At 41.0% G+C, this 57671-nt stretch carries 42 protein-coding genes and 5 tRNA genes (1 of these 47 cut by a window edge); 29 read left to right on the top strand and 18 right to left on the bottom strand.

Translation table 11 applies throughout. The annotated features are described in order from the left end of the window. Positions 1–103 precede the first annotated feature (103 nt). From M1P97_RS11240 to M1P97_RS11250, 3 genes are all read right to left on the bottom strand, one after another. A complete protein-coding gene (locus M1P97_RS11240; RefSeq protein ID WP_195371601.1) occupies positions 104–538 on the bottom strand; it encodes a DUF6078 family protein in 435 nt (144 codons plus the stop codon). Between the two features lie 91 nt (positions 539–629). Then, positions 630–1190, bottom strand: a complete 561-nt coding sequence (locus tag M1P97_RS11245; RefSeq protein ID WP_195371599.1) for a YdeI/OmpD-associated family protein — start codon at positions 1188–1190, stop codon at positions 630–632. A 25-nt stretch (positions 1191–1215) separates the two neighbouring features. After that, on the bottom strand, positions 1216–2067 hold the full coding sequence (locus M1P97_RS11250; RefSeq protein ID WP_195371597.1) for a helix-turn-helix domain-containing protein: 852 nt from the start codon (positions 2065–2067) through the stop codon (positions 1216–1218). Positions 2068–2262: 195 nt separating this feature from the next. Here M1P97_RS11250 and M1P97_RS11255 point away from each other — a divergent pair, with 195 nt between their 5' ends. The 10 genes from M1P97_RS11255 to M1P97_RS11300 all read left to right on the top strand — a co-directional run bounded on the left by M1P97_RS11255 (position 2263) and on the right by M1P97_RS11300 (position 13270). Continuing rightward, positions 2263–3375: an efflux RND transporter periplasmic adaptor subunit gene (locus tag M1P97_RS11255; protein ID WP_394803900.1), complete on the top strand. Its 1113-nt coding sequence runs from the start codon at positions 2263–2265 to the stop codon at positions 3373–3375. Positions 3376–3386: 11 nt separating this feature from the next. After that, positions 3387–6563, top strand: coding sequence for an efflux RND transporter permease subunit (locus M1P97_RS11260; RefSeq protein ID WP_249389126.1), 3177 nt, complete (start codon positions 3387–3389; stop codon positions 6561–6563). A 2-nt stretch (positions 6564–6565) separates the two neighbouring features. Then, the gene (locus M1P97_RS11265) at positions 6566–7927 is read left to right on the top strand and encodes an efflux transporter outer membrane subunit (protein ID WP_394803901.1); all 1362 of its coding nucleotides are present in this window, start codon (positions 6566–6568) and stop codon (positions 7925–7927) included. Between the two features lie 127 nt (positions 7928–8054). After that, on the top strand, positions 8055–9410 hold the full coding sequence (locus tag M1P97_RS11270; RefSeq protein ID WP_249389127.1) for a dipeptidase: 1356 nt from the start codon (positions 8055–8057) through the stop codon (positions 9408–9410). Further along, positions 9407–10717: a DEAD/DEAH box helicase gene (locus tag M1P97_RS11275; protein WP_195371588.1), complete on the top strand. Its 1311-nt coding sequence runs from the start codon at positions 9407–9409 to the stop codon at positions 10715–10717. The genes M1P97_RS11270 and M1P97_RS11275 overlap by 4 nt, the downstream gene beginning before the upstream one ends. After that, positions 10714–11970 (top strand): amidohydrolase, encoded by a 1257-nt coding sequence (locus M1P97_RS11280; RefSeq protein ID WP_195371585.1) that lies wholly within the window; start codon positions 10714–10716, stop codon positions 11968–11970. Before M1P97_RS11275 ends, M1P97_RS11280 begins: the two co-directional genes overlap by 4 nt. Positions 11971–12016: 46 nt before the next feature. Then, a complete protein-coding gene (locus tag M1P97_RS11285; RefSeq protein WP_249389128.1) occupies positions 12017–12838 on the top strand; it encodes a purine nucleoside phosphorylase I, inosine and guanosine-specific in 822 nt (273 codons plus the stop codon). A 135-nt stretch (positions 12839–12973) separates the two neighbouring features. Continuing rightward, positions 12974–13046: transfer RNA gene (locus M1P97_RS11290), tRNA-Gly, on the top strand. A 49-nt stretch (positions 13047–13095) separates the two neighbouring features. Next, positions 13096–13180: transfer RNA gene (locus M1P97_RS11295), tRNA-Leu, on the top strand. Positions 13181–13183: 3 nt separating this feature from the next. After that, a tRNA-Leu gene (locus M1P97_RS11300) sits at positions 13184–13270 on the top strand. 78 nt (positions 13271–13348) lie between these two features. Here M1P97_RS11300 and M1P97_RS11305 read toward each other — a convergent pair. After that, positions 13349–13873: a TlpA family protein disulfide reductase gene (locus M1P97_RS11305; protein WP_195371581.1), complete on the bottom strand. Its 525-nt coding sequence runs from the start codon at positions 13871–13873 to the stop codon at positions 13349–13351. A 659-nt stretch (positions 13874–14532) separates the two neighbouring features. On the opposite strand from M1P97_RS11305, the gene M1P97_RS11310 reads away from it, so the two are divergent. From M1P97_RS11310 to M1P97_RS11330, 5 genes are all read left to right on the top strand, one after another. Beyond that, positions 14533–15498 carry a helix-turn-helix domain-containing protein gene (locus tag M1P97_RS11310; protein ID WP_195371578.1) on the top strand — a complete coding sequence of 322 codons (966 nt, stop codon included), beginning with the start codon at positions 14533–14535 and terminating at the stop codon, positions 15496–15498. Between the two features lie 192 nt (positions 15499–15690). Then, a tRNA-Ser gene (locus tag M1P97_RS11315) sits at positions 15691–15775 on the top strand. A 68-nt stretch (positions 15776–15843) separates the two neighbouring features. Further along, positions 15844–15931: transfer RNA gene (locus tag M1P97_RS11320), tRNA-Ser, on the top strand. A gap of 197 nt (positions 15932–16128) precedes the next feature. Beyond that, on the top strand, positions 16129–17157 hold the full coding sequence (gene msrB, locus M1P97_RS11325) for a peptide-methionine (R)-S-oxide reductase MsrB (RefSeq protein WP_394803907.1): 1029 nt from the start codon (positions 16129–16131) through the stop codon (positions 17155–17157). 71 nt (positions 17158–17228) lie between these two features. Further along, entirely contained in the window at positions 17229–19646 is a 2418-nt protein-coding gene (locus M1P97_RS11330) for an outer membrane beta-barrel family protein (RefSeq protein WP_195371566.1), read from the top strand. Between the two features lie 7 nt (positions 19647–19653). Here M1P97_RS11330 and M1P97_RS11335 read toward each other — a convergent pair whose 3' ends face one another. After that, a complete protein-coding gene (locus tag M1P97_RS11335; RefSeq protein WP_249389129.1) occupies positions 19654–20541 on the bottom strand; it encodes an AraC family transcriptional regulator in 888 nt (295 codons plus the stop codon). A 94-nt stretch (positions 20542–20635) separates the two neighbouring features. Between M1P97_RS11335 and M1P97_RS11340 the strand changes: the two genes are divergently transcribed. The 11 genes from M1P97_RS11340 to M1P97_RS11390 all read left to right on the top strand — a co-directional run bounded on the left by M1P97_RS11340 (position 20636) and on the right by M1P97_RS11390 (position 37160). After that, a complete protein-coding gene (locus tag M1P97_RS11340; protein ID WP_195371562.1) occupies positions 20636–22111 on the top strand; it encodes a rhamnulokinase in 1476 nt (491 codons plus the stop codon). 13 nt (positions 22112–22124) lie between these two features. Further along, positions 22125–23381, top strand: coding sequence for an L-rhamnose isomerase (locus M1P97_RS11345; protein WP_195371560.1), 1257 nt, complete (start codon positions 22125–22127; stop codon positions 23379–23381). A 4-nt stretch (positions 23382–23385) separates the two neighbouring features. Then, positions 23386–24414, top strand: coding sequence for an L-rhamnose/proton symporter RhaT (gene rhaT / locus M1P97_RS11350; RefSeq protein WP_249389130.1), 1029 nt, complete (start codon positions 23386–23388; stop codon positions 24412–24414). A 347-nt stretch (positions 24415–24761) separates the two neighbouring features. After that, positions 24762–25562, top strand: a complete 801-nt coding sequence (gene rhaD / locus M1P97_RS11355; protein ID WP_249389131.1) for a rhamnulose-1-phosphate aldolase — start codon at positions 24762–24764, stop codon at positions 25560–25562. Positions 25563–25645: 83 nt separating this feature from the next. Further along, on the top strand, positions 25646–27406 hold the full coding sequence (locus M1P97_RS11360; RefSeq protein ID WP_249389132.1) for an alpha-L-rhamnosidase-related protein: 1761 nt from the start codon (positions 25646–25648) through the stop codon (positions 27404–27406). A 23-nt stretch (positions 27407–27429) separates the two neighbouring features. Next, on the top strand, positions 27430–29631 hold the full coding sequence (locus M1P97_RS11365; protein ID WP_249389133.1) for an alpha-L-rhamnosidase-related protein: 2202 nt from the start codon (positions 27430–27432) through the stop codon (positions 29629–29631). 108 nt (positions 29632–29739) lie between these two features. Further along, positions 29740–30747 carry a DNA/RNA non-specific endonuclease gene (locus tag M1P97_RS11370; protein WP_249389134.1) on the top strand — a complete coding sequence of 336 codons (1008 nt, stop codon included), beginning with the start codon at positions 29740–29742 and terminating at the stop codon, positions 30745–30747. 161 nt (positions 30748–30908) lie between these two features. Further along, positions 30909–31961, top strand: a complete 1053-nt coding sequence (locus tag M1P97_RS11375; RefSeq protein ID WP_249389135.1) for an efflux RND transporter periplasmic adaptor subunit — start codon at positions 30909–30911, stop codon at positions 31959–31961. Between the two features lie 11 nt (positions 31962–31972). Next, complete coding sequence (locus tag M1P97_RS11380; protein ID WP_249389136.1) at positions 31973–35014, top strand: efflux RND transporter permease subunit; 3042 nt, start codon at positions 31973–31975, stop codon at positions 35012–35014. A 5-nt stretch (positions 35015–35019) separates the two neighbouring features. Further along, complete coding sequence (locus M1P97_RS11385) at positions 35020–36300, top strand: TolC family protein (RefSeq protein ID WP_075557357.1); 1281 nt, start codon at positions 35020–35022, stop codon at positions 36298–36300. A 323-nt stretch (positions 36301–36623) separates the two neighbouring features. Beyond that, entirely contained in the window at positions 36624–37160 is a 537-nt protein-coding gene (locus M1P97_RS11390) for a GNAT family N-acetyltransferase (RefSeq protein WP_195371542.1), read from the top strand. A gap of 45 nt (positions 37161–37205) precedes the next feature. Here M1P97_RS11390 and M1P97_RS11395 read toward each other — a convergent pair whose 3' ends face one another. From M1P97_RS11395 to M1P97_RS11410, 4 genes are all read right to left on the bottom strand, one after another. Continuing rightward, the gene (locus M1P97_RS11395) at positions 37206–38324 is read right to left on the bottom strand and encodes a hybrid sensor histidine kinase/response regulator (RefSeq protein WP_195371540.1); all 1119 of its coding nucleotides are present in this window, start codon (positions 38322–38324) and stop codon (positions 37206–37208) included. A 109-nt stretch (positions 38325–38433) separates the two neighbouring features. Further along, positions 38434–39618, bottom strand: coding sequence for a glycosyltransferase family 2 protein (locus M1P97_RS11400; protein ID WP_249389137.1), 1185 nt, complete (start codon positions 39616–39618; stop codon positions 38434–38436). Positions 39619–39628: 10 nt separating this feature from the next. Further along, positions 39629–40522, bottom strand: coding sequence for a glycosyltransferase family 2 protein (locus M1P97_RS11405; RefSeq protein WP_249389138.1), 894 nt, complete (start codon positions 40520–40522; stop codon positions 39629–39631). Then, on the bottom strand, positions 40515–41690 hold the full coding sequence (locus M1P97_RS11410) for a glycosyltransferase (RefSeq protein ID WP_249389139.1): 1176 nt from the start codon (positions 41688–41690) through the stop codon (positions 40515–40517). The genes M1P97_RS11405 and M1P97_RS11410 overlap by 8 nt, the downstream gene beginning before the upstream one ends. Before the next feature lie 248 nt (positions 41691–41938). Between M1P97_RS11410 and M1P97_RS11415 the strand changes: the two genes are divergently transcribed. The 3 genes from M1P97_RS11415 to M1P97_RS11425 are packed head-to-tail and all read left to right on the top strand — an operon-like array spanning position 41939 to position 46347. Then, entirely contained in the window at positions 41939–43102 is a 1164-nt protein-coding gene (locus M1P97_RS11415; protein WP_195371536.1) for a glycosyltransferase, read from the top strand. 6 nt (positions 43103–43108) lie between these two features. Continuing rightward, positions 43109–44911 (top strand): asparagine synthetase B family protein, encoded by a 1803-nt coding sequence (locus M1P97_RS11420; protein WP_249389140.1) that lies wholly within the window; start codon positions 43109–43111, stop codon positions 44909–44911. Positions 44912–44922: 11 nt separating this feature from the next. Beyond that, positions 44923–46347, top strand: a complete 1425-nt coding sequence (locus M1P97_RS11425) for a lipopolysaccharide biosynthesis protein (RefSeq protein ID WP_249389141.1) — start codon at positions 44923–44925, stop codon at positions 46345–46347. Positions 46348–46476: 129 nt separating this feature from the next. On the opposite strand, the gene M1P97_RS11430 is transcribed toward M1P97_RS11425, so the two are convergent. The 9 genes from M1P97_RS11430 to M1P97_RS11470 all read right to left on the bottom strand — a co-directional run. Continuing rightward, a complete protein-coding gene (locus M1P97_RS11430; protein ID WP_249389142.1) occupies positions 46477–47799 on the bottom strand; it encodes a right-handed parallel beta-helix repeat-containing protein in 1323 nt (440 codons plus the stop codon). A gap of 302 nt (positions 47800–48101) precedes the next feature. Next, entirely contained in the window at positions 48102–49112 is a 1011-nt protein-coding gene (locus tag M1P97_RS11435; RefSeq protein ID WP_249389143.1) for an acyltransferase family protein, read from the bottom strand. Continuing rightward, positions 49105–49983 (bottom strand): glycosyltransferase family 2 protein, encoded by an 879-nt coding sequence (locus M1P97_RS11440; protein ID WP_249389144.1) that lies wholly within the window; start codon positions 49981–49983, stop codon positions 49105–49107. The genes M1P97_RS11435 and M1P97_RS11440 overlap by 8 nt, the downstream gene beginning before the upstream one ends. A gap of 2 nt (positions 49984–49985) precedes the next feature. Then, a complete protein-coding gene (locus M1P97_RS11445) occupies positions 49986–50594 on the bottom strand; it encodes an acyltransferase (protein ID WP_249389145.1) in 609 nt (202 codons plus the stop codon). A 10-nt stretch (positions 50595–50604) separates the two neighbouring features. Next, positions 50605–51786, bottom strand: a complete 1182-nt coding sequence (locus tag M1P97_RS11450; RefSeq protein ID WP_249389146.1) for a glycosyltransferase — start codon at positions 51784–51786, stop codon at positions 50605–50607. Positions 51787–51798: 12 nt separating this feature from the next. Continuing rightward, positions 51799–52911, bottom strand: a complete 1113-nt coding sequence (locus tag M1P97_RS11455; RefSeq protein WP_249389147.1) for a glycosyltransferase family 4 protein — start codon at positions 52909–52911, stop codon at positions 51799–51801. A gap of 5 nt (positions 52912–52916) precedes the next feature. After that, the gene (locus tag M1P97_RS11460; RefSeq protein WP_195371519.1) at positions 52917–54128 is read right to left on the bottom strand and encodes a glycosyltransferase family 2 protein; all 1212 of its coding nucleotides are present in this window, start codon (positions 54126–54128) and stop codon (positions 52917–52919) included. A gap of 6 nt (positions 54129–54134) precedes the next feature. Then, on the bottom strand, positions 54135–55598 hold the full coding sequence (locus M1P97_RS11465) for an O-antigen ligase family protein (RefSeq protein ID WP_195371517.1): 1464 nt from the start codon (positions 55596–55598) through the stop codon (positions 54135–54137). A gap of 20 nt (positions 55599–55618) precedes the next feature. Beyond that, positions 55619–57671: the 3' portion of a GumC family protein gene (locus M1P97_RS11470; RefSeq protein ID WP_249389148.1), read on the bottom strand. The gene runs 107 nt beyond the window's last position; the window shows 2053 of its 2160 coding nt (coding positions 108–2160); its start codon lies off the right edge, out of view — the gene reads right to left on this strand; the stop codon is at positions 55619–55621.

Below are 57671 nucleotides of genomic sequence, written 5' to 3' on the forward strand. Positions count from 1 at the left end.
TGTAATTTCCTTAGGAGGAAACTGGAGTTTCCTGCCGAGGGAACTAGCGTTTCCACCGCAGGAAACCGGAGTATCTTTGCGAAGAAACAGAAATGGGATTACTTCACCAATTATACGACTCTACATATCCGTCGAAATACTCTTCCAGAACTACTCCCAACTCCTTGGCAAGAGCGACAATATATTGTTGTTCGGCAGGTGATAAAGGTGATCCTCCTCTACGTTTCAGATAGTAATTTTTCCGGCCGAGATAGGAAATCATCCGTAGTCGGAAGGTATCTGCCACGCGAAGAGTCAGTGCATTCACGGTACGCATGAATCCTATTGCATTCTGTATTTTGGTATTGGGACGGTAGAGTTTACACGTCCCTTTCATCTTCTTTAATGTGTTTGGGTTCATTATTCGCAGGAAAGTTATATTTTCCGGAGCATGTTTTAAAGCGATCTGGCGTAGACAGGTTGTTGCTTTCGGGCAGTTCTCGGCTGCACACAGACCAAAATCATAAGGTACTTTTGAATAATCGAACGATTCTTTCATGATTGTAAAATTCAAGGTTTATTAATTCCGATAAAGGTACGATATATATCGGGTAAATGCCAAACATCAATGCATGAAAAGAATATCCTTTTTACATTAACTTTTTGTTCTGCTCCAATAACCCGACTATTTTCTCTAATCTTTTCAGGCGGGTGTCTTCTCTTTTTGCTTCAAAGTAGAAACCGACAAAATTATTTTGAGTCGACTTTGCTGTCGTAAGATAATTAGCATAAGCCAGATCATAGTCCTTTATCAAGGATTCAAACTCAGACTTTTGAGTATCGGTAACATTTCTGTCCCGTACCTTTTCCCATTCTCCGCTTCTTTTGGCTTCTTCGATGGCCTGCATTCCGAACCCGGTCATTCTTCCTTCTTTGATAAGCTTTTCTACAATCTTTTTATTCTTTTCCGACCATTTACTTCCTTTCCTTCTTTTGGAAAAGTACTTTTTGTATTTATGCTCATCGATAGAATTAATCAGCCCATCGATCCAACCGAAACACAATGCTTCTTCCAACGCCTCTTCTGCAGATAATGTTTTTAATGTTTTTGTTTTCCCGAATAATAACCAGACACCCTCGCTTATCTGGCCGTAATTCTTTAACCACTCCTGAAAATCTTCTCTTGTCGCGAAAATTAATTCTGTTTCCATTTTTATTGGTTTTATTTCGTGAGTATTATTTTAAGTAGATATTCCGGTATTCTGTCGGTGACGATCCGGTATGTCTCCGGAAGAAACGGCACATATATGACGGATCTTCGAAATTCATTTCAGCTGCGATGCTTTTAATAGACAAATTAGTATTGGAAAGATAAGTTTTGATCTCTACGATGATCATTTGTTCGATTATCTCTTTGGGGCTTTGCTCTATTCCTTTATAAGCTAATTTGTAAAGATAATCAGGTGTTATACAGAGTTTGTCTGCATAAAAACTTACTTCCCGGTGTTGATGGCAATGCTCAGCTAACAGACTGGCGAACTTTCCCAGGATAGCCCATGTCTGATCTCTTTTGTAGTGATCGTTGATTCCTATATTTTTTTCTTTCGCTTCACTGTCGATAGCCATAAAAAGGCTGTGAATGTTGTTACGTAACAGCGTCAGTTTATATTCTTGTGCACATTCGTCAATAATCCATTTTGTTTGCTGATACCACGTATGCAGTAGCATAAATTGATTTTCCGATAGATGGAGAATAACGTGGTCATATATAAAATACCAAAACGAAGTAGGAGTAATTTTATAAAAGACTTCTTCCATCACTTCTTCGGAAAGCGAAACATACAGGGCGGAAAATGTATCTGAAACTTCGATCGTAACGAATACTATATCGGTAAAGATAAAGACTGCATCTCCTTTTTTCATTATCCGCTTTTGAAAATTGGTAGAGACAGTAGCCATCCCCGCCGTACATAACAGGATTGTGCAACAGTTTGGATCCAACGGATGTCCTATACTTTCTTTCAGGTCGGTTATTCCGGCTGCATTTTCGTTTCCTGGTCGGTGTAAAGCGTATTTTATATTTGTCATATTTTATTCGGATCTTCTCCGCGAAGATAGTATGTTTTTTTAGAATCCCTCTTTAGTTTGTATTGAAAAGTACCCGATATGGCAGGATTATGATATGTGATCAGGTTACGACAAACTATATCTTTGCGCTCCGGTAAATCAGTTGTTACCGGAGATAGTTCCAGATAATGAAAGATTGTTCAAATTAGTAACCGTATGAAAAATTTATTTCTAATTATTACCATTCTCTGCTTTATGTTTCTGATATCTTGCAAGAATAAACAAGAAGGGGAGTTTCATCAGGCTTATCCAGTATTAACCGTGACGTCTGCTCCGGCGGAAATCAAAGAATCTTATTCAGCCTCTATACGGGGGCGACAGGATATTGAAATTTATCCGCAAGTGTCGGGTACGATATTCCGGCTTTGTGTTCAGGAAGGCGAAAAAGTGAAGAAGGGCGAAACTCTTTTTGTTATCGATCCGGTTCCTTACCAGGCTGCTTTAAGAACAGCGACGGCAAATGTACATGCAGCACAAGCACAAGTGGAAACAGCCCGGCTGACTTACGATAGCAAACAGGAATTGTTCCGTGAAAACGTTATTTCGGAATATGAGCTATCGACCGCTCGGAATGCACTGTCTATTGCGACCGCAGGATTGGAGCAATCTCGGGCGCAAGAGGTGAATGCCCGTAACAGCCTTTCCTACACAGAAGTAAAAAGTCCGTCAGATGGTATTGTCGGGATACTTCCTTACCGGACAGGTGCTTTGGTTAATCCATCGATGGCTCAACCGCTGACCACTGTATCGGACAATTCACAAATGTATGTCTATTTCTCTATGACAGAAAATCGTCTCCGGGCATTGATCCGGCAGTATGGTTCGCCGGACGAAACGATAAAGCAGATGCCGTCGATCGAACTGCAGTTGAATGATGGAAGTATCTATGAGGAAAACGGACATATCGAAAGTATCAGCGGGGTTATCAACCAGCAGACGGGAACAGTATCGGTACGAAGCGTATTTCCGAACGAAAACCGTATGTTATTCAGTGGCGGGATCGGTAATGTCGTTATTCCTTATAAAATGGATGATGTGATTGTCATTCCTCAGTCTGCTACCTATGAATTACAGGATAAAGTATTTGCTTACAAAGTGCAGGAAAACGGAAAACTTTCCGCTGTTCAGCTACAGATAGAAAAGCTGAACGACGGTACTGACTATATTGTTCGCTCAGGTCTTCAGCCGGGCGACCGGATTGTCAGCGAAGGTGTCGGATTGTTGCAAGACGGAATGGAGATACTTGTCAAAGAAACCGAAAAACAATAAAATAAAAAAGTATGAACCTAAAATATTTTATAGACCGTCCCGTCTTGTCGATTGTCATTTCCATAACAATTGTTCTGATGGGGATTATTTCTTTGTTTACGCTACCTGTCGAGCAGTATCCCGATATTGCACCTCCTACGATCCAGGTCTTTACCAATTATCCGGGAGCCAATGCTGAAACTGTTCAGAAAAGTGTCATTGTTCCGTTGGAGGAAGCAATCAATGGGGTGGAGAATATGAACTATATCACTTCCACGGCTTCAAATAGTGGCGATGTGTTCCTCAATATCTTTTTCAAACAAGGAAGCGACGCAGATATGGCGGCAGTGAATGTGCAGAACCGTGTTTCTACGGCGTTGAGTTTACTGCCTGCCGAAGTAACTAAGATCGGTGTCACGACCATGAAGCAGCAGAACGCTGAGTTGAAGACTTTTGCTCTTTACTCACCGGACGATGCTTACGATCGCCAGTTCCTCAATAATTATATGAAGATTAATGTGGAACCGCGCATCAAGCGTATTGCCGGAGTAGGGCAGGTTATGCAATTCGGTTCCAATTATAGTATGCGTATCTGGCTCAAACCGGATAAGATGGCACAGTATAAACTGGTTCCGGGAGATATCTCGGCTGTATTGGATAAACAGAATATCGAAGCAGCTACGGGAGCATTCGGAGAGAATCATGATAATACCCATCAATACACCATGAAGTATCGTGGACGTTTCTCTACGCCGGAAGAGTTCGGTAATCTTGTGATACGTTCTTTGCCGGGGGGCGATGTGTTACGGTTACGTGAGGTTGCTGATATTGAACTGGGAGATGAGGCTTATAATTATGCAACGGAGGTGAATGGTCATCCGGCTGCACTGGCAATGGTGTTTCAGACTGCCGGGTCGAATGCTTCAATTATCATTAATGAAATCGATGCCACACTGGAAGAGATAAGCAGTGATCTTCCTAAAGGAATGGAGTTTATAACACTGAATGACACGAACCGTTTCCTGTATGCTTCGATCCATGAGGTGATAAAAACGTTGTTGGAGGCTATCTTGCTGGTAATCCTGGTAGTATATGTCTTTTTGCAGGATATACGTTCTACGTTGATCCCGACTATTTCAATTTTTGTTTCCATTATCGGTACGTTCGCCTTTATGTCGGTAGCCGGGTTCTCGATCAACCTATTGACATTGTTTGCCCTGGTATTGGCCATTGGGACGGTGGTGGATGATGCGATAGTGGTGGTCGAGGCTGTCCAGGCGCGGTTCGATGTGGGATATCAATCCTCTTATATGGCAACGAATGATGCAATAAAAGGAGTCTTTTCGGCTATTCTTACCTCGACCTTGATCTTTATGGCTGTATTTATACCTGTGTCTATGATGGGAGGGACTTCGGGAGCATTCTATACCCAATTCGGTATAACAATGGCTGTTGCCGTCGGTATTTCGGCAATCAATGCTTTTACATTGTCTCCGGCACTCTGTGCATTGTTATTGACTCCTTATATAGATGAAGCAGGAAATGTAAAGGATAATTTTGCTGCCCGTTTCCGTAAAGCGTTTAATGCAGCTTTTGACGTGATGACCAAACGTTATGTGCAAGGAGTATTATTGTTTGTCAAACGTCGTTGGCTGATGTGGAGTACATTGGTGACTGCACTTGTTTTACTTGTTTTTCTGGTACAACATACCAAGACAGGACTGATTCCAGATGAAGATACGGGAACTGTAATGATCAGCATGAACTCCAAGCCGGGCTCATCTCTGCCTCAGACTCAACGGGTGATGGAGCAGATGAACGAACAGCTTAAAGGGATCCCTGAGGTAGAATACAATGCCAATGTGGTAGGTTATTCATTTTCCGGTTCGGGACCTTCCATGGGGATGTATTTTCTTTCGCTCAAACATTGGGACGAGCGAAAGGAAGAAGGCCAGTCTGCAGTCGATGTAGTGAATAAGATTTATGGTTTGTCGACTGAAGTTCCGGATGCGCAGATATTCGCTATGACGCCACCGATGATCCCTGGTTATGGTATGGGTAGCGGTTTTGAACTTTACATACAGGACAAGACTGCCGGTGATTTGAACGCTTTCAAGAAAGTAACGGATAATTTTGTGGCCGCACTTAGCCAACGTCCCGAGATTGAAGCCGTTTATTCTGCTTTCGAGACAAACTATCCACAGTATTGGGTAGATATCGACGCCGCCCAATGCGAACAATCAGGAATTTCTCCGGGTGAAGTATTGGAAACGCTTTCAGGCTATTATAGCGGTGGATATGTATCCAACTTCAACCGTTTCTCTAAATTGTACCGTGTGATGATCCAGGCAGATCCTGAATATCGTGTCACACCGGAGTCGCTGAACCATCTTTATGTAAGGGTCGGTGAGGAAATGGCACCGCTGAGCCAGTTTGTGAAGTTGACGAAAACGTATGGCCCGCAGGATTTAATGCGTTTCAACCTCTATAATTCGATCTCGATCAACGGTTCACCGGCAAACGGTTACAGTTCGGGAGATGCATTACAGGCCATTAAAGAAACGGCGGATCAGGTGTTGCCGAAGAATTACGGATATGAATTCGGAGGTATCTCACGTGAAGAAAGCAAGACGACTAACAATGTCGTTATTATTTTCGGTATCTGCCTTTTGTTGGTTTATTTGATATTAAGTGCTTTATATGAGAGTTTTCTTATTCCGTTCGCAATTATTCTTTCGGTGCCTTGCGGATTATTAGGCAGCTTTCTGTTTGCCCAGCTGTTTGGATTGGGAAATGATATTTATATGCAGACCGGATTAATCATGCTTATCGGATTGCTGGCTAAGACTGCTATTCTTCTGACGGAATATGCGACTAAACGCCGGGAAGCAGGAATGTCACTGACGCAGGCTGCTCTCGCTGCTGCAAAAGTTCGTTTGCGTCCGATCCTGATGACGGCTTTGACAATGGTATTTGGCCTGTTGCCGTTAATGGTGGCGCATGGGGTAGGTGCAAACGGAAGCCGTTCGTTGGCGTCCGGTGCGGTAGGCGGCATGCTTGTCGGAACGTTGGCTTTATTATTCCTTGTCCCGGGTCTTTTTATTGTATTTCAATATCTACAGGAGAAAGTCAGACCGATACAAACCTCTAAGGGGGATGCCGACTGGTCTATACAAACGGAATTAGAAGAAATAGGAAAGAAAAAGTGAGTATGAAACAGTTATTTATTTTAAGTCTTGCAATCTGTCTGATGACAGGTTGCAGGATATATAAACCTTATTCTCGTCCGGAGGTTAATACGGACGGACTGTATCGGGATATGACAGTGGAAGATACGACGACAGTCGCTTCTCTTTCCTGGAAAGAACTTTTTACGGATAATTTATTACAGAACCTGATCGAAAGGGGGTTGGAGTATAATACCGATCTGAATATCGCTCATCTGCGGGTGAAGGAAGCCGAAGCTGTCCTAATGAATGCCCGTCTTTCCTATCTTCCTTCTTTATCATTGAATCCGGAGGGCGGAGTTAGCAGCTTCGATGGCACTGCTCCTGGTAAGACGTATAATTTAGCTTTGTCGGCAAGTTGGGAAATAGATGTTTTTGGTAAAGTAACGAATGCGAAAAGAGGAGCGAAAGCTGCACTTGAAGGAAGCCGTGCGTATGAACAGGCTGTACAGACACAGTTGGTGTCTACCATCGCGAATAGTTATTATACTTTGTTGATGTTGGACAGACAACTTGTAATCAATAAAGAAACATTGGAAAGTTGGTCACGTACGGTAAAGACTTTGGAAGCATTGAAACGGGCAGGGGAATCGAATGATACTGCTATCCTTCAGGCAAAGGCAAATCATTTGGCACTCGAAGCTTCTATTCTATCCATACAGAAAAGTATCCGTGAAACGGAAAATAGTTTGTCTGTTTTACTGGCTATGGCACCACAAACGATTGAACGGAAGACGCTGGAGGAACAGTCGTTTCCGGAAGAACTAAAGATTGGGGTTCCTTTGCAGCTTTTATCTAATCGTCCCGATATTCGGCAGGCGGAATTTAACCTGATGCAGGCTTTTTATTCAACCAATGCGGCACGCTCTGCTTTTTATCCGAACATAATGCTTTCCGGTACTGCCGGATGGACAAATAACGGTAGCGGTGTGATTCTGAATCCCGGTAGTTTGTTATTGAGTGCTGTAGGATCGTTGACACAACCATTATTTAATAAAGGTACGAATATCGCTAATCTGAAAGTGGCGAAAGCGCGGCAGGAAGAGGCCTCTCTTTCATTTCAACAATCTGTTTTGAATGCAGGAAAAGAAGTTAACGATGCTCTGGTGCAGTGGCAGGTTGCCCAACAAAGGATAGAGATCGGGAAGCAGCAGGTTGGTGCTTTACAGGAAGCTGTACATAAAACGGAGTTATTGATGCAATATTCTTCTACGAATTATCTGGAAGTATTGACTGCACAAAAGTCCTTATTGGATGCGGAATTAGTACAGGCGCAGGATCAATTTGATAAAATACAAGGGGTTATTAACCTGTTCCATGCACTTGGTGGCAGTAGATTCCAGTAAACATAGGAATGGAAAGTTAACATTCTGATATATTTTATAGGACAATAAAAGGTAGATTTAAGTAATTTATTCGTAAACTTGTAACCCTAAATAAAAACGTTAAATTTAAAATTAAATCTCCAGTTTTATGACAGTAAAATCGTATATAGAATCCAATAAAGATCGTTTCCTGGAAGAGCTGTTCAGCTTGATCCGTATTCCGTCAATCAGTGCAAAACACGAACATAAACCGGATATGAAAGCTTGTGCCGAACAGTGGACAGAGTTGTTGTTGTCTTCCGGTGCGGACAAAGCGGTAGTTATGCCCACAGAAGGAAATCCGGTGGTTTATGGTGAAAAGATTATTTCACCGGATGCTCCGACCGTACTTGTTTATGCTCATTACGATGTAATGCCTGCCGAACCGTTGGAGTTGTGGAAAAGCCAGCCGTTTGAACCGGAAATACGCGATGGCCGTATCTGGGCACGTGGGGCCGATGATGATAAAGGCCAGTCGATGATGCAGGTGAAAGGTTTTGAGACAGCGTTGAAACTCGATTTATTGAAATGTAATGTGAAGTTTATCTTTGAAGGAGAAGAAGAGATCGGTTCTCCCAGCTTGGAAACCTTCTGCCGCGAACATAAAGAATTGTTGAAAGCAGATGTGATCCTGGTATCCGATACCAGCATGGTCAGTGCCGAAACACCTTCATTGACAACCGGCCTGCGTGGCCTGGCATATTGGGAAATCGAAGTGACAGGTCCTAATCGTGATTTGCATTCCGGTCATTTCGGTGGGGCAGTAGCTAACCCGATCAATGTATTATGTAAACTGATGGCGGATATAATCGATGCCGACGGACGTATCACGATCCCCGGATTCTATGATGATGTAGAAGAAGTTTCTCCGGCAGAACGGGAGATGATCGCACAGATCCCGTTCAATGAAGAAAAATATAAAGCCGCGATCGGTGTGGATGCCCTGTTCGGTGAAAAAGGATATTCGACGTTGGAAAGGAACAGTTGCCGTCCGTCATTCGATATCTGTGGTATCTGGGGCGGTTATACGGAAGAAGGAAGCAAGACCGTGTTGCCGTCGAAAGCCTATGCAAAAGTTTCCTGCCGGTTGGTTCCGCATCAGGATCATACGAAAATATCTCAGCTATTCGAAGATTATATAAACCAAGTGGCTCCTGCCTGTGTTAAGGTAAAAGTCACACCGAAACACGGTGGACAGGGTTATGTTTGTCCGATCGACCTGCCTGCTTACCAGGCAGCGGAGAGAGCTTGTACGGTTGCTTTCGGAAAGAAGCCGCTGGCTGTACGTCGTGGAGGAAGTATTCCTATTATCTCCACTTTCGAGCAGGTATTAGGTATAAAGACCGTCCTGATGGGCTTCGGGCTCGAACAGAACGCTATTCATTCTCCTAACGAGAGTTGCATGTTGGACTTTTTCTATAAAGGGATTGAATCGGTTGCCGAATTTTATAAAGAATATAAATGACACAAAATGAGATTGTAGCCCGTGCCTTATCGAATACAGGTATCGAGGCGTTGAATGAAATGCAGCAGGCCGTGCTCGATGCCGGTACAACCAAAGATATGGTTTTGCTTAGTCCGACGGGATCAGGTAAAACCCTGGCATTCCTGCTGCCTTTGCTTACTACATTGACTGACGAGGAGAAAAAGATACAAGCGCTTATCATCGCTCCGTCGCGTGAACTGGCTTTACAGATAGAGACGGTATTCCGTTCTCTGGGTGCCGGATATAAGGTGAATTGCTGTTATGGCGGTCATCCGATCCGGACGGAAAAGAAGAGTCTGGAACATGCGCCGACCGTATTGATCGGAACTCCGGGACGAATCCTCGACCATCTGGAACGGGGTAATATCGATTTGGATACTGTCCGGACACTGATTCTGGATGAGTTCGATAAGTCTCTGGAATTAGGCTTTCAGGATGAGATGAAAGACATTCTGGCACACCTTCCGGGCGTGCGTCGCAGGGTGTTGACTTCGGCAACGGAAGCTGTCGAAATACCGCCTTTTACCGGTATTACGGCACCGGTACGTTTGTCATTCCTGACAGGTGTAAAGGAAGCGAAAGGCTTGACTTTGCGTATCGTACAATCTCCAATCAAGGATAAACTGGAAACGCTATACAAACTTTTGGGCGAACTGAAAGGCGAATCGGCTTTGGTGTTCTGTAACCAGCGTGAGTCGGTGGAACGTGTCAGCAATTACTTGACCGAGATGGGGGTGGATAATGAATATTTCCACGGTGGTATGGAACAGCCGGAACGCGAACGGGCTTTGTCGCTTTTCCGTAATGGCAGTGCTTCCGTCTTTATTTCCACCGATCTGGCCTCCCGTGGACTGGATATTCCGGAAGTGAAAAATGTTATTCATTATCATCTCCCGATCAATGAAGAGGCGTTTATCCACCGAAACGGACGAACGGCCCGTATGAATGCGGAAGGAAATGCCTTTATGATCCTGAACGAAGTGGAAACTGTCCCTGAATATATCACCCGTGAACCGGATGAATTTTTCCTGCCGGAGAAGGCTAGGAAACCTCTTCGTTCGGAATGGGTAACACTGACGATCAACCGCGGTAAACGGGACAAGCTGAGTAAAAAGGATGTTGTCGGTTTTCTTTTCCAGAAAGGCGGTTTGGAGAAAGATGATCTCGGCGTAGTCGAAGTAAAGGAAAGTTGTGCTTATGCGGCAGTAAAACGTGATAAGAAAGCAGACTTGCTGGCACGTATCCGCGATGAGAAGATAAAGAATATGAAAGCGAAATTTGTATGAATATATTGATTAAAGAGGTTGAACTGAATGGAATTGCTACCGATATTTATATAGAAAACAAATATATCAAACAGATAGGCGCAAATCTTCCTGTAACAGCCGATACTGTTATAGACGGTCGTCGTAAAGCCGTAATTCCCGGTTTTGTGAATACACATGGTCATGCTGCAATGACCTTGTTTCGTGGTTTTGGTGACGATATGCCGCTGATGCCCTGGCTGGAAGAAAAGATATGGCCTAACGAAGCCAAGCTGACAAAAGAGGATGTTTATTGGGGAGCCAAACTGGCTTGTCTGGAAATGATAAAAAGCGGGACAACCACTTTTTTTGATATGTACCATAAGTTTCATGCAACCGCAGAGGCTGTAGAAGAGATGGGTATCAGAGGCGTTATTTCCAGTGCCTGCTTTGACCACTTTCAACCGGAACTGGCAGAGAAAAGTAAAAAGACCGTCCAGAAGCTTTATGACGAGATGGACAGATACAGCAAGCGTGTTCAGTTTTCTGTCGGTCCGCATGCTATTTATACTGTTTCCGGTGAATTACTACAGTGGGTGCATGCTTTTGCAACAGAACATAATGTTTTGATTCAGTTGCATCTGGCGGAAACGGAAGGAGAAGTGGAAAACTCTGTAAAACAATTCGGACTGACGCCGGTACGTTATCTGTATAAATTGGGTGTATTATCTCCCAAACTACTTATTTCACACGGTATTTATATCGATAATGATGAAATAAGGATGCTGGCAGATCATGGAGTTAAAGTTGCCCATAATCCGGCTTCCAATATGAAGCTGGCATCAGGTATGCACTTCAAGTACAATGAAATGCTGAATGCCGGAATTACAGTCGGACTAGGGACGGACGGTTGTTCTTCCTCTAACAATCTGGATATGGTTGAAGCCATGAAGTTAGCCTCTTTGTTAGGAAAGGCCTGGCGGAAAGATCCGGAAGCTGTTACAGCCGGTGATATCTTTCATTCAGCCACGGAAAGTGGTGCTGTTATTGCAGGTCTTAAAGCAGGTCGGATAATAGAAGGTTATCTTGCCGATTTATCTTTGGTCGATTTGAATATACCTGCATTTACTCCGAACTTCAACTTTATCTCAAACCTGGTGTATGCAGCCAATGGTAATTGTATCGATACGGTTATCTGTAATGGAAAAGTCCTGATGCAAAACAAGAAAGTACCCGGTGAAGATGAGATCATAGAACGTGCGGCTCAAACTGCCTATGATTTAATGAAACGATAAATAATGTGATACGGCAATATGGCAATGTGTCGATAATAGAAATATTATGAACTATACGAACGAACAATATCAGGAAGCGGCAGCGTTTATAGCTGCACGTATTACCGGGAATCCGGAAACAGCTATTATTCTGGGTAGTGGATTAGGGTCTTTAGCCGACCGGATAGAGGAGGCTATTGTTATTCCTTATGCCAAAATCCCTCATTTCATGCATTCGACTGCTGCAGGACATAAAGGAAACTTTATCTGTGGTAAGTTAGGCGGAAAGCAGGTACTTGCCATGCAGGGACGCTTCCATTATTATGAAGGCTATTCCATGCAGCAGGTAACTTTTCCGGTTCGTGTAATGAAGTTGTTGGGTATTAAGAATCTGTTGGTGTCGAATGCTGCCGGTGGAATAAACAATACTTTCAAGGTGGGTGATCTGATGATCATTCGTGACCATATTAATATGATGCCGAACCCGTTGATCGGTCCGAATAATGAGCTGTTTGGAACCCGTTTTCCGGATATGACCCGTGCTTATGATCGCGAATTTGTCCATTTGGTGGAGGAGATTGCCGATTCACACGCCATTCCTTTGAAAAAAGGAGTATATGTCGGATTAACCGGTCCGTCTTTTGAGACTCCTTCCGAATATGCTTTTTATGGTCGCGTAGGAGGGGATGCCATCGGTATGAGTACGGTCCCTGAAGTTATTGTAGCGCGCCACGCCGGGTTAAGAGTATTTGGAATGTCGGTTATCACGAATGAAGGATATCATTTTGCAGACGATTTTGTGAATGACGGAGCTGACGTAATCGTTGCAGCGAACAAGGCTGCAGCTGTTATGACAACTTTGTTCAGTGAATTGGTTTCCTGTATCTGATTTTTTTTCAACTGGAAGTTGCTGTATTAAAATAAGATAGGATTTTGAACGGGTGAAGAAGGAAAAATTAGTATAAAAAAAGTATCTTCCGGTTTTGGAAAATAAAAAAATACCTATATCTTTGCACCCGTTATCGCGAAAGTAGCTCAGTTGGTAGAGCATAACCTTGCCAAGGTTAGGGTCGCGGGTTCGAATCCCGTCTTTCGCTCTCAGATAATAAGAGCGGTAAGAGGCCGCCTTTTTTATATAATGGAAAGGCCCAGGTGGCGGAATTGGTAGACGCGCACGTTTCAGGTGCGTGTGTCGCAAGGCGTGCAGGTTCGAGTCCTGTTCTGGGCACCATTCGCGTAGGTGGTGAAATTGGTATACACGCTACTTTGAGGGGGTAGTGCCGGTTACGGCGTGTGAGTTCGAGTCTCATTCTACGCACCATTCTTATAAAAAGTTGTCCGTAAAATTAATTGTAGAGATTAATTTTACGGACATTTTTGTTTTTATACGGTTACTCTTCTATTTTGATCCTTTAATCTTCTGAATCAACTCTTTGGCGGAAATATCCAGAGATTCAACAGACATCCAGACAACTTTGTTATCCGGATTAATAACATAGATTCGCGGGATTGTATTGTTGGCAAAGAGAGAGAAAACGTCACCATGGGTAGGATCTATATAGAAAGGCATTGTAAATTGATTGTCTTTCCAGTATCTGGATACGGTTTCGGTTGGTTCTTCACGTGAGATCGTTACCAATAAAAATTTAGGGTCGTCTTTTAGTTCTTTCCATACTTCTTCTATCACTGGCAATACCTTTTTGCAGTCAGGGCAATATGTTCCGAAAAACACCAGTAAAGACTCTTTGCCGAGAAACTGTTTAGAGTTGAATGTTTCCTCTTGGGCATCCTCTACGGCAAATGGAGGGACTTGGTCGTTGATATTGACGTAGTTAATGGAGCTTTCGTCTCCATTCTCTTTGATACAGGAAGAAAGTAGGAGAGACAGTGAGAATATGAATAGATATATTTTATTGATATTCATGTGTTGTATAATTTTAGTTTACGAAGATAAACAATGTCTTTTAATCTATGAAAGAAAAAGGGCCGCCGTTTTGTAGATTTCACAACCTGTTATCAAAACGGACAGCCCTTTAAAGCAGCATCCCCTTTTTACCGCTTTATAATTACTGGTTCGCGATAATCTTTGCGATCTTTTTGATAAAAGACGCCTGATAGCAAGTATTTAAGTATATATAAATAGCAAACTGAAAAAAGTAGGAATTTATTTACCGCCTATTTTGATGAATTAGGGAGCCTTCTTGAAAATGTTACGATTTCTGTCATTAAAAATGATAAACTATAATCTTTTAGTTGTTTTGATATAGATAAAATGATGCTGATACTATCCTGAATGTAATACGGGAAAAGATTCCCAATAGGATCATAGTTGCAAATTTGAGGAGCAGCATGTAATTATAAATACTTTATAAACTTTTATGTGAAGAGGGTTATGTATTATTAACGAAGGAACCCCATTTTATAGGGTCGCCCAAATTCAAAGGCTACTTGTTTTATTAGTCTTTTTTTAGATGGCAATTGTCCTATTGTCAGGTTATTAAGAGTCATTTTTATAAGTTCCTTATTTATCTTTGCGTGAGAAAACGGTGAGTCTATTAATATCAAAACTTATAATTCTGTGGCATGAAAAAGGATCTTTTGTATGATAATCTTCTCAATGCGGTCAGAGAGAAAATCCCCCAGAGAACAGTCCTTGTGAATACACTAGTCGATTTGTTGTGTATCGAAAAGGAGGCTGTTTACAGGCGTTTAAGAGGAGAGGTCGCTTTTACATTTGCAGAGATTGTCACAATAGCGAATGAATTCGGAATTTCTTTAGATAATCTGATCGGTACGGTAACAGCAAAAAGCAAACCGTTTCAATTAAAACTGGTAGACTTTGTAAATCCGGTCGATATCGATTACGAAATGCTTGAGCAATATATTGATATACTTGGTTTGGCACGTGAGGATGAGCAATCTGAACTAATCGATTGTACGAATATCCTTCCGCAACAACTCTATATGAAATATAAGTATATCTCCCGTTTTTATCTTTTCAAGTGGATGTATCAGTGTGGAGGTCCCGGAAAGTCAAAACGTTTTCAGGACATTGATGTAACGGAACGTTTTGAAGGAATACAGTTGGCAGGGGTAGGCGAGTCGAGATACATCCGGAATACTTACTACATACTTGATCCTTTGATTTTTCATTATTTGGTGAATGATATCAATTATTTTCAGAGCATCCATCTGATTACAGTTGAAGAAGTAAGATTGCTGAAAGAAGAGTTGTTGAGGCTTCTCAATGAAATGGAAGCACTAGCTACCCATGGCTATTTTGAGGAGACCGGAAATAAAGTTTTTCTTTATATATCGAGCGTTAATTTTGATACTAGTTATTGGTGTGTACAGGTGAAAAATTATCATATAAGTATGATAAAAACCTTTATACTCAGTTCGGTAGCTTCGCTTGATGAAGGTACTTACGATAAGTTACGCAAATGGCTACGTGCGCTGATCCGTTCTTCTATTATGATTTCGGTAAGTGGAGAAAGACAACGAATACTATTTTTTGAAAAGCAACGCGAACTGATCTGTAACTTATAATACTAAGATTATAAGAAACTTAAATGATATGAGGAAGCTTTGTATCAATTGAAAAAGAAAAAAATATAGAAAATAGTTCCTAAATATTTGGAACGTATTATTCTTTTCTCTACTTTTGCACCCGTAAACAAGAGAGGCCAAGGCATTGAAAAGCAAGACTGGAAAAGGTTTTGGCGTTAATTTTGATTTATTGGAGAGATGGCAGAGTGGTCGATTGCGGCGGTCTTGAAAACCGTTGAACCGAGAGGTTCCTGGGGTTCGAATCCCTATCTCTCCGCAAAGCAGCATAAAAGCTGCTTTTTTATTTTATGGAGGGCTGTATGTCCTTCTCCAACCTTCCCAAAAGGAGAGATGCTCGAGTGGTTGAAGAGGCACGCCTGGAAAGCGTGTAAACCCCTAAAGGGTTTCGCGGGTTCGAATCCCGCTCTCTCCGCGTAATTCCTTTTATTCCTATCATTTTATCTATTTTAAATTATCAGATATCCGGGGATTGTTAACCTTTCGGGGCTAATTTTTGTTTTATATTTGTGTGTAACATTCTTTTCAGAGAATAGGAATACAAATCATATATATTCAAGATTTATGAAGAATGTAGTTATAGCTCTAGTATTAATGATAAGTGGTGTATTTATGTGTAATGCACAAAATGAAACAAGTAAAAAATCAAATAAACAAAATGATATGTCAATGAAGAATCTAAGTGAAATATACTTTGCAGGAGGTTGTTTCTGGGGCACAGAGCATTTCATGAAACAGATCAACGGTGTGAAAAGTACAGAAGTGGGTTATGCCAACGGTCATACGACAAATCCGACCTATCAGCAAGTTTGTACAGGTGATACAGGTTTTGCCGAAACCGTAAAAGTAAGTTATGATCCACAGGAAGTAGACCTTGCACTTCTGATAGACCTCTATTTTAAGACGATCGATCCGACCAGCCTGAATCGCCAAGGAGGTGATCGAGGTACACAATACCGTACTGGAATTTACTATACTGACAAAAATAATTTGCCAATAATAGTGCAGGTAATAAAAGATTTGTCCGTAAACTATAAGAAACCGATTGTAGTCGAAGTGGAGCCTTTGTCTAATTTCTATAAAGCAGAGGGATATCATCAGGATTACTTGGATAAAAATCCGGGAGGATATTGTCATATCGATCCGTCATTGTTTGAGTATGCCAAAAAAGCGAATGTCCATGCAGTCAAAGGGGTTACTTACCAGAAACCGGATGATGCCACTTTGCGTAAGACATTATCGGACGAGCAGTATGCCGTAACCCAAAAGAACGCAACCGAACATCCTTTCCGTAACGAATATTGGAATGAATTCCGCGAAGGTATTTATGTCGATATTACCACAGGAGAACCTTTGTTTATATCTGCCGATAAATTCGATTCCGGTTGCGGTTGGCCCAGCTTTTCTAAACCAATCGACAAGAATTTGATAAAGGAAAACCTCGATAAATCCCATGGAATGACACGGGTAGAAGTGCGCAGTCATACAGGTGATGCTCACTTGGGACATGTGTTTACCGATGGTCCGTCCGAACTGGGTGGATTACGTTATTGCATTAATAGTGCTTCCCTGCGGTTTATTCCCAAAGATAAAATGGAAGAGGAGGGATATGGCAAATATCTGCATTTATTAGAGAAATAGCCTGAATAATTGCAAAGAAGTGATGAAAATACTATCTTCGTGACTTGTTAACAATTGACTGATGTGAAGAAATGAAGAAGTGTTTTTATCTCATTGTGACCTTATTGTGTGTGTCTCTGTCTGCAACTGCTGCTCCGATATCCCGTATTAAGGGAAAAATTGTGGATGCCGGGACCAATAAGCCATTAGATTTTGCAGATGTTCTCCTTTTTAAGAAAGGAGATACTAATCCTGTGTTCCATGCTTTACCCGATATGGATGGTAGCTTTGGAATTGCAGAAGTAAAAAACGGTGAATATAGCCTGATGATCCGTCTGGTAGGTTACGACCTGTTTACCCGGCCGGATATTGTCTTATCCTCTTCGTCTTCAGTGGTCGATCTGGGTACGATTGCCATGAATCCGCTGGAAGTAGGCCTGGCAGAGGTTGAAGTGGTAGCCCAAAAGAAGCAGGTAATATACAAACTGGATAAGAAAGTGATCGAAGCTTCGTCGAATATGCTGGCAAGCGGCGGTACGGCTGTCGATATCTTGGAGAATACACCGTCTATCCGTGTAGATGCAGAAGGGGAAGTATCCTTCCGCGGAAGCACAGGATTTACAGTTTATGTGGACGGAAAGCCAAGTGTATTCAGTGGTACGCAGGCTTTGGAACAAATACCTTCCGGACATATTGAAAACATAGAGATCATCACAACGCCCTCTGCGCGGCATGATACGGGAGGCGATGTGGGTATCATCAATATTATTACAAAGAAGCATGCACAACATGGGTTCAGCGGTATGGTCAACCTGACCGGAAGTACTTTTCTCTCTCGGGGGGTAGACTTCTTACTAACCCAGCAGAACAAAGCTTCCCGTTTGTATTTCGGAGGTGGATGGACCGACCGTTTGCGTAAAAGCCATTTCGATCAGGAAAAGACAACGATCGTAGCCGATACAGCAACGACATCACATTCCAACGGTCCACGCGAAAGTAATAACTTCAACTATTCTCTGAAAGCCGGCTGGATGTATACATTACCTAACACAACCTTCAATGTAGATCTGGAAGGTGGCTACGGCGGACGTACCCGCAAAGGAGACCTGGATTATACCGAAGAACGTGTAGTCGATGATAAACCTTTTGCTAACGGCGATTATTACAGTCGCGACGATTACGATCTCCACGAAACATATTTCCAGGGAAACGTAGGCTTCGATCATAAATTCAATGATAAAGGTCACCAACTGACCGGTAGCTTTTACCTCAAATATGGTGGCGATGCCATGGAATATTTCCAGAGCGACCTGTTCAATAAAAAGAATGAACGTGAACAAGGTCACCGTGCCTGGGAAGACGAACATCGTTGGACGGTGCGTGGGAACCTTGATTACATCTATCCGTATAGCAAGACCGGACATATCGAAGCCGGTTACCAATATTTTTCTTATCTGGAGGATGGCGATTACAGCATGCAGTTCTGGAGTCCGGAGAAAAAAGAATTCTACTGGCGCGATGATATTTATAATACCTTCTATTTCCAGCACGGGATCAATTCGATCTATGCTATTGTGGGGGATAGTTATAAATCATTCGATTTTCAGGCAGGGGTAAGAGGGGAACATACACACCGTGTGCTTCGTAGTTCTATCCCCGGCAAGGATCGTGAATATAATAAGTTCGAATTCTTCCCTTCAGTTCATTTAGGATATACTTTCCCGAAAGATCATAAACTGATGGCTTCCTATTCACGCCGTATCACGCGACCGGAGCTTTTCTTTATGGAACCTTATATTACTTATCGCGATTACTACTCTGCGGAGATCGGTAATCCGGATATCCGTTCCGAATACATTAACTCCTTTGAACTCAACTATAAGAAGAATATAGGCGAACATACCGTTTCCGCCACAGTGTTCCATCGTAGCCGTAAAGATAAGATCGAACGTCTGCGTGTCCCTTATGAAGCAGGTGTAACGCTCGACTCTATGGCCAATGTCGGTCACGATTATTCGACCGGGCTGGAACTGAGCGGCCAGGTGCAGTTGACCCATTGGTGGAATGTGAATCTGAACGGTAGCCTGTATCATTATAAAGTAAAGAACCAGTATAAGTTGAACGGCACGAACGAAAAAAGTACCAACTACGATATTATTTGGAACAATGCTTTTGATCTGGGTAAATCCACCCGTGTCCAATTGGATGGAAACTTTGTGGGGCCTTCTGTTACTACTCAGGGACGTACGGATGCTTTCTGGTATGTCAACCTGGCGGTCCGTCAGCAGTTGATGAAACGTAAACTTTCGGCTACACTGGTTTTTCGTGACGTTTTCAACTCGGCCCGTTATGTAAGTAAGATCACCACATCCGACTTGCAATCGATTACTCGCATCCGTCCGAATTATCCGCTTATTACTCTGACGTTAAGTTACACCTTCAATAACTTTAAAGCAAAATCTTCGCAGAAGAAGGAAGATCACGACCTCTTTGAAGGAACGAATCATTAATACAAATCTAATGTGCCCTCTCCCTGAACTCGGAGGGCGTAACGCCCTCTTTCTTTTTGAAGAAGGTGGAGAACTGACCGGCGTTTTCGAACTTCAGGTTATAAGCGATTTCCGATATATTCAGATTGCTCCCCGTAAGAAGTTCTTTTGCTCTCAGCAATTTTTGCTGCAACTGATACTGGGCGGGTGAAACGCCTGTATATTCTTTGAACATCCGGCGGAACCAGGAATAACCTAATCCTAATTGTGAGGCGATCTCTTCTGGTGACATCGGATTCTCTATCTGCTCTTTCATCAGGATACGAGCTTCGTTGATCTTGTCTACTACATATGTATTCGTGAACGAACTATTCTTCTTTTTATAATAAACCGTTCCTAATATATGAAGTACGATGCTCGATATCATCTGCTGATATCCTGATTTTTCTTGTGAGGCAAACTTTAATATATCTTCATATAATCCTACAATAGTTGCACTTAATCCTATTTTGTGAAGCGGTTCTTCTTTCGTGAAGAAACGTTTCTCTACTCGTTTATCTATATGTATTCCCCGGAAACCGACCCAATATTCATCCCATCCGCTGTCTTTGTCCGGATAATAGCTATGCCATTCTCCGGGAAAGAGCAAGATCATGGTTCCTGCATTTATTTTCTGCATCTTGCAGGATTGGGAAGAGAAGTAACCACTTCCCTTCGTTATATAAACAAGCTGATATTCGTTCAGGATACGTCCTGTCTGCGGTTTGAAATTATAACTTTCCGGATGGCAGGATAACGGGTACTGACTTTTAGGTGGGATAAATTGATAACCAATGGTGGTAACAACAATTCCCCAGTCTTCGTCTGATGTTCCGATGGTAAGATAACGCAGTTGGTCGCTGATGTGTTTATTCATGTCAGAATTGAAAGGTTTAAAATCATTTTCGTAAGCAAATATAGTAATTAACCATATACTTTTGCTATCAATAAACAAATAACTTTGTTATATCATGAAGAAACATACCTTTTTAGCGTTTGATATAGGTGCAACCAGCGGACGAGCTGTCTTGGTAGTACTAATTAATGGCAAATTTGAAATGCGGGAGATTCATCGTTTCCCAAATAACCTGCTCGAATTACATGGAAAATACTATTGGAATATATACAATCTGTATGAAGAACTAAAGAAAAGTCTTTCGCTTTGTGCACAGCAACAGATCATACCCGACTCGATCGGTATCGACACCTGGGGAGTCGATTTTGGTTATCTGGCCCCGGACGGTACTTTATTGGGATTACCCCGGGCCTATCGTGACCCGTATACGGAAGGGATACCGGAGAAATACTTTCAGCGGGTTTCGCGTGAAGAAGTGTATCGTCTGACCGGTATTCAAATTATGAACTTCAATAGTCTTTTTCAACTCTATTCTGCCCGACAGGAGGAATTTGCACCTTTGAAAAATGCTAAAGAAATACTTTTTATACCTGATCTATTGTCTTATCTATTAACGGGTAACAAAGTCTGTGAATATACCGATGCTTCCACATCCCAGCTATTGAACCCGGTTACCCGACAATTTGAAGCCTCTTTGCTGGAAGCCGCGGGGGTATCGCCTTCTATCGTGCGGCAGGTGGTATTACCCGGAACACTTGTAGGCGAATTGACAGATGCACTGGCTGAAGAGACCGGTGTCGGTAAAGTACCTGTGATTGCTGTGGCAGGTCACGATACGGCATCGGCAGTAGCTGCTGTTCCTGCTCAGGATATACATTTTGCTTATTTAAGCAGTGGTACCTGGAGCTTGATGGGGATCGAGTCGGAAAAACCTATAATTACAAAAGAATCATACGAAAATAATTTCACGAACGAAGGTGGTATTGAAGGTACGATCCGGTTTCTGAAGAATATTACGGCTATGTGGCTGTTGGAACAATGCCGGAAGGAATGGGAAAAGGCCGGTCGTACTTATACATATCCGGAGATCGTACAGATGGCCGGGCAGGCAGTGCCTTTTGTACGTTTCGTTAATCCGGATGATCCCCGTTTTGCCAATCCATCCTGCATGACTAAAGCCATTGTAGAGTATTGTGAAGAAACAGGGCAACCAATACCGGTAACGGATGCCGAGTTTATCCGTTGTATCTTCGAGAGTCTGGCACTTCGTTATAATGAAGTGATCCGTATGCTGAAAGAGATGGCTCCTTTCCGTATCGACTGTCTGCATGTGATAGGGGGAGGTTCAAAAAATGCTTTATTAAACCAATTTACAGCGAATGCAATCGGTATGCCTGTGATAGCCGGCCCGTCGGAAGCGACGGCTATCGGAAATGCGATGATACAGGCACGCTCGGCAGGTATTGTCTCCACCCGTTGGGAAATGCGCCGGTTGATAGCCGGATCCGTTCATACGGAAACATTCCTGCCACAGGAAGAAATAATCTGGAAAGAAGTCTATGAAAGATATATTGAAATAGTAAAACGATAAAAAGAAGAATATCATGAACACAGAAAAGAATGTAAAACAGGCTTTTGATTTGGCGGCAGAACGTTATGCAGCCTTGAATGTCGATGTAAACAGTGCATTGGAGAAATTGCAAAAAATCAGCCTGTCGCTTCATTGCTGGCAGGCGGATGATGTGACGGGCTTTGAAAACCCAGATGGATCGCTTTCGGGAGGTATACAGGTGACAGGTAATTATCCCGGTAAAGCCCGGAATATAGACGAGTTGCGTGCCGATGTGTTGAAAGCGAACTCGTTTATCCCCGGTACCCATCGATTGAACCTGCATGAGATATACGGTGACTTCGGCGGAAAGAAAGTAGACCGTGATGAAGTGGAGCCGGCTCATTTCCTGAGTTGGATGGAATGGGGGAAAGAAAACAATATGAAACTCGATTTTAATTCTACTTCTTTCTCTCATCCGAAGAGCGGGAACCTGACATTGGCTAATCCGGACAAATCGATCCGGGATTTCTGGATCGAACATACGAAACGTTGCCGTGCTGTCAGTGAAGCGATGGGGGAATTCCAAAATGATCCTTGTATGATGAACCTGTGGATACATGACGGTTCGAAAGAGGTGCCGGCCAGCCGTATCAAATATCGTCAGTTGCTGAAAGATTCATTGGACGAGATATTTACAACCGATTACAAACATATGAAAGACTGTATCGAAGCCAAACTGTTCGGTATCGGTCTGGAAAGTTATACAGTAGGCTCTTATGATTTCTACCTGGGGTATGGCGCGAAGAACAACAAGATCGTAACGTTGGATACCGGCCATTTCCATCTGACGGAAAGTATTGCCGACAAGATTTCGTCGATGTTGTTGTTTACTCCGGAGATCATGCTTCATGTAAGTCGCCCGATCCGTTGGGACAGCGACCATGTAGTTATCCTTAGTGATGATTTGTTGGATCTTTCCCGCGAGATAATCCGTTGCAATGCGTTGGATCGTGTACATATCGGTCTTGATTATTTCGATGCAACGATCAATCGGATCGGAGCTTATGTGATCGGATGCCGTGCCACTCAAAAAGCATTCTTGCAAGCCTTGCTTGAACCGTCTGCCACGTTGCAACAGTATGAAGCCGAAGATAAATTATTTGAACGTCTGGCTCTGCAGGAAGAATTAAAGAGCCTTCCATGGAATGCCGTATGGGATATGTTCTGCCTGAAAAACGATGTACCCGTAGGTGAAGACTATATCGGTGAGATAGAAAAATATGAAGCGCAGGTAACAAGCAAGCGGTAGTAATATGAATATATTAATAGGTTTATTAATTATTGCCGTCGGCAGTTTCGGGCAAAGCAGTTCGTATGTGCCGATCAATAAGGTGAAGAACTGGAGCTGGGAAAGTTTCTGGCTGATACAGGGCATTTTTGCCTGGCTTGTCTTTCCATATCTGGGGGCACAGCTGGCTATTCCGGAAGGACAGAGCCTGGCAGAGTTATGGAGCGCCGGAGGTAGTACCGGTGCTCTGATCTACGGAATGCTGTGGGGAGTCGGAGGTTTGACCTTCGGTCTTAGCATGCGCTATCTGGGAATTGCCTTGGGACAAAGTATTGCCTTGGGAACCTGCGCCGGTTTCGGTACGCTTTTTCCGGCAGTATTCGGAGGAACGGATTTATTTCATGGTGACGGATTGATTCTTTTACTGGGTGTTTGCGTAACGTTGGCTGGCATCGCAGTGATAGGTTATGCCGGTAGCCTGCGTGCCCGCAACATGACGGACGAGGAGAAGAAGGCGGCCGTGAAAGACTTTGCCCTGACAAAAGGATTGCTGGTTGCGCTATTGGCGGGTGTGATGAGCGCCTGTTTTAATCTGGGGCTTGAATCCGGAACTCCGATACTGGAAAAGGCAAAGACCTCTGGAGCCAGCGAATTGTTTGCTTTGAATCCTGTGATCCTGTTGGTTACAATGGGTGGCTTCCTGACAAATGCTGTTTACTGTATATTTCAGAATATTAAAAATAAATCGGGAAAGGATTATTTCTCCGTTACAGGAAAGATATTACTGAATAATGTCTTATTTTGTGTATTGGCCGGTGTCCTGTGGTATTCGCAGTTCTTCGGATTGGGGATGGGGAAAAGCTATTTTGCAGACTCACCTGTCATGCTTGCTTTTTCGTGGAGTATCCTGATGTCGCTGAATGTCATATTCAGTAATGTGTGGGGTATCGTACTGAACGAATGGAAAGGTGTCAGCAGGAAAACGATTATTGTTTTAGTATCCGGGATGTGTATCCTGATATTTTCATTGTTATTACCCAACTTATTAGGATAATAAATAACAAAAACGATCGTTGGCAATACTCCCGAAGGCTTGTGAGTGGCAAAAATGATCGTTGGCAATACTTCTGAGGCCTTGTGAGTGGCAAAAACAATCGTTGGCTATACTTCCGAGGCCTTGTGAGTGATAAAAACAATTGTTGGGGATACTTCCAAGAGCTTGTGAGTGGCAAAAACGATCGTTGGCAATACATCCAATCCCTCCGGAGCTAAAAAACGATCGTTTTCATAACTCCGGAAGCCTTGGACGGCCTGACAACGAAGTATAACCCGGAAAAATCTGCATCGACAGAGAATTGAACAATAATTTTAATACAATTTTTAAATTACATCAAATAAAAAATGACAACAATTAGAAACAACAGCCCTCTGATGGCTGAAATAGGACGTATCGCCGAAGTGGCCGGTTATCTTTGGACAAAAGGATGGGCCGAACGTAACGGCGGGAATATATCTGTAAACTTGACCGGTTTGCTGACTGACGACGAAATGGCATTACCGGCACTGGCCCCGGCTATCGAATTGCAGGAAGCGATGGCCTCCCTCGGTGGAAATGTGTTTTATGTTACCGGAACAGGTAAACGCATGCGTTATGTGGCACAAGATCCCTTTGCCAACGGTGCGCTGATACGTATAGCAGCCGATGGGAAAAGTTATGATATCATTGCCGAACAACCTGTCAGGCCAACATCTGAATTACCTTCTCACCTGATGATGCATAATTATCTTCGTTCGTTGGGACGCGACAACAGAGTCGTTCTGCATACCCATCCGACCGAACTGATCGGTATGACGCATTGCAAACCTTTCCTCGAATCGAAAGTGCTGACCCGTACTTTGTGGAGTATGATCCCCGAATGTCGTATTATCGTGCCGAAAGGAGTAGGGATTGTCCCTTATGAAATCCCCGGAACGATTGAATTGGCGCATGCCACGATCCGGCAACTCGAAAAGCATGATGTCGTATTTTGGGAAAAACACGGGATACTGGCAGTGGGTGAAGACCTGATCGAATGCTTCGATGCTATCGATACGCTGAGTAAATCAGCCCAAATCTATATCAGTGCCCGTATGGCCGGATATGAACCGGTAGGAATGACCGACCAGCAACTGGACGATCTCGTTCCTGCTTTTGGATTATAAATATAAATGATATGAAGACGGTGTGTCGGAAATACGTTTCTGACACATCTTCCGATTATTCAGACTAGTTTGTGAAAAAGACCATGAAAAAGATACTTATACTCTTTACTTTATTTTGTACCCTGTCGGCAACAGCCCGGCAGCGGGACAGCCGTATACGTGAATATCTTTCTCCAACGCGTATCGTATGGCAGCAACACAGCGAACAAATACAAGATGCCGATAATTTGCTTTTACCGGGTAACGGACAGGCTGGATTGGTGGATCGTACAATCTGTAAATTGAAGAGTACGAAAGGGAAACATCCCGCTATTCTGTTTGATTTTGGCAAGGAACTGCAAGGAGGTATCCAACTTGTAACGGGCGGTTTCCCGGATCATAAACCCATTTCGGTGCGTATCCGCCTGGGAGAATCTGTAAGCGAAACCATGTGTGAGATCGATGGAAAGAATGGGGCGAGTAACGACCATGCCATGCGTGACTGTATCGTTTCACTCCCCTGGATGGGAGTAATGGAAATAGGTAATTCCGGCTTCCGCTTTGCCCGTATCGATCTTATTGACGACTCTACCGAATTGCATTTAAAAGAGGTGCGTGCTATTTCCACTTATCGCGATATTTCATATAAAGGATCATTCCGAAGCAGCGACGAGCGGTTGAACAAGATCTGGCAGACCGGGGCTTACACCGTCCATCTGAATATGCAGGAATATCTGTGGGATGGCATCAAGCGCGACCGCCTGGTCTGGCTGGGAGATATGCACCCGGAAGTCATGACGATCAATTCCGTTTTCGGTTATAATGAAGTCGTTCCCAAAAGCCTTGACCTGATCCGTGAAGCTACTCCGCTTCCCGACTGGATGAACGGGATCAGTGCTTATTCAATCTGGTGGTTACTGATCCAGCGCGATTGGTATTATTACCAGGGCGACAAAACCTATCTGAAAGAACAACAACCTTATCTGAGTGGCCTATTACGTCAGTTGCTGTCGAAAGTAGATGCCAGCGGGCATGAGAAGCTGGACGGATGGCGTTTTCTGGACTGGCCTTCCAGTGAGAATCCGGAAGCAATCAATGCCGGTTTACAGGCATTGGTTCTGCAAGCGATGAAAGCCGGTGGCGAATTGTGTACTGTGTTAGGTGATGAAACCCTGGCTACCGAATGCCTGGAAACAGCAAAAAGAATGATAAAGGTTGCCCCTCAGGTAACAAAAACACTACTTAAGTCGAAAATAGCACCGGACGCACCGGGTTCTAAACAAGCTGCTGCTTTACTGGCATTAGCCGGACTGATGAAACCGGAAGAGGCCGACAAAAAATACCTTTCGGTAAACGGAGCACAAGGCTTTTCTACTTTCTATGGTTATTATATGTTGCGTGCCATGGCAACTGCCGGCAACTATCAGGGTGCGATAGATGTGATCCGTCAGTATTGGGGAGCGATGATCGACTTGGGGGCTACTACGTTCTGGGAAGATTTTAATATGGCCTGGTTGCCTGATGCAGCAGCTATTGACGAACTCGTTCCGGAAGGGAAGAAAGACATTCATGGCGATTATGGCGACTATTGTTATAAAGGCTTCCGTCATAGCCTGTGTCATGGCTGGGCTTCCGGTCCGACAGCTTGGCTGAGCGAATATGTACTGGGTGTACAGGTTGTGGAACCCGGTTGTCGTGTAGTTCGTATCACTCCGTATCTGGGAGATTTGGATTGGGTGGAAGGTACTTTTCCTACACCTGAAGGAATCATTACTATCCGCCATGAAAAAGGGACGGACGGCAAGATAAAGAGCGATATAAAAGCTCCGACGGGTGTACGGGTAATTCTGGAAAATAGTAAATAGTATATACCTTAAATCGCAATGAGATGAAAAAATATCTTCTGTTACTCGCATGTATCGGTATTTTCGCTTCAGCAGAGACAAAAAACGACTGGAAAGCACAATGTATCAACACAGAACGATGTCAAAGTGCAAGCAACACCTGGTTAGCTTATCGTAAGACCGTATCTATAGATGAAGTACCGACTACTCTGACAGCCCATATCGCTGCCGACAGTAAATACTGGCTGTGGATCAACGGACGTATGGTTGTCTTTGAAGGCGGTTTGAAACGTGGTCCTTCTCCCTACGATACCTATTATGATTCGGTGGAGATTGCTCCTTATCTTGTTTCAGGAGAGAACACGCTTGCTGTTTTGGTGTGGCATTTCGGAAAGAATGGTTTCAGCCATGTCAACAGTGGAATGGCTGCTTTATTGTTTGAAGCCATTGCACCCGGAGTAGAGATTATTTCGGATAAGAGTTGGGCATGTTCCGTTTATGATGCTTATCAAAATACGGAAGCTCCTTTCCCGAATTATCGCTTGTCGGAAAGTAATATCCGTTTTGATGCCCGGATAGCAATGGATGGTTGGAACCGGCCTGGTTTTAACGGTGGTTTCCCGGGTGCAGAAATTGCGTGTGTAGTAGGAAAGGCTCCATTGGGTAAGCTGGTGGAACGTCCGATACCGATGTTTAAAGATTTTGGTTTGAAAGCATATCCAAATGTTCGGCAGTCGGCAAAGGGTGATACTTTGTTCTGCCGCCTGCCTTACAATTGTCAGTTCACACCCTATCTGAAAGTGGAAGCATCCGAAGGCAAGACGATCCATATGCAGACTGATAACTATCGGGGAGGTGGTCCGGAAAATATTCGTGCCGAATACATCACTCGTAAAGGAGTACAGGAATATGAAAGTTATGGATGGATAAGCGGCCACGAAATGTGGTACATTATCCCTGAAGGTGTAAAGGTATTGGATGTGAAATACCGTGAAACGGGATATGATACCGAATTTGCCGGAGCTTTCCGGTGTAACGATCCTTTCCTGAATGAACTATGGAAGCGTTCAGCCCGTACATTATATATAACGATGCGCGACAACTATATGGACTGTCCCGAACGTGAGCGTGCTCAGTGGTGGGGAGATGAAGTGAACGAACTGGGTGAAGCTTTCTATGCTTTGTCTACCTCTTCTCATCAATTGGCCGTAAAGGGTATCCATGAGTTGATGAACTGGCAGCGTGCCGATGGTTCGCTGTTTGCTCCGGTTCCTGCCGGTAACTGGTCGAAGGAACTACCTTTACAGATACTGGCTTCTGTCGGTTGGTACGGTTTTTATACCCAATATTATTATAGCGGCGACAGTACTTTCATTCCGGCTATCTACGACCGTCTGCACCGTTACCTGCACGAAACCTGGAAGGTCGACAAAAGCGGCCTGCCTGTTGAACGTAGCGGAGAATGGAGCTGGGGCGACTGGGGTGAACAGATAGACATGGGAGTACTGACCAATTGCTGGTACTATCTCGCACTGAAAGCAGAAAAAGTTTTTGCCCTTCAATTAGGGAAGAAGGCCGATGCCGATGAGATCGGCCGTATGATGTATAGCATTGAGAAATGTTTCAATACGAAGTTCTGGACAGGAACAGCCTATCGTTCTCCCGGTTATCATGGTGAGAATGACGACCGGGCACAGGCAATGGCTGTCCTTTCCGGTTTGGCCTCGAAAGATAAATATCCTTTTATATTGAAACTGCTGAAGAAAGAGTATCATGCCAGTCCGTATATGGAAAAATATGTACTGGAGGCTCTTTTCCATATTGGGGCTCCGGATGTTGCGTTGCAGCGTATGCGGGATCGATATGCCGGTATGTTAGGTTATAAGGAATATACGACCTTGTTTGAAGGCTGGGGAGTAGGAGTCGATGGCTTTGGTGGCGGAACGATCAATCATGCATGGAGTGGTGGTCCGTTAACACTACTCAGCCAGAAAGTCTGTGGCATAGAGCCGACTTCGCCCGGATTTAAAACTTTCCAGGTAAAGCCCCAGATGGGTTCTTTGACAGAAGCGTCAGCTACGGTAGCGACTCATTATGGTGAAATCAAAGTAGATTTACGGAAATCGGGGCGTAATATTCTTGTTGAAATTCAGGTACCCGAACAAACAACTGCAATAGTGATTTCGCCCAAAGGAAAAGCTTATAAAGTTGGTCCTGGAGCCCACAATTTAAAGTGTCCCTTTTAATACGGGCACTTTTTATAGTAATATTGACGAATAGATTTAAGATTTATATATTGTTTGGTAGCCTCACATTATCTACTTTTGCCGGGGATAATGTGAGGCTATTGGTCGATGGTGAAAGGAAAAAGTAAAACAAAGTCGAAATCGAGGAAGAAGAAAAAACAGGTATCATCGTTTGTTCTGGCTGTCAAACGGGTATTTGTCGCTATTTCTATACTGCTTGCCTGTCTGATAGGCGTTTTATTTTTATATGATTATCTGTATCCTGTAACCGGAAAACAACCAGTTGTGAAGGAACAGCAAAAAACAGTTGCTAAAGAGCAGAAGAAGCCTGCAACTCCGAAAAAGCCGGTTCCTGAGCAAAAGAAAAAAGATGAGTCATCCTCAATAAAGCCTCCCCGTCCCAAAACAACGACCTTCAAAATCCCAGCAAACGCAGAGATACCCAAGTTGCAGGCTAAACGGTCTGAACAGGTAATTCGCCATGAAGGATATACCGTATCATATAATTCTGATTACAAAATAGCAAACTGGGTTGCCTATGAATTGACTCCCGAAGAAGCAAAAAGTAAAAAGACGGAACGTTCGAACAAGTTCGTTCCTGATCCGTTGGTAAAAGGAGCTACTGCTACCAACGATGATTATACCCGTACGGGCTACGACCGTGGCCATTTGGCTCCGGCGGGTGACATGAAATGGTCGGCTAAAGCAATGCGCGAATCGTTTTATCTGAGTAATATTTGTCCGCAGAAGCCGGCATTGAATCGTGGAATCTGGAAAGATCTGGAAGAATTAAGCCGGATGTGGGCGAACGATTACGGAGCTTTATTGATTGCTACCGGTCCTGTTATGACAGACGACATGAAGCGTATGGGAAAGAACAGGATAGGAGTACCCGGTGCATTTTACAAAGTGATTTGTTATGTTTCCGGCGATGAGTATAAGGCTATCGGATTTATTTTTGAGAACAGGGACTATAAGAATACAGCATTGAGATCTATGGCAATCCCTGTTGATAGTGTAGAGAAAGTAACGGGAATAGATTTCTTCCCGGCCGTTCCTGATGAACAGGAAAAAGTAATGGAAGCAAAAATTGACTGGGACAGTTGGTCCTTTTAATTATGTACAAGCAAATGGTATTCCGCTGATAAAAAGGTAGGTAATATCCGAACAATTATAAAAAAATGAATGTTGTAATGCTATGACTTAACACATAGTATTATATGACTTTGTATTAGCATATAATTAACAAATAACTAAATAAGTAAATGCAAGTTATCATGAATGGTAAATTAATTCCCGTTTTTGTATTGGCAGCATTGATGTCTTGTAGCCAACCGCCGGTGAAAGAGCATGGGCCTCGTCCGGTAAAGTTGACTGAAGTAGCATCATTAAATGTGGTGGAGAAATCGTTCAGTGGTGTAGTATCTCCTGACCAGTTCAGTGACCTGGCGTTTAAAATGTCCGGACCATTGATCTCCCTGAACGTGGAAGAAGGGCAGAAAGTACGTACCGGACAAATAGTAGCAGAAATGGACCCTCAGGATTTCAAGTGGGATTTTGAAGCAAAGAAGGCTTCCTTCCAAACTGCACAAGCCCAGTTGCAACGTGCTGAAAGACTGCTGGCGAAGCAAGCGATCTCCCAGCAGGAATATGAAACGACAAAAGCTTCTTATTCCAATGCCCAGGCTGCATTTGAAAACTCTCAGAATACATTGGAGCAAACCAAGCTTCGTGCTCCCTTTGACGGTTTTATCCAGAAGAAGTATGTAGAGAATTATCAGAAGGTACAGATGGGGCAGGGTATTGTCTGCCTGATTAATCCTAATAAACTGCAAATCCAGTTTACAATGCCGGAAACGAACATTACCTATTTCTCGACTCCTTATACGATTTATGTGGAGTTTGACAACTATAAAGGCATCCGTTTCAAGGCTAAAGTAAAAGAATATGTGGAAGCGTCTCCCGACGGTTCCGGTGTTCCTGTATTCCTGTATATCGACGATCCTGCATTCGATCTCAATAAGTATAAGGTAGCCGTAGGTTTCTCTTGCCGCGTTGTACTGAATATCGAAAGCCAGAGTTTCAACGAAGGAGCTGTATTAATACCCCTGTCTGCTATTGTTGCCGACGAAGCGAACAGTAGCGATAAGTTCGTTTTTGTCTTTAATCCACAAACCCAGCAGGTTGAACGCCGCAAGATCACGGTAAGAGAACTGGTTGGTAAAGACAACGTGATCATTCTGCAAGGATTGAAAGCCGGAGAACGTGTCGTTACTGCCGGAGCAACCCGCCTTGTAGACGGACAACAAGTAAAAGTATTAACAGATTAAGAAGATAAACAATGAATATTCCAAAATATTCCTTAGAGAATAGTAAGATTATATACTTCTTTCTGGCTGTGATGCTGATTGGCGGTATATACTCTTTCTTCAAACTGCCGAAGAAGGAGGACGCCCCCTTTGTAATCAAACAGGCTGTGTTGGTTACGCAATATCCGGGAGCAACTCCTTTTGAAGTGGAAAAACTGATTACCGAACCGATCGAAAGAGAGATACAGTCTATGTCGGATGTGTATCAGATTAAGTCGGAGTCTTATTTCGGGATGTCGAAGATATCGATCGAATTGCAACCGACGCTTGCACCTGACTATATGCCTGTTAAATGGGATGAACTTCGCCGTAAGGTGGCAAATATAGAACCCCGCCTTCCGAGCGGTGCCTCTTCCATATCGGTCAGTGATGACTTTGGTGATGTATTCGGTATCTATTATGCCTTGACTGCCGATGATGGATTTACTTATGACGAACTGCGTGACTGGTCGCAAAAGATCAAGACTGAATTGTCTCCGGTACCTGGCGTACAGAAGGTGTATCTGTTTGGTGAACAGACACAAGTTGTCAATGTAAGGATCTCGGTACCGAAACTGGCTAACCTGGGGATTGACCCTAACTCTATCCAGCAGGTACTGCAAACACAAAACCTGTTGGTCAATACCGGTGATATCAATACCGGCAGCTATCAGTTGCGGTTGAGAACTGAGGGTACTTATAAAGATATACAGGATATACGCGACCAGTTGATTGTTACCAAAAGTGGAGGTGAAGTGCGTCTGGGTGATATTGCTATTATTGAACGTGGCTATATGGATCCTCCTTCCAACCTGATGCGTGTGGACGGCAAACGAGCTATTGGTATAGGGGTGGCAACAGGACCGAATGATGACGTAGTGGCTGTCGGTAATGATGTCGCTGCCCATCTGGAAGAAATGGAACGGCTTTTTCCTATCGGCATGGATTTGAAGACCATCTATCCGGAAAATAAGATTGCCGATGAAGCGAACAACGGCTTTATCCTTAACCTGCTCGAATCGTTGTTGATCGTTATTGTAGTGATTTTCCTTGTAATGGGATCGCGTGCCGGCATGCTCGTGGGTAGTTCGCTGCTCTTCTCCGTAGGGGGTACATTGCTGCTTATGCTTATCTGGGGTGTCGGACTGAACCGAACTTCGCTGGCTGCATTTATCATCGCGATGGGTATGCTGGTGGATAATGCGATTGTGGTAACAGATAATGCGCAGGTAGGTATCAAGCGTGGGTTATCCCGCTACCAGGCTTTGGTAGACGGAGCAACCAAGCCACAATGGGCCTTATTGGGTGCAACCTTTATTGCAGTCTGTTCATTCCTGCCGATGTACCTGGCACCTGCCGCTGTAGCCGAGATCGTTAAACCATTGTTTATTGTATTGGCTGTATCGTTAGGCTTGAGTTGGGTATTGGCATTAACGCAAACTACGACTTTCGGTAACTTTATCCTGAAAGAAGCCAAACCGGGTGAAGCGAAAGATCCTTACGATACGAAACTGTATCATAAGTTTGAAAAGGTTCTGGCCCGTCTTATCAAACGCAGATGGGTAACCGTTTCTTCTGTCGTTGCGACCTTGTTCCTTTCTTTATTTATTATGGGGATCATGCCGCAGAGCTTTTTCCCGATCATGAACAAGCCTTATTTCCGTGCCGACCTGATCTTCCCGGAAGGTTACAGTATCTACGATGTAGAGAAGAGCGTGAAAGAGATTGAAGGTTACCTGAGTAATAATAAGAACATCAAATCGTACTCATTTACCCTGGGAGGTTCCCCGGTTCGTTATTACCTGGCAAGTTCGTCGGTGGGACCGAAGCCTAACTTTGCGAATGTATTGATCGAAACTCAAAAGGCGGAAGATGCACAAGCGGAAGAAGGTAAATTCTACGATTATATGGTAGCAAACTATCCGAACATCCTGACTCGTTCGGCCCTGTTCGCTTTGTCTCCTGTGCCCGATGCCGCTATTGAGATCGGTTTTATCGGAGATAATGTGGATACTCTGGTGGCTTTGACGGAGAAAGTCAAGGAGATAGCCCGCCAGTACGACCAGGTGATGGAAGTGCGCGATAGCTGGGGCAATAAAGTTCCGGTATGGAAGCCGTTGTATTCGCAGGAAAAAGGTTTGCGTCTGGGTATCACCCGTCAGCAGGTGGCTTATTCCCTTCGCTCGGCAACGAACGGTGTTCCGCTCGGTGAGTACCGTGAAGGCGATGTCTTTATGCCTATCCTGATGAAGGATGCCGACCGCGACTCTATGAACCTGAACGATATTAAGACGTTGCCGGTTTATAGTGCCAAAGGACGTTCAGTCAAGGTAGAGCAGGTAATCGACGATTTCTCTCTCGATTACGAATACAATGTGGTAAGGCGTTTCAACCGTCAACCGTATATGATGATGCAGTGCGAGCCGAAACGCGGTGCCAACACGATGGCTGCATTCAGTCATCTTTGGACGGAAGCCCAAAAACAAATACAGGTTCCCGAAGGTTATAAGATGACTTATTTCGGAGAACAAAGTGAACAGGATAAAGGTAATAAGGCTATTGCAGCTAACATTCCTTTGATGTTTGGTCTGATCTATATTACCTTACTGTTCCTCTTCCCGAAATATTACCGGAAACCGGTATTGATCATGGCAATGCTTCCGTTGATCTTTATCGGGGTAGTATTGGGATTGTTGGTCTTCGGAAAGTCTCTCGACTTCTTTGCGATGTTGGGACTATTGGGGCTGATCGGTATGAACATCAAGAATGCCATTGTGCTTGTCGATGAGATAGGTCTCCAGATGGATAGTGGACTGGCTCCTGTCAATGCTATCATAGAAGCGACCAAGACACGTATCGTGCCTGTGACGATGGCTTCGGGTACTACGATCCTGGGTATGCTTCCTTTGTTGGGGGATGCGATGTTTGCCGGTATGGCGGCTACGATTATGGGAGGTTTGTTTGTATCGACTATCCTGACCATCTTCGTGCTTCCGGTTACCTATTGTATATTCTTTAAGATTAAATCGGAATAAGTAATATGAAAAGTAAACTGATAATAGGTTGTATGCTGTTGGGTGCTTTATCTGCGAATGCGCAGGTACAGCCCATCACAGCAGCCGAATATAAAGAAAAAGTGCTTGAATACAGCCGTCAGATCAAGCAGAGTTCCGAAGAACGGATCGCTATGCAGCACGCCATTAAAGCTGCTAAGACTGCATTCTTCCCGGCGGTCGATTTCTCCGGTAGTTACCAGTACCGTATTAATAAGTACGAATTGATGCCGGGTTATGAAATGGATCATAACACTTATAGCCTGGGAGCAACTGTCAGCCAGCCTATCTATGCCGGAGGACAGATTTACAACAACTATAAGGCTGCCGAGATACAGGGACAGATTGCCACTGAGGCGGAAGAACTGACGACCGATAACATCGTTTATGCCGCCGATATGAACTACTGGTCGGTAGCTGCCCGCAAAGGGATGTATGATGTAATGACCCAATATGTCGATATCGTACAGGAGTTGGCCAACGTGTTGACGCTTCGTTTCCAGGACGGACAAATCAGTAAGACCGACCTTTTGCAGGTACAGGCCCGCCTGAAAGAGGCGGAGTTGAACAAAAGTTCTGCCTATAAAGATTATCAGATCGCCTTACAGAATCTCAACGTCCTGATGGGAGTTCCCCCGATGGAAGAGGTGGCTATTGCCGACTCCATCACAATGGATCAACCGTTGCCTCTGCGTGTGGGTGAGTCTGCAGCGTTGGATAATCGTCCGGACTTTCATATAGCCCAGTTGAATATCGAGTATCAGAAACGGCAGATCAACCTTTCCAAGGCAAAGTATAACCCGAACCTGTCCGTCGGATTTCAGGGATCATGGGGAACTCCTATGCTGAACATGAAAGGTTCCGACCAGCTATGGACACCGGCAGTCTTTGCTTCTCTGAAAATACCTTTGTTCCGTTGGGGAGCACGCTTCAAGGAAGTGAACTCGCAAAAAGCGATCCTGCGCAGCAAAGAGTATGCGATGGACAATACCCGCGATCAGATCGGCCAGGAAGTAGCTAATGCCTGGACCAGTCTGACTGAGAATACCAAGCAGATCGATGTTGCCGAAGATGCCTGCAAAATAGCCGAAGAGAACCTTGACCTGAATACATTCAGCTATAATGAAGGTAAGCTTCCTATTGTCGATGTACTCTCTGCCCAGCTATCATGGATACAGTCTTACAGCAGTCTTATCCAGACCTGGTATCAGCAGAAAGCCTCTCTGGCTCAGTATAACAAAGCTATCGGTATCCGTCGTATGCAGTAACAAACGACCGGATATACAGGAAACGCAAAAGGCGGCTATCGGGAAATACAACCCGGTAGCCGCTTTTTTTATTGTTTACGTCCTTCCCTTTTAGAGTAAAGCATACTATCAATTAGTTCAAGAGTCCCGACCTACTATCGTTACCCTGTACATCCTGGACGATTATCCTGTACACCCCGGTTTATCAGCCTGTACAGGGTAGTCGGCCAGGGTGTACATCATAGCAACAATAAGTCCCTTCTTTTCATATAATAAGTAGTGACTTATTGATTAGTTTGTCATAAGCTTTATCTTTGTGCCTGCTTAAATAAAAAAAGAATCGTATGGAGATTGTAAGAATAACAACAACGGATGCATTGCTGTATAAAGCATTCAGGGAGATATATGATGTTAGTTTTCCTGTCTTTGAACAACGGACTGAAGTGCAGCAGAAGGATGCTTTTGCGGATAGCCGCTTTTATCTGGATTGTTATGTCGGTAAGAATACCGGTTTCTTGCAAGGCTTTATCGCTTATTGGAGATTTGATGGTTATATATATGTGGAGCATTTCGCTATTCATCCGAATGAGCGTGGTAAAGGTTTGGGTGGATTGATCCTGAAAAATCTGATAGAGCAGGAGGGTGGACGTGTACTATTGGAGATAGACCCTGTGGTGGATAGTATATCTGCAGCCCGGTTACGTTTTTATCAGTCGTATGGATTTGTGGAAAATCCGTTTCCGCATATTCATCCGGCTTACAGAAGTGAATATCCGGATCATTCGTTAGTTGTTTTATCTACGGAAGGTGAGATGACCGCCTCTGAATATAAGAAATTCGCTTCCGATCTGAATGTGATAGTAATGAAAAAGGGAATGTAACGAATACATTCCCTTTTTCAATTTCTTTTCTATATTGAATGGTATTTATTCTTTATTCAATGCTTTAAGGGAGAATAAGAAAGTTGAACCTTTACCTTCCTCCGACTCGAACCATAATTTACCATCATGCAGTTCCACGAAGTCTTTACAAAGCATCAATCCCAATCCCGAACCTTTTTCGTTGTTTGTTCCGTAAGAGGTAAAATGCGTGTTGGCTTTCAGCAATTTCTCCTGGTCTTCTTTCTTAATTCCTTTACCGGAGTCTTTTACGCTGACAATTACATTATTACCTTCAATACTAGTCGAAACTTCAATTGTGCCTCCTTCGAAACTAAACTTGATCGCGTTTGAAATAAGGTTTCTGACCACTGTCTTTATCATGTCTATATCGACAGAACCTACCAGTTCCTTATCTACATTTATCAACTGCAGGCTAACGCCTTTTTGGGCAGCCATCGGAATGTAAATTTCAGCGGTACTGGAAACCAAGCTGTTGATATCAGCCTCTTGTTTATATATGTTCTGCTTTTTCAGGCGGTTCTTTGCCCATTTCAACAAGTTGTCAAGCAGGAGGAAAATCTCTTCTGATGTTTTATTCATCATCTGAAGCATTTCGAATACTTCAGGGCTGACTTGGCTCTTGTCTACCATCATAAGGATAGCGTTATTCATCATTTTCAAAGAACCGAGTGGAGAACGAAGATCATGTGCTATAACAGAATAGAGTGTATCGCGTGATTCGATTGTATTTTCCAGTTCCTGTTTTATGCGTTTAATACTAAATAGTTCATAACGGTGGGCAACGCGTTTGACCAGTTCTTCTCTTTGGAAGGGTTTTGTGACATATTCGGTAGCTCCTAACTGGTATCCTTTCACTATACTCTGCATATCACTAAGTGCAGACATGATTATTACAGGAATATCATTGGTGTCCGGGGCGCTCTTGAGGTGTTGTAATACCTCGTATCCGTCCATTTCCGGCATCATGATATCTAGTAGTATGAGATTGGGATGTTTGTCATGAGCAATGCGAAGAGCTTTGGCGCCGCTGTCACAGGTCAATAGTGTATATCCTTCTTTTTTTAATATAGCCTGTACTAACATGACGTTGGTTGGAACATCGTCTACGATCAATACAGTATACTCTGATGCTAAATTATCCATATTAATTTACACTTTTCTTGATATTCAATCACTATCAGCACACAAATGTATTAATAATGTTTGAATTTACAGAGGTTTTCATTATCGCATTTTAGAAATATTTTTCTTATTATATTCTCTTTGCTTTTTCCCAGGCCCCATTCCCTTTATTTCCAGCTAAATAGAAAAATCCTCTTATGACATTTATATTCATAAAAGAAAAGTAATAAGGAATGAAAAGCAGTTTATTCCGCAAGTTTCGCCGCTCCAACAAATAGCCTGCATAAGCCATTATATAGAATGCGACTTGTAAAAGTAGTAAAAATATATATGTAAACTCACTCTTACATGTTAATATTATATTTAAAGGGATTAACAGGAATAAGACAATCGGTGTAATGGTCCATCGTAAGACCCGGTGGCTTATGAACTGGAAGCTCAATGTGCCGTAACGGAATATGTTAAACAAGCTCCGTAAACGCCATACTGATTGCAAACCGCCTGCAGCAATGCGTATTTTACGCTTTTCTTCTTCCTTCATATTCAATGATGCAGTCTCAGTTGCGTAAGCTTCTTTGCAATAAGCGATTTTATATCCTTTCTGTGCAATACGGAGAGAGAGGATGAAATCATCCAGGAGTGTGTCGGGCGGCATTTGTTCAAATAGTTCAGTTCGTACGGCAAATAGTTCGCCGGCAGCTCCTACAGCGGAGTATAATCGATAATCCAGTGCTTTCAATGCCGATTCATATTTCCAATAGATTCCTTCTCCGGCAGTTGCACCTTGTGCGGTTGCCGTTTCAACTCTTTTTTCTCCCGCTACGCAACCGACTTTTGGATTGGAGAATTGACGGACGATCTCTGTGATCGCATCAGCATTCAACATTGTATTGGCGTCTGTGAAAACAACATAAGGAGTGGTCACATGCTGTATTCCACGGTTTAGTGCAGCTGTCTTTCCTCTGCGTTCCGGTTGAAAGAGTACGGTTACTTCCGGATATTTTTTCAGGTATTCATTCGTATGATCGTTTGAGCCGTCGGTCACCCAAACTATTTTTAGTTTGTCGACAGGATAGGAGAGAGCATGACAGTTCTTCATCTTGGCCGCAACAATATCCTCTTCATTGTATGCGGCAATGAAGAGGGTTACTTCGGGGAGTGGATCTGTTAAATCGTATCTGACCGGTTTATGAAATACTTCTTTTATCCGTACCAATATATATAATAATATACCATATCCGAGATATGTGTAGAAAACGATAAATATTCCTATCCAGAATAGCCATTCCGAAACTACATAGAATCCTGTTTCCATAATCATATATTTACTTGTTGATAATAAAGGTTACACCATCTTTTCCGCCTTTTAGTAGAGGAGGAATAAGATTGAACTTTCTCTTATATAAATAAGTTAGAAAACGCTTGGGTATAGCAATCAAAGTTTGATAGAAGTAGGAACATATCCTTTCGAAAGGATCGGATAATGTTCTTTGAGCGAAAATCAGGCGATTGCGTGTGTGATAATATACTTGCAGTGGACTTTGTAATCCGACACTGGCACTTTCTTTATGCCCAACGACTGCTTCGGGTTCATACCAAATACGGAATCCTGCTTTCTGCATATAGGCACACCAATCTAGTTCTTCGTAATATAAAAAATAGAACTCTGCCATAAGTCCAAATTTTTGAATATCGGTAGTTCGTATCATCATGGCGGCTCCGTTGGCAAAGGCAGTTTCCAGAGAGACATCAAATCTTCCATCATCCTCCTGCATATATCCGGTAAACTCATTACGTAGAGTTATATAGCTCATTTTGGTGGCACCGGCATATTGCAATTTATTGCTTTGTGGCCAAAAGGTTGTTTTTGGGGAGACACAACCGATTTTTTTATCATTATCCAACCGCTTTACAAGTATTTCCAGGATAGGACTGGTAATGATTGTATCGTTATTCAGAAAGAATAAATAATCCCCTGTTGCATATTGGATACCAATATTATTACCACCTGCAAATCCAATGTTTTTATCGTTTCTTATAACTTTTACATCAGGATATTTATCTTTTAATAAACTATACTCATTCAGATTTGCAGAACCATTATCTACAACGATCAACTCATAAGGATAGTTCTCATGTTGCTTTAATGATTCAATCATTTCACATGTATCAGTAGCACCATTGTAATTAACAGTTATTATGGAGACCTTCTTATCCATGATTATTCTCTTTAGTTATGTGGTGAGGAGTATTATTGAATCTCATGTCTTTCTTTTTCACGCGGCAGATCGATGCAATATAACTGCGTAATAGTGCGATCATCATTGACGGTAATTGGATGATGCTGGTAAAAAAATCATATGTATACATTTTTCGTGGTATTGCCAATAGATAAGTTGCTATTTTTATGATTAGCAGAATATACCATTTTATTGCAACAGGAAATGCAACTACAGACCAGAAAAGTATCATTAGAAATATAAATAAGAATCTGACAGTTCTTGGGAAAGGGATCCATTGTATGATCTTATCAAGATATGAGGGATTGATCTTCTGTAAATTAAAATCTTTGGTTATTAAAAAAAATGCAAGTATTTGGGCATGAAACCATCTTGACCTTTGTCTGATCAAAATATCTTGTCTGGCAGTTTTTTCATCGTATACATATATATCATCACTATAATCAACAAATACGTTATCTTTTGCTAAAATGGCTTCCAGCTCTTTATCTTCTGCAAAAGTTTTACATTCGTGCATGTGTTGTTTCAGCCAGTTGAAGTCGAAAACCATTCCTGAACCTATCAAAGCTGATGATAATCCAAGATTAACACGTCCTTTTCTGAATATAGTATTATTTATTTCTTCAGAGATTCCATCCCAAATAGCAACGGAAGTGTTTTTGTTCTTCTGCGTTCTGTGTGCCTGGAGCACTTTTACGGTTTGTGTTGCTTCATTGATCCGGGTTAGAAAATCTGTATCGGTAATATTATCGGCATCCATAATAACCACTCGATCAAAATCATTAAGATGATCCAAAGCATAAGATATAGATTTATGCTTCATACTATCTTTAAAATCAACCACAAAGAGTGTTATAGACATTTGAGAGAGTGCCGAATTAGTAATATCTTTCATATGGTCGGATACTACAACTACTTGGTATTTATCTTGAGGGTAATCTTGTTTAAGGAATTTTTCAATAGATTCTTTTATTACTTTATCTTCTTTGTAAGCGGCAAAAATCACAGCTATGTTCTGCATTTTTATACGATCAACCTTTTTCTTTTTCCTTTTAAATAAAGATGCAAAAGTGAAAAGAAGATTATATCCTGTAAATATAGCAGTGATAATAAACAGAAGCGTATCTATTTTAAAGATAATATTCATTTTGTTTTTTTACATAAAACATGTCTGCTTTATACACTTATTTTAGATTCCCAATAAATTGTTTCTTGTCTCCCTGTAAATATTTCAATTCAGATAATATTTTATAGTTTGCAAATATAATAAAGTTTTATAACAATTCATCAAATAAAGAATTTTTTAAAAGACTATGAAAAATAACGTGTTTTTGGTTTTTGTGTTCTGGATTTTATTATTTTTGCAGCTCTTGCGTTTTTGTAAATTTATAAAATATGGTGGTGTTGCATTGGTTGGAAATAATTTTATTTGTAGTAGCTGTTCTGAACGTTGTTTATTTACTAATGTTCAGTATTGTTTCTCATCTGCATTTGGAACGGAATAGCTCTTTATCTTCTGTTACAAAGCGGATTGCAATTTTGATTCCTGCCTACAAAGAGGATCGGGTTATTATGGAATGTGTTGCGTCTTGTATGAATCAGAACTATCCAACCGATAAATACGATATTGTGGTTATCTCAGACCGGATGAAAGAGGGTACCGATCAGATATTGTCGTCTCTTCCGGTTAAGTTGGTAAATGTCCATTTTGAAAATAGCACTAAAGCCAAAGCTCTAAACTTTGCAATGGACCAAATCGGTGATCTTTACGATATTGCAGTAGTATTGGATGCCGATAACGTGATCTATGCTGACTTCCTGCAAAATATCAATAACTTTTTTTCGACTCCTGGGGTTAGGATCGTTCAGGCACATCGTAAAGCAAAGAATCTGAATACAAACTTATCTGTTTTGGATGCAGTCAGTGAAGAAATTAATAATAGTATTTTTAGATTGGGACATGCTACCATGGGATTATCTGCAGCTTTGATCGGTTCGGGCATGGCATTCAATTATACTTTATTTAAGGAGATTATGCTTTCAATAAATGCCGTGGGAGGATTTGACAGGGCATTGGAATTGTCTTTAATAAAAGAGGGTGAAAAGATCTATTACTTACAGGATGTTGATGTATTGGATGAGAAAGTTCAAAGTCATGCAAATTTTTCTGATCAACGACGTCGTTGGTTATCGGCGCAGTTACACTATTTGGTGGAATTTATAGCAGACGTTCCGAATGCTATAAAAAAGGGTAACTGGGATTTTTGTGATAAAGTCTTTCAACAAATGAGTATTCCCCGAATAATATTGTTGGGGGTTATTTTTATAATATCCTTAGTCTTCTCTTTTATCAAATGGACCATAGCATTAAAATGGTGGATATTATTCTTGATTCTGGTGTTAGCTCTATTTTTAGCTATTCCTAGAACCTTATTAAATAAAAGGTTATTTGTAGCCTTATTTGAATTACCTTATTCCTTTTTACTGATGTTTTGTAATTTGTTTCGTTTAAAAGGTGCTAATAAAAAATTCATTCATACATCTCACGGAGTAAAATAATAATCTATGTTTATCGGTAAATTTGAAAATAAAGGAGTCTTTCCACAAAAATATTTGTCAAAGACTTATGGTCATATTATATATGACGAATCCTGCTCTGTTTATAAGAATAAAAAAGTTGAGATATACTTTTGGGGTGTTCTGTATAATAAGAAAGTCTTAGGCTATACATCTGATCAGTCAGATGCCGAAGTGATTTCCGAATTATATGAAATATACGGTTTGAAAGGATTAGCAAAGGCAGATGGATCATATACATTGATGATACAAGAAGGCAGAGACATTCTTATAGCCCGTGACCATCATGGGACGAGTAAACCGGTCTATTACACTGATCGTTATTTTGCCTCTTCATTATCTCTGTTGCAGGAAACAGATGGATTTATCACTGAACCGGACTTTCAGGCACTAAGCCGTTTCCTTAATATAGGCTATATTGCAACGCCTTTTTCAGCAGTGAAAGGTGTACATAAACTTGGTGGAGGAGAAATACTGATATATAAAGAAGGTAAACAGAAGGTAGAGAATTTGTATTGTACCGACGATATTATGCCGGTTTTGAGTGATGGAGATCTAAATGAACTGGCAGAAGAATATGGTCGTTTGCATATAAAAGCGATTAAAAAACGTATTGACAATAAACAAGATGTTGGTATCTTATTGAGTGGAGGATATGACTCCGGATGTAATCTGGCAGCATTGCGTAATATATATGCCGGTAATATTCGTTCTTTTTCCATAGGATTCAAGGGAGATAACTGGACAGAATTACCTTTGGCACGTTGTATGTCTGATACTTTTGGTACTATACACACCGAATATGAGATTGATGGTAGTGAACTTTCCGGGTTACCCGATATTGTTGCACATCTGGGTGATCCTTTTGTTGAAGGTGGATTAATGGTAAACTATGCAGCAATGAAGTTAATCGGTGATAATAAACCGGAGATTATTCTGGGAGGAGATGGCAGTGATCAATATTTTGGAACTTCCGGTCGTGAAGTCGCTCTTCATTATCTTATTTCCAAGTATAAGATGGCTCCGCTTATGCAGCTTGTTTATTGTTTATTATGCCAGTCGGGCTTCGATAAGAATAATTATTTTTACCGTGTTCGGTTTCATTTGGATAAAGTACTGAATATTCTTCAGGGAGACTTGTTTGGGTTCCCGGACTTTCGTTTGAAAGAGATGTTACAGGAAAAGTCTTTTTTGAGTACCCCTGATACAATCGAGCCGGATATCCGTAGTTTTGAACATCTCTATGTTCAGCATGCATATAAAACGGATTTGGAAAAGATTATAAATCAGGTGATATTATTTAAAGCTACCAGAATGGCGGAAATGTTTGATAATAGAATTACATTTCCATACATGGATCTTGATTTGTATCAATTTTTACAAAAGTTGCCTGTAAAATATAAATGTAAGGGGGGGAATGTAACTGATATAGCTAAAGGGCATGCTACTGCAAAATATTTATTGAAATATCATTATAAACCCATGCTGCCTGAAGTAATAACATCCAAAAAGAAACAAGGCGGTTTTGCTCCGATGCCATTGTTTTTTAAGAATGATCTTCAACGATCCAAGGTAGCCGATTATATCATGAACTCTTCTATGTTTGATACGTTTCTTGATCGAAATGTAGTTGAAGTATTTATAAGACAATATGATAAGGAAGTACACGAAGATGGTAACTGGTTCTGGTACAAACAGAATAAAGCGATCCAGTATTTCAATTTACTAACTTTAGCTATCTGGTGGGAACGATTTGTTAAGGGGGAGGATAATAAGAATGTTTTGAAATAAATAAGGGTAAAATGTCAGTTAAAAAACAAGTTACTAAGAGTGTGTTCTGGAGTGCTATTGAGCGGTTTTCTGTGCAGGGAATTCAATTCCTGTTGAGTATCGTTATTGCCCGTCAACTTCTACCTTCAGATTATGGGCTGGTTGCCATGCTAAGCATTTTTATGGCTATCGCTCAAACTTTTATAGATGGTGGATTTGCCAACGCTTTGATACAAAAGAAAGATCGCTCGGAAACAGATTATAGTACAGTCTTTTATTTTAATATTCTTATTGCGCTTGTTCTTTATATATTGTTGTATTTGGCTTCTCCTTTCATTGCTGTTTTTTATGAAGAAATGCAGCTAGAAGAGATAACCAAGGTAGCGGGTCTAGTCCTTATTGTAAATTCTTTTGGAATAGTGCAACAAGCGAAGTTGACGGTAGCTCTCGATTTTAAACGGCAAGCTTTTGCTTCGCTGATCGCAGTGTCTGTTAGTGGTGTAGTGGGGGTCTGGATGGCTTACTCCGGTTATGGAGTCTGGACATTGGTATATCAATCACTATTAAATAATGTGATGAGAGTTATTTTGATTTGGGTCTATTCCCGATGGACGCCACGTCTTTCTTTCAGTGCCCAATCTTTTTATGTCTTGTTTTTATTCGGATCTAAATTGTTGTTGTCTTCATTGCTACATACCATCTACACTAATCTATATACGTTGATTATAGGGAAAAAATTTGCTTCAGTAGAATTAGGTTATTATAATCGAGCTTTTACATTAGCTCAGTTTCCATCTACAAATTTGACCAATGTAATAGTGCGGGCTGTTTATCCCATCCAATGCCGGATTCAGGATGACGATGAGCAATTACGCGATATGTTTCTTAAATATATGCGTATGGCTTGTTTTCTTATTTTTCCCATAATGATTGGCTTTTGTGCAGTTGCTGAACCTTTGGTTCGTATTATTTTAACTGATAAATGGTTGCCTGTAGTTCCTTTGCTTCAAATACTTTGTATTGCTTATATGTGGGATCCGGTAATGAAGATCAATCATAATATTTTGAATGTGAAAGGGCGTTCTGATTATTTTTTATATGCAGAGATCTTAAAGAAAGGGATTGCTTTTGTAATACTTTTTGCAACACTACCTTTTGGAGTAATGGTTATGTGCGCAGGATTAATAGTCTATGCTTTTGCAGATATTATAATCATTACCTATTTTACATATAAACTGACTAATATAAGTTTGAATACTCAACTAAAAGAATTATTACCTGTGCTATTTCTTTCTTTTTCAATGGGTGGGCTAGTGTATGGTTCTATCTTTTTATTTGAGAATGCTTGGATTCAACTGTCTGTAGGTATTATCGTAGGTATTTCTTACTATCTGCTTATTTCAACTCTTTTCCATTTTGAAGAAATGAAGATACTCCGTTCTTTTGGTCGCAACTGAACCTCTTTGTCTATCGTACGGAATAAGTAAACATGACAAATCCTAGGTAGTACTTTTATTCGTTTTAAACGAGCTTGATTTCCGTTTAAAACGAATAAAAGTACTACACACGAATCAATAACGGTTAAATTAATGCTTGTATCCGGCATTTCCCATGGAAGAACCAGGGAGTGGTTGATAATAGTTCTGTGGATCTATTTTTGCATTTATTAGTGTGTCAAATAGTTTATTACCGGAGTCTTCTACTTTTCCGTTATTCATTATTCGTATATAGTTTATTGATGACGGATCTTTCTGATAACATTCAACAAATGCATTATTGTTCAACTTAACGAAGGTTTCATAGTATTTCCCGTTTACCTGAATAGCAAAAAGTTGACATCCTACAATCGTATTATTAGTAATATTAACGGTTGCGGCATCAATTAAACCATATATTCCCATTCCATTGGATTGAGAATTTACGAAAAGGTTGTTGTGGATGATGTGGGATGAATTATTCTCTCCGGATCCGTGAAATTCAATGATTTCTCCTGTCCCGTCATGTACATAATTATCGTGGACATTTGTATCGGTTGTGCGTCCACCGACAATTAGACCTACATTTTGCCCCCATGTACCTTTGGTTCCAAAATTGGCTATTTCGTTTTCGTAAATTTCTAATTGATCTATTGCGGATGCCTGTATTCCATCATATCCTGTATTAGAGATATGATTCTGATATATTTTTACATTTTTCCATTTAATAGGCATTACATACGTATGGCTTGGATTATCAGGTTTAGGTCCGGCATTGTATCCTTTTCCTGTTTCGTCCCATCCCCACCATACAGCCGTATGCCCTATGTACATCGCTTCTGTAGAAACATCGGTTATGATGACATTATGAATAGATAAGTTTTCGAGTACGGTATTGGGATACCATGTTTTCGGATCATCTATCTTGGGATCGGTTTTTGCAAGAATACCGGTTCCTCCATTTTTGATTGTTATATTTTTAACCTCCACATTATCTGTGAAAGGTCTAAGATTGATTCCAAAGTATGAAGAGCGTGCCTTCGATGTAGAACCATCAATCAAAAAATCAGCTGCGTCATTTTCACTGCCTAGTATGATATGTTGGCATTCTAATAGTTGGATTGCACTGGAGTAGGCACCTCCTGCCCAATCAGGATTCCCGATCACAAGCTTTTTCCCCGGATAGTTTGTGATGCGAATCGGATGTTCGGCACTCCCTTTTAATCCTGTGAAGTGAACACTTAAGAAGTTTCCATCCAAGTAAATCGTACTACCCGGAAGAATCTTTTGGGTTTGATCGGGATACATGTTTATCCGACCACTTGAATCGGGTGTTATTATGTGCTGTACACTCACATCAGAATCTATCATTGTTGCCTTTGAACATGAAGATATAATGAATGTAATAATAAAAACAGTAATTAATTTTATCATATATATAAATTATGCTTGAGATACCCATTCTCTCCTCTTTTACATCCGGATGTGAACGATGCAGAGACCCGGATGTGAGGGGAAACGAGACCCGGATCTCAAAAAACAGATATAGTTATTTTGTTGAAAATAAGCTATATATTGTGACATTTTTAACAGCTTGTTTTGTGATAGTATGATAGTAGAAAATAGTACTGTCATACGAACTGTCACTTCTTGTATAGATTGAATTATAATCTGTACAAGCTTATTAGTGTTAGTATGATAGTTGTTTTCCAAAATACCTGTTGTTATTTGTTTCATTATTTTTTTCCTAGAAAAAGCATTCTTGTCGGTTGCCATTTGTTAATTACCTTTTCGATCAGAATAGGTATAAATAAAGCAATGACAGTAGCTATTATGAATATCAATAAAGATGAACTTATCCCTATTTTAGTTGCTAAGATCCTTCCGCCCGATGTACCGAAACCATGAAACAAATAAATAGTATAAGCAAAACCTCCTAGCCAGGTGAAAAATTGACAACTCCGATTAATATGGAGTAAAAGCATAAGGGTAGACGCTATCCATAGGGGTAATAACGCTTTGTACCAGAAAGTAATATCATCCCCGTTTACTACGTAGTACCATTTATATTGTAGTAAAGCGAGTCCTATACATGCGAGTATAAGGTAAGTGCAAATAGCTTTCTTTTCGTATAATTGTCCGGAAAACCGTTGTATGCCGACTCCAATAATAAAATAAGGCAACTGTCCGAAAGCACCTTTATAACTGAAAATATTCGGAATCTCTGATGGAATTGTTTTGATTACCAGACTTATTCCCCATGTGGCCACAAATAGAAATAACCAAGCCTTAGCCGATTGGCACAATTTGTACTTATCTATAATATACATGCTTATAAAAATAAGGAAGAGGGACGGCAGATACCAATAAATAGTATAAGGGAAAATATAGATTTTCCAAATATCCGATAAGTGCCCTTTCATATTTGTACCCGGAGTCAAATATTGGATGATGAAATACAATGTTCCGACCGTAGCCATAGGAATGAGTAATCTGATGGCTTTTTTTAAAGAAAAAGTGTTGAATTTGTAATTTATAGCCGGATTAAGAGCATATACCCAACCGGCAATTCCGGTAAACAAAGGCATTTGTATATAGTCGATCCATATATATAAATATCTCCAGAATGAGGGATAGTCAATTTTCATTCCTCCAGCCGGAGTTGAACCGATGACATGTCCTATAACGACCAGCAGGATTGCTATGCCGCGCAGACTTTCTATATGAGCGACTTTTGGCTTATTCATTTATTTTATGAGTGAATCCATGAAAACTTCCTTTTATAAACGAACTCAGCATGTTTTTATCTCCATGAATCGAGTACAGTATTATATTTTTAGGAATAACAATCGATAGTTGATACAATAAGGCTGCTGTTTTTAAATAAAAAATCGAATTTCGTCGTGTAAACAGAAGCCGACTACGGGTGAGGTAATATAGGCGTAAAGGAGTTCCCCGCTTGGCTGTCATGCTTTCTTTGTGTAGTACACATGCTCCCGGTTCATACCATATTTCATATCCGGCGCGCTTTATCTGGATACTCCAATCGATCTCTTCGTAAAAGAGAAAGTATATTTCAGTCATCATCCCTACTTTTTCTATAACCTTCCTTGAGGTAAGCATACAAGCTCCATGTGCATAAGCTGTAGGAGAGGGTTCATCATATTGTCCTTCGTCTTTTTGGTTAACCCCGATCAGGTTATTACTAATCCGGATAGGGTGCATAGGGGTATATCCTGCATATTGAATTATGTCCGGATGATGTTCGTATTTGATTTTGGGTGAGACTAAACCGGTCTTTTTTCGGGATTGGAATCTTTTTACCAGTGTTTTCAGAAAAGGGGCAGTGATTGTCATATCATTGTTCATATAGAGGATATACTCTCCTTTGGCATATCGGTATCCTAAATTGTTGCCACCTGAAAATCCCAGATTTCTGTCACTACAAATAATAGCTAACTCAGGAAACCTTTCTTTCAACCGCTGACCATCTCCATTCGGTGAATTATTATCTACAACAATAATTTCATATGGATAGTCTTCGTATAAACGCAGACTATCCACAAGTTCAGAAGTCTCTTTGAAACCATTGTAGTTTATTGTTATAATTGACACCATATCTATTTCTTTTGAACTTTAACCCATTCTTTTTTATCAAAGTCGTATTGCTTTAATATGCGGGCAGGATTTCCTCCGACAACAGAGTATGGCGGAACAGATTTTGTCACCACACTGCCGGATGCGATGATACAATGCGTTCCAATCGTGATACCTTGGTTTATACATGAGTTCCCACCAATCCACACATCATCTTCTACAACAGTTCTGTCAGGGGTAACACCTTGCTTGGCAATAGGACGGTTAACATCCATATAGTTATGTGTCAGTCCTGTGATTTGTGCTCCGCTACCTATTGTCACATAATTGCCTAAAGTGACAGGACCTACTAGTTTAACGCGCGAAGTAACATGTGTATAATCTCCAATGATAATGTCTCCCATACCATTGTTGATGATTGTGTAGTCTTCTATTACACTTTTGATTCCTACTGTTATTTTTTTAGAGGGAATAATGTCTAATCTGGCTTTTCTTCTGATAATAGCCCCTCTTCCTTTTTTTATTACAAACGGAATGAGGAAAACTCTGGCCCACCATCGTGGACGTGAAGTGTATGGATGTACTAGGCAATAGTGCAGAAACTTCTTTAATTGTGGATGATCGTTTAACATTTCTCTTGTATTATAAGTTTATATGTGAATATAATTTTCGAACCGAATTTTCCCAGGTATGTGTATGAGCAAATTCAATTCTGCGTAAAGACTGTTCAGCAGAATGTGCCTGTAATGCTTTCTCTATTGCAGCTACGTATTCGTCAGCATTCGTACAATTCCAAACGTAATCTTCAAATATGCTCATTGTTTTTGTACGTGTTGCAATAACCGGCTTTCCTAATGCCAGATATTCGTCAATTTTACGAGGGTAATTACCGATAGTAATTTGATTGATTTTTTGAGGGTTCATACACACATCGAAACTCGCTACGTATGCAGGGATGCAACTCTGAGTCTTCTCGCCGGTAAAGAAAACATTGCACAGGGTATGTAGTTTATGTGTTTTGAAGTATTCATCTTCTCCTCCTACCATCGCAAATGATAAGTTGGGACATCTTCGTGCAACTTCGTAAATCAGATCGGCATCAAGTCGGCGATTGGTAATCCATCCGACATATCCTATTATAGGATGCTTTATATCACTTATATCTTGTGGTAACGGATAATTCGTTTTATAATCATATTGACTAAGATCTAATCCTTGTCCTATATCGAATGTGTTGGGATTATATGGTAAAACAGCTTCGGCCAGTTGAATCGAGTTAGCTACTACTAAATTACTTTTTCGGCACAATAGCGGTTCTAATCTCGGTGCATGCTTTTGCCAATAAGCGGATATTAGGTTATCTCGCCTATAATAAATCGAGTAGGCTGGTTCGAGTATCTCCCGGGCATAAAAACTGCGATAAATATCATTGTCCATAAACAAGATGTATTCATTGAAATGTAACTGTTTCAATGTTTTCTTGACAAATGAATACATACGCTTGTTATTCATCTTGTTAATCCAGTCGAATACGGGTCCGTCCGGTAAAAAGCTGACAGGCCAGACTGTAAAAGGGAAATCCAATATCCATAGATTGGAATTGACTTGTCTTAATTCAGGTGATTTTCCCGAAATAACATTCTTTCGCTGAATAAATTCCGGCGATTTACTCTGGTTTTTGTATGTCTTTTTATCTAGTGGCGTATTGATATAAAGCACTTTATTGTGTTTTGATACTTCCAACGCAATATCTTTGGCATTCGAACCGATAGGAATGTCCCAAGGTTGTAAACCTGTAAATATGAAATTCTTTCCTTCTATCATATTTTTAGAGATTTAAATATGTTGGTAGATTGATAGTAAATTCCGAGCTGTGCTCTCCCAGGAAAATAGTTTAGCCCGTTCAAGTCCATAATCGACTTGTTGCCGGTAAGTTATCGGATCATTTTCCAATAAAAGCAATTTACCGGTTATATCTTCTTCGTTGGTAGGGTCGGAGAGCAATGCCCCTGTTCCGCCTATTTCCGGCATGGAAGACGTATTGGATGTGACAACAGGAGTACCGCAAGCCATTGCTTCCAATAGCGGGATACCGAAGCTTTCCCTTAATGATGTATATAAAAAAGCAAATGCTCCGCTATACAAATAAGGCAGATCTGTATTTGGTATGTAACCTGGACTAAAAATGAAAGGCCGTATATCTTCAATACCGAGTCCTTTTAAAAGGGAGTTCAGAACATCATCTTTAATATCAGCAATTAATAGAGGAAGAGGATCTTTCGAATGTTTTCGATATGAAGCATAGGCTTTTAATGTGCGAGGGACATTCTTTTTGGGATCTGTATTTCCCAGAAAAAATATGAATTTGTCAGATTGTATATATTTCTGTGTAATTGTTTTTGTTTCTCTCCGAGGAAAAAAGTAACGACTATAACCATTATAAACAGTTATAATTTGATCTTCAGGAAGTCTTAATGTTGCTTTGATTCGGTTTCGTTCAAAATGAGAAACCGTGATGATTTTTTTACATTTGTTGAGTATGCGGGGTACCACCATTCGCCGATAATACCACCCCATATTTTGATACCATGATTTATTTCCGCTTTGACGAGGTTCCAGAAATATAATATCATGAAGAGTTAGTATTAAAGGGCAAGAACAGTGAATAGGAGCTGTATTGCTGGTACAATGTAATAAATCAGGCTTTACTTTAGCTACAGCATTGGGTAAGGCCAATTGTTCCCACAATGGATAAGTGGGGCAATTCACTTCAATAATATGTACATTATCCGATTCCTGTAAACATCGATCTTCACCTGGACTGACAAAAATAAAATATTCATTTTCTTTGTCTATCTTTTGAAGTTCACGGATAGCTTCAAATACTACAAAATCCATACCATGCTTGTTGGTTCGGAAGATACGCTGGGCTTCAATCGCTATTTTCATAATGCTTATTTTGAAGAATGTTTGGTATGAATAAACTCTTTAGTTGCTCCTTTCATCCTAAAATGGTTGAAAAGCATCAAAATGAATAAAAGAGGAATACTAAGTATCGCTTTTTTAAATTTGTTATCTACCAGATAATTAGGTACAGCGATACTGAATGTTATGCAAAGTAGTAGTAGTAATCCCCACCACTTAACCGACAGAGCCCAATTTATCCACGTCATGCCAATAGCTATAAGTGTGATAAGTCCGAATAACATTATGCGGGGGGGCATCATCCATTGGAATAGTTTATCTACATAATCCCAGTTACCTTTTAGTATGGCTATCAATATATGACCAAGGCCGGAGAACAGATTGTAAAATTGAGTGGCCAGCCAGCGACGGCGTTGATTATAGAAATCTGCTTTTTGTTTTACTTTTTCATCATATGTAAAAACAGTTTCCAAATACTCTATAAAAATGTAATTCTTTAGCAGTGACTTTTCAAGGTTTTTATCTATTCCGATAGAACTAGCCGTTTGCATATATTCTTTAAATAATTGGTAGTCAAAAGCCATTCCTGAACCGATTAATGCAGATGAAAAGCCTAGTTCCGTATGGCCTTTTCTGAAAATAGAGTTATTTATTTCTTCACTAACAGCATCCAGAACAGCAATACTTGTATTTCTGTTTTTTGCTACACGATGGGTTTGTACCACCATACAGCCAGAATAAAAGGCATCGTTTATCTTATCAAGAAAATCAAGATCCACCAGATTATCCGCATCTAAAACAACGGCAATATCATAAGTACGTTTTTCTTCTTCTATGTATCTAATGGCTCTTCTGAGTGCATTGGTTTTGGTACTTTGAGGACTATCTGCTTTTACAACCAGAGCTGAAAGATTTCGAAGTGCCTGGTCTGTCTCTTCTGTCATTCGGTCGGATATGACGATAACATCATATAGTTCGCGGGGATATTCCTGATCGAAAAAAGAGTTTACGGAATTTAGTATCACTTCATCTTCCATATAGCATGGGAAAAGTACAGCAAAGCGATATCTCTTGCGTGCCGGTGGATATGTATTTTTGCGTTTTTTAAGAGAGAATATTGCAAAAATCAGCAAATAAAGTACTGCTATCAAGAAAAGCAAGAATAGAATAGCATCTATTATTCTATAAATAGAGTCTTCATTCTGAACCCAGGTCATTATTAATTGATTAATTTGATCCATAGTATATCATTTGTTTTGTATCACGACTTGTTTTATTGTTTGTTCTGGCTGTGCAACGACCAGTTCTTTATCGAAATATTCACCTTTTAATACGAGCGACAATCCCATAAAAGCAATAATATGAGTTGGATATTGCCCCCAGAATGCATTGCCATAGGCACTTAGGAGTAGTCCGGTAATACCACATAGCAAACCGGTTAGAATACCTTTGAGCTCTTGGTTTCGTATTTTAAACATTAGTATATAAGCACCTCGGGCAATGGCTATATATAACATTCCCAGATAAAGTATTATACCGACAACACCGGTCTCTACCCATATCTTTACATACCACGAATCGTGAGGTATAAGGGTTGTGAGTCGTATGGATGTTTTTTGATTTTCCACGCCAGATAAGCCCAGGCCTTCTCCAAAGGGTTTGTCTTTTAAATGATCAGCTAATACTTTTTGATTTTCTTTTCGAACATTGAAAGATGCATCTTCGGAAGGTCTAAAAGCTGTACGCATTCTGCGTATTTGTGCATTCCCTTGTCCGATCATTGTGAATGCGAAAAATATATAGATAAGCATTAAGGTGATACTTCCTATAACCATGCTTTTGACGTTTTTACTGATTATTGTATATAATGCAAGGCCACCTAAAGGTACGATCATTGCTCCTCGCGTACCTGATAACAGCATGGCATATAGACTGCAGATAGCGACAATACTATAATATATTTTGGTTGTAGACCGTTGGGAAGAAATAGCTACAATACCAAAAATTACTCCTGCTGCTCCCATATTGGAGCCAAAATTACCGGCATCAGTAAAAAAAGAGAAATATCGGGTTCCCGTGCCGATCAGGTGCGTCAATGCTCCTCCATTTCTTAACCATTTACTCTCTGCATAGTCAAATCCAATATATTTTTGCTGAAAACATTTGAGAACGGCCATAAGTGAAAAGATGGACAGTAAAAATAATAATGTCTTTACCGATTTATATCGGGCACAGTAAACAGATGTCAATACAGTTATGATAAATCCATTTATAACGAGGCCTCTTGATAATACCCAGGCATTTACCATACCCGATGGATTAGCTATTTCAGCCAAGCAGTAAAGCATCCAAATAGCAGTTCCTGCGGTGAGTATATTGTTGGCTGGCTTCCAATCCACATTTTTAGATAGAGCAGTATGGGTAATAATTAGAATTAAGGCTATCGCCATAAGTATATCCATGAGAAAACTTACTCCGTTTAATTCTACATAGCGTCCAACACCTAAAATAAAATAGTTTAATGTAAATATGGTATAAAGTATTAATATTGGATATTTAAGAATTTGTATGGACATAACAAATAATAGGGGCAGTGAAATAATTGCGATTGACAGTATTAAATTTCCTGTGAGTATAGATAATGCAATTCCTGCCAGTCCTAAAATAAGGATTAGCTGAAATAAATTTATTTTACTCAACAGGTTTGTCATTATTATTTTAATATTAAATTCTATTTGATTGCTGTGTTCTGTGCCGTAAGTCCCATATATATAAGCCTGTTAGCTAATGTTCGCATAGAAGTATAAGGTGGTAGTTGCCCTGTAAATTCTTCTACTGTTTCGCGAGTGGCATTGTTCAGGTAAATATAAAATGGAGCTGTCGTTGCCATCTCTTTCAGATGATTCAGAAATGTTTGATCGCTCTGTTTCCAACTTCTGCATGCATTTGCAATTAATAGATTTACGTCAGCTTGACGCAATAGAGAAGCTGGTAAACTATTATTTTGTACAGCAGGAAGTTCCAGAAGTAATATATCCGGCCTTTCTTCTTCCTTGGAAAGTAAAGCGTCATATCCGGAAGTCAACAGAAAGGAGCAATCATTAGGAAGATCTTCTCCGATTTTTAAATGACGAACTTTCAACCCCTGATCTTGCCAATTATCTATCAGGTAATCGGCAACAAAACTTTTCCCTTCCCGACTTTCTATACTTAGTAAATTGATATATGTTGTTTTTTCTGGATGTAAATATTGATTCATCCGATTACATGCATAAGCAGCAGAAATTCGGTTACAAGCTTTTATGTAACCACGGTATTTTAATTGTGTATTTCCGGTGAAAGCTCCTAAAACAGAAGTCCCGGTAAGTCGTTGGGTGCGCTCGGCGTCTCTCAGTGTTCGATCCAAAAGTTCTACGACTAAGTTACATCCGATGATAAAAATAATACTCCCAAGACAAGCAACCAGTGTAAATAAACTTCTCTTGCTTTTATCACTGGATAAAGGATATGTAGGAGGAGTCACTGCATTTAATGTGGCTGATGTCAGCTGAATGTTTTTTTGCTTCAACTTGGTCATATTTAAAGCGTGTAGTGTTTCTAAATAAGATTCTTCGGTAATATGAATTTCTCGTTCTTTACGATTAATCTGAGTACCAACAGGGGAAAATCTTTTATACTGTTCTACAAAGTCTTTTCTTCGGTTATCTAATATCTTTAGTTCTGCTTTTGCTTTTGTGTTACGGATCACCTCGGCCAACCAATGATTAACCATATTTTCGATAGCAACTCCTTCTTTAGAATATTTGTGTTCATTAATTTCATCAGATAACTGCTCTATCTTTTTCTCTGTGTTTTTTAAATCAGACTTATATTTTTCAAGCTGTTTGTTTTTTGTCGTTGCTGATTCAGCATTAAAGGTCTCTATTTCGGTTATCTTTTCATTGAAATAGGATATACTATCTAATGCTGCAATAAATTCTGTATTTGTTTGAAATAGTTTGGAGCGAATATTCATCTGTTGTTCTAACTGTTGTATCAAACGATTCGAACTTTCGTATTCTCTTAATGTGGCTTCATACCTATCTTCATAATTAGTATAGGCTAGAGCGATAGCTTTGGTTTGTTCTCCATAATTAATAACTCCGTTATCTGTGTTGAAGGTGGTAAGCGAATTCTCCATATTATCTAATTGAAGACGTAAAGTAGCTAATTGATCTTCATAATATTTTATGACATCATTTGCTGCTTTGTAACGTATTTCATCATAAGCTTTTATAAGTTCATCATTAATTAGCTTAACAGTGTTCATGGCAATGCCAGGATCATTTGACTTAAAAGAAATTTCAATCAGATCACTGTTATTGAGTCGTGCTACAACAACATTTTTACATGCTGCATAACTATAATTAGGATGATACCAGTTAAATAGACCATATAAAAAATTACCAGGAACAGCTTGTTTGTAAGCTTCGAGGTTTTTTATTGTTTTTTCTAAAGAGCTTTTGTCTATTAATTTTTTCACGTCTTCCGGAACGGTCTTTTGCAGTTCCTTGAAGTTCTTGGCTGTAATGTATAGATTATCAGTTGTAGCATCACCATGGATCATATTTAAAGCAAATAGCCGTAAGGAAACTTTTTCTAGTGTTCCTTTAGCTTTTGTGAGGTTAATCAAGTTATCAAATGTATTATTTTGTGCATTTCTGTCCGGTTTATCTTCACTGTCTAAACCTGTATTGGATGCTATTCCTGTAAAAATAGATGTATTTACTGTATATGTTTTAGGT

Origin of the sequence: Parabacteroides leei (genome assembly GCF_023369805.1) — a bacterium.
Classification (GTDB): domain Bacteria; phylum Bacteroidota; class Bacteroidia; order Bacteroidales; family Tannerellaceae; genus Parabacteroides; species Parabacteroides leei.

What these genes read in the sequence shown, in the direction of transcription:
- M1P97_RS11335 (WP_249389129.1), bottom strand. Translation starts at nt 20,541, where the DNA reads ATGAATAAACACATCAGCGACCAACTGCGTTATCTTACCATCGGAACA.
- M1P97_RS11395 (WP_195371540.1), bottom strand. Translation starts at nt 38,324, where the DNA reads ATGGATAATTTAGCATCAGAGTATACTGTATTGATCGTAGACGATGTT.
- M1P97_RS11365 (WP_249389133.1), top strand. Translation starts at nt 27,430, where the DNA reads ATGAAAAAATATCTTCTGTTACTCGCATGTATCGGTATTTTCGCTTCA.
- rhaT (WP_249389130.1), top strand. Translation starts at nt 23,386, where the DNA reads ATGAATATATTAATAGGTTTATTAATTATTGCCGTCGGCAGTTTCGGG.
- M1P97_RS11465 (WP_195371517.1), bottom strand. Translation starts at nt 55,598, where the DNA reads ATGACAAACCTGTTGAGTAAAATAAATTTATTTCAGCTAATCCTTATT.
- M1P97_RS11420 (WP_249389140.1), top strand. Translation starts at nt 43,109, where the DNA reads ATGTTTATCGGTAAATTTGAAAATAAAGGAGTCTTTCCACAAAAATAT.
- M1P97_RS11450 (WP_249389146.1), bottom strand. Translation starts at nt 51,786, where the DNA reads ATGATAGAAGGAAAGAATTTCATATTTACAGGTTTACAACCTTGGGAC.
- M1P97_RS11275 (WP_195371588.1), top strand. Translation starts at nt 9,407, where the DNA reads ATGACACAAAATGAGATTGTAGCCCGTGCCTTATCGAATACAGGTATC.
- M1P97_RS11385 (WP_075557357.1), top strand. Translation starts at nt 35,020, where the DNA reads ATGAAAAGTAAACTGATAATAGGTTGTATGCTGTTGGGTGCTTTATCT.
- M1P97_RS11305 (WP_195371581.1), bottom strand. Translation starts at nt 13,873, where the DNA reads ATGAATATCAATAAAATATATCTATTCATATTCTCACTGTCTCTCCTA.
- M1P97_RS11345 (WP_195371560.1), top strand. Translation starts at nt 22,125, where the DNA reads ATGAACACAGAAAAGAATGTAAAACAGGCTTTTGATTTGGCGGCAGAA.
- M1P97_RS11430 (WP_249389142.1), bottom strand. Translation starts at nt 47,799, where the DNA reads ATGATAAAATTAATTACTGTTTTTATTATTACATTCATTATATCTTCA.
- M1P97_RS11285 (WP_249389128.1), top strand. Translation starts at nt 12,017, where the DNA reads ATGAACTATACGAACGAACAATATCAGGAAGCGGCAGCGTTTATAGCT.
- M1P97_RS11260 (WP_249389126.1), top strand. Translation starts at nt 3,387, where the DNA reads ATGAACCTAAAATATTTTATAGACCGTCCCGTCTTGTCGATTGTCATT.
- M1P97_RS11360 (WP_249389132.1), top strand. Translation starts at nt 25,646, where the DNA reads ATGAAAAAGATACTTATACTCTTTACTTTATTTTGTACCCTGTCGGCA.
- M1P97_RS11265 (WP_394803901.1), top strand. Translation starts at nt 6,566, where the DNA reads ATGAAACAGTTATTTATTTTAAGTCTTGCAATCTGTCTGATGACAGGT.
- M1P97_RS11440 (WP_249389144.1), bottom strand. Translation starts at nt 49,983, where the DNA reads ATGGTGTCAATTATAACAATAAACTACAATGGTTTCAAAGAGACTTCT.
- M1P97_RS11370 (WP_249389134.1), top strand. Translation starts at nt 29,740, where the DNA reads ATGGTGAAAGGAAAAAGTAAAACAAAGTCGAAATCGAGGAAGAAGAAA.
- M1P97_RS11340 (WP_195371562.1), top strand. Translation starts at nt 20,636, where the DNA reads ATGAAGAAACATACCTTTTTAGCGTTTGATATAGGTGCAACCAGCGGA.
- M1P97_RS11250 (WP_195371597.1), bottom strand. Translation starts at nt 2,067, where the DNA reads ATGACAAATATAAAATACGCTTTACACCGACCAGGAAACGAAAATGCA.
- M1P97_RS11375 (WP_249389135.1), top strand. Translation starts at nt 30,909, where the DNA reads ATGAATGGTAAATTAATTCCCGTTTTTGTATTGGCAGCATTGATGTCT.
- M1P97_RS11435 (WP_249389143.1), bottom strand. Translation starts at nt 49,112, where the DNA reads ATGAATAAGCCAAAAGTCGCTCATATAGAAAGTCTGCGCGGCATAGCA.
- M1P97_RS11445 (WP_249389145.1), bottom strand. Translation starts at nt 50,594, where the DNA reads ATGTTAAACGATCATCCACAATTAAAGAAGTTTCTGCACTATTGCCTA.
- M1P97_RS11455 (WP_249389147.1), bottom strand. Translation starts at nt 52,911, where the DNA reads ATGAAAATAGCGATTGAAGCCCAGCGTATCTTCCGAACCAACAAGCAT.
- M1P97_RS11460 (WP_195371519.1), bottom strand. Translation starts at nt 54,128, where the DNA reads ATGGATCAAATTAATCAATTAATAATGACCTGGGTTCAGAATGAAGAC.
- M1P97_RS11400 (WP_249389137.1), bottom strand. Translation starts at nt 39,618, where the DNA reads ATGGAAACAGGATTCTATGTAGTTTCGGAATGGCTATTCTGGATAGGA.
- M1P97_RS11255 (WP_394803900.1), top strand. Translation starts at nt 2,263, where the DNA reads ATGAAAAATTTATTTCTAATTATTACCATTCTCTGCTTTATGTTTCTG.
- M1P97_RS11240 (WP_195371601.1), bottom strand. Translation starts at nt 538, where the DNA reads ATGAAAGAATCGTTCGATTATTCAAAAGTACCTTATGATTTTGGTCTG.
- rhaD (WP_249389131.1), top strand. Translation starts at nt 24,762, where the DNA reads ATGACAACAATTAGAAACAACAGCCCTCTGATGGCTGAAATAGGACGT.
- M1P97_RS11270 (WP_249389127.1), top strand. Translation starts at nt 8,055, where the DNA reads ATGACAGTAAAATCGTATATAGAATCCAATAAAGATCGTTTCCTGGAA.
- M1P97_RS11330 (WP_195371566.1), top strand. Translation starts at nt 17,229, where the DNA reads ATGAAGAAGTGTTTTTATCTCATTGTGACCTTATTGTGTGTGTCTCTG.
- M1P97_RS11390 (WP_195371542.1), top strand. Translation starts at nt 36,624, where the DNA reads ATGGAGATTGTAAGAATAACAACAACGGATGCATTGCTGTATAAAGCA.
- M1P97_RS11280 (WP_195371585.1), top strand. Translation starts at nt 10,714, where the DNA reads ATGAATATATTGATTAAAGAGGTTGAACTGAATGGAATTGCTACCGAT.
- msrB (WP_394803907.1), top strand. Translation starts at nt 16,129, where the DNA reads ATGTGTAATGCACAAAATGAAACAAGTAAAAAATCAAATAAACAAAAT.
- M1P97_RS11380 (WP_249389136.1), top strand. Translation starts at nt 31,973, where the DNA reads ATGAATATTCCAAAATATTCCTTAGAGAATAGTAAGATTATATACTTC.
- M1P97_RS11310 (WP_195371578.1), top strand. Translation starts at nt 14,533, where the DNA reads ATGAAAAAGGATCTTTTGTATGATAATCTTCTCAATGCGGTCAGAGAG.
- M1P97_RS11425 (WP_249389141.1), top strand. Translation starts at nt 44,923, where the DNA reads ATGTCAGTTAAAAAACAAGTTACTAAGAGTGTGTTCTGGAGTGCTATT.
- M1P97_RS11415 (WP_195371536.1), top strand. Translation starts at nt 41,939, where the DNA reads ATGGTGGTGTTGCATTGGTTGGAAATAATTTTATTTGTAGTAGCTGTT.
- M1P97_RS11410 (WP_249389139.1), bottom strand. Translation starts at nt 41,690, where the DNA reads ATGAATATTATCTTTAAAATAGATACGCTTCTGTTTATTATCACTGCT.
- M1P97_RS11405 (WP_249389138.1), bottom strand. Translation starts at nt 40,522, where the DNA reads ATGGATAAGAAGGTCTCCATAATAACTGTTAATTACAATGGTGCTACT.
- M1P97_RS11245 (WP_195371599.1), bottom strand. Translation starts at nt 1,190, where the DNA reads ATGGAAACAGAATTAATTTTCGCGACAAGAGAAGATTTTCAGGAGTGG.